Genomic DNA, 57,305 nt, shown 5'->3' with positions numbered 1-57,305 from the left:
TGTGCAATCCCCTCCTCATCCCAGACGATCGGGAAGGGTTCACCCCAGTAGCGCTGGCGCGAGAAGAGCCAATCGTGCAGGCGGTAGGTGACGGTAGCGGTTCCGGCGCCGCGTTCTTCCAGCCAGGCGATAATAGCGGCCATGGATTCCGTTTTACTCATGCCGTTGAGGGAGATGCTCTCATTGGCGGAATCGACGAGGATGCCATCCCCGGTGTAGGCGCCTTCTTCCAGGTTCGGGCCGTACGGGTCCTCCGCCGGGCCGATGGTGCGGATAACGTCAAGATTGTATTCGCGCGCGAAAGCCCAGTCGCGGTCATCGTGGGCGGGAACAGCCATGATGGCGCCGGTACCGTAACCGACCAGCACATAATCTGCCACGAACACCGGAACCTTGGCACCGTTGACCGGGTTGATCCCGAAAAGCCCGGAGAAAACGCCGGTCTTTTCGTGGGTATCCGAGGTGCGTTCCATATCGGATTTCGCGGCGGCGCGCGCCCGGTAGGCCGCTACCGCTTCGCGCGGGGTGGCGTATCCGCCAGTCCACTCTTCGCGGGTGCCTTCCGGCCAGCTATCGGGAACCTGAAGGGCCTGCGCATCGGCTTCCGCGCCGGGCTCGGTTCCGCCCAGGGCGGCGTGTTCAGGGGCAACGGCCATGAAGCTGGCCCCGAAGAGGGTATCGGGGCGGGTGGTATACACATCCAGGACCCGCCCGGAGCCGTCAGAAAGCTCGAAGCGAACCGTGGCCCCGTGGGAGCGCCCGATCCAGTTCTGCTGCATGGCCCGCACTTTATCCGGCCAGTCAATGGTATCCAGATCGCTGACGAGGCGATCCGCGTAGGCGGTAATCCGCATCATCCACTGGGCGAGATTACGGCGGAACACCGGGAAGTTGCCGCGTTCGGAGCGCCCTTCCGCGGTCACTTCCTCATTGGCGAGCACCGTTCCCAGGCCCGGGCACCAGTTAACGGGTGCTTCCTTGATATACACCAGGCGGTATTCGCTGAGCGCCTCCGCCTTTTCTTTCTTGGAGAGTTCCTCCCACGGCCGGCCATCCGGAGTGGCCTTTTCCCCGCTAGCGAATTTCGCTTCGAGTTCCTCGATGGGCCGGGCAGCGCCGTTGCCGCGCCCGTCCCGGCGCGGGTAATCCGGGTCAAACCAGGAATTGAATACCTTGGTGAAAATCCACTGGGTCCACTTCACGTACTCAATATCGGTGGTGGAGAAAACGCGGCGCGAATCGTGAGAGAGCCCCAGGCGATGCAGCTGGGCGGCCATATTGGCAATATTTTCCGCGGTGGTGATGGCCGGGTGCTTGCCGTTTTGTACCGCGAATTGTTCGGCGGGAAGTCCGAAGGCGTCGTAGCCCATGGTGTAGAGGACGTTCTCACCCTTCATGCGGTGGTAGCGGGCCACGGTATCCGTGGCGATATAGCCGAGCGGATGGCCCACGTGCAGGCCGCGCCCGGAAGGATAGGGGAACATGTCCTGGATGAAGAACTTCGGCGCCGAGGTATCACCCGCGAGATCCCCAACCGGGTTCGCGGCGTAGAAGGCACCTTCCTCTTCCCAGCGTTCCTGCCAGTGGGCTTCGATCTCATTAGCCAGCTCCGCGGTGTAGCGGAACTGGGTCATATCCTCAGCGCTCAAGGGTACTCCTTTTCGACGGTCGACTTCGGTCAATTGTAGCTCTCTCCTACGACAAATCTCAGGTCGTCCACAGCGGGAAGGCGGTGCTGGCAACCGCGGCCTATGCAGCCGGCATCCGCGCGCCACCGAAGCCGGCGGCTAGACTGGAACCATGAGCGTCTTTTCAAAAATTATTGCCGGTGAGATTCCGGGTCGTTTTGTTTGGGCCGACGACGTATGCGTTGCTTTCGCAACTCTTGAACCGCACGCCCGCGGGCATGTTCTGGTTGTGCCACGCGCGGAAATTGATCGCTTCACCGATCTTGATGATGACACGGCGGCGCATCTTTTCATCGTTGCCAAGCGCATCGGCAAAGCCCAGATCGCGGCTTTCGGGGTGGATCGGGCGATGCTGGTCATCGCCGGCCTAGGCGTGCCCCACACCCACCTGCACGTTATTCCCGCGGATTCGGAAAACGTCACCAGTTTCGCTTCGGCTCGCAAGGATGTGCCCGGCGCCGAATTGGATGCGGCGATGGAGGAACTGCGCGCGGCCCTACGCGAACAGGGCTGGGAGGAGTTCGTTCCCGAGCAACTCGGTTCCCTCGCCTAGGCGAACTCGCTTAGACCCGCGTTGGGGGCAAGGCTTGAGGCCCGCGCGCGCAGCGGTTTAGGCCAGCCCCACCAGGTTCTCAATGAATTCGGCGGTGTCGGTCCAGTCCCGCACCGCGTGGGTGTCGATTCCGAGCCGGGTCACCGGGTAGTCGTTACCGGCCGGGTCGAGCCGGTCCCCCACAAAAAGCATCTGCGCGATGGGGATACCGGTTTGTTTGGAAAGCTCTGCAATTCCGTAGGCTTTGTCCACGCCTTTGCGGGTAATATCCACGGAAGTTGAACCGCCCGAGCGCACTTCCAGGTGCGGCAGACGCGCTGCGACAGCTTCTCGCAGCGCGTTTTTCTTTTCCCCACTCGGATCCCAAGCACGTTTCGCCTCCAGCGGTGCGCTTTGCCCAAGCGCGGAGAACGTGACTTGGGAGCCGCGGTCTTCCAGGATCTCCCCCCAGGTGGTGCTTTCCCACAGACCGAGCCGGCGCGCTTCTTCTTCCAGGGCCAGTGCCGCGTCCCGGCGTTCTTCCGCGGTGAGGTTGCGGACGTACACATCGCGCCACTGCCCCACATCGTGAACAAGGTAGCGGGTTCCGCAGGTGGGCATAAGGTGGAGGCGCGCGAGCTCCGCGGGAGTGCCGTCCAGTCCTTCCAGGAGCTGGCTTTCGAACTGCCCAAATTGCCCGCCGGAAATCACGCACACCTCGTAAGTATCCAGCAATGCCCGCAGGGCCCGCGCCATGCGTTCGGGCAGCGCGGATTTGGAAGGCGCCAGGGTATCGTCCAGGTCAAAAGCAATAAGGCGGTAAGACGTCATAGCCACAGTATGGTGCATGGGCCGCGCAGATGCGAAATAATGGCCGGCTTGATGCACAGATCCGGTCCGATACCCACGTATTCTTACGACGACGCAGCGGGCTGATACATCGCGATGTATCAGCCCGCTGGTGGGTTTCGCGCGGCAGGGCAGCTGGCTGGTGAGAAGCCCGCGGCCCGGCCAGGTGTGCTAGACCTGCTTATTGTTCGTCTTTGATGGCTGCTTCGCAGAGCAACCGGGCCCCGCCAATAATAAGGACAGCAACCACGAGGCTGAGGAGGAAACTGAGGACTCCGGCGAGCGCAACCGTGGTGGGAGTGTATTCACCGAAAATGCTAATCATCGCGAAAAGCGAGACGAGCACATGGCAGCCGGCCACGATAAAAGCAAGGATCATGATGATCGGCGCGATAGAACGCGCTACCCGAGTGGAGAAGTTCGTGGAGAACAGGGCCGCGAAACCGGAAGGGTTGTGCGGCTGCTGGGGCTGAGGCGGGTAGCCGTAGCCCGGCGCCGAGTAGGCTGAAGGTGCCCACTGGCCCTGCTGCGGAGCGGGGATATAGGGCTGGCCCTGCGCCTGATTCTGCTGGCTCTGCTGATTTTGCTGGTCAAAGCCCTGCTGGTAGGACTGCTGTTCCGGCTGGGGGCTCTGCTGACCATAACCGGGGTTATTATCAGGGAACTGGTTATTCTGTTCGCTCATGAGTATTCCTTCCGTAACGAGCGATGGCCACGACGCGATCATGACCCGAGGCACTTCACACTTAAAATACCAAGAAAGTGGAAACGCGCGTATTCATCTCACTACCCGCCGGAGGCGGGTAGGTACCAACTAAGCGTAGCTATCCGTAGCGGCCACCGCGAATAGGACAGATCCAGCACGGGACCTGAGGGCGGGCCGAGGGATAGGGCTACCTGGACATCTTCTGGCAGTATCTCATTCATACCTGAATGATGGCATGAGGTTACGACAGAAAAATCTTGAGGTAGCCATCCCCCGGCCCGCTACGTTCCGGATCGGCGCGGCACCGCCGTTTATTGGCACTACCGTTATTGGCGGCGCTGTTAGTTGCACTACCGTTATGAGCACAACCGTTAGTGGCAGCACCTCGCTACGGATATCACCACCGGCGCCTTAGGCTCCGACCTTCTCCCATTCTTCGCTATCCAGCTTCGGAGAGGCACTTACAGTCCCCTGGCGTGCTCGCCGCGAGAAGGGATGGATATCCCCCACGATCACATCGTGGCGCTTGGGGAAGAGGAAGTACTTTGAGGCGAGGTTGGCGAAGGTCGCGAACATTTCCCGCCCGGACTGGAGCTGCTGGATATGCAGGGCATTCCACATGAGCCAGGAGAACTTCCCGGTAATGGCCGGAAGATGCGGGATTTCGGTGACCGCGAAACCAACGCCCACGGTGGCCATGGTGCCCTTATTGAAGTACTCGAAAGGCTCGGTTTCCCTGCCCGCCAGATTATTGGAGATGACCTTGGCGATATGCCGCCCGCCCTGGATAGCGGGTTGAGCCAGCTGCGGAAGCCCACGTTCGCCGCTCACAGCAACGTCGCCGGCAGCGAAAACGCCGTCGACCCCTTCCACCTGGAAGTGTTCGTTCACCTGGATGCGCCCGCGCGCCCCTTGCGGCACGCTCCATTCCTTGACCTCGGGCGGAACTCCCACACCGGAGGACCAGACGATCAGCGAGGCGTCAATCCACTCTTCTTCTTCCGTCTTGGTGTTCTTCACCAGGATGCGGTTGTCCTCCACCGCGGAAACGGCCTGGTTGAGAAGCACTTTCACGCCGCGATCTTCGAGAGCGCGGTGGGCGGCGTTACGGCTCTTCTCATCGAAAGGCCCGAGGACCGTGGGTGCCATATCCACGAGGATGATCTCGAATTGCTCGGTATCGATGCTGGGATAGAGCGTCTCGAAATCGAAATTGCGCAATTCGGCAATGGCGCCGGCGGTTTCCACGCCGGTGGGGCCCGCACCGCACACAACCACCCGGAACGGCCCGGGATTTTCGGCGGCATCCATGCCGTCCAGCAGCCCGTAGAGCCGGTCGCGTACCTGAAGCGCTTCATCGCGCGTGTACATCGGCAAGGTGTGCTCCGCGGCGCCCTTAATACCGAAGTAAGCAGCGCTCACACCGGTGGCGAGGACGAGGTAGTCATAAGCCATCGTGCGCTCGTCATCGAGCTCGATGATCTTATTATCCGTATCCACGTGCTGGAGCTCCCCGAGCACGAAACGCAGATTCTTCTGCTTGCTCCGCAATGCGCGCAGGTTGTAGGTAATATCCCCCGCGTTAAGAGCGCCCGAAGCCACTTGGAAAAGCAGCGGCTTGAACGTGGTGTACGGATTCTTATCAATGAGCGTTACCCGCACGGGTGCCTCGCGAAGGCCACGTGCCGCTTGGATACCGGCAAAGCCACCGCCGACGATGACCACATGCGGTAACGCACTTCCTTTAATATTGTGACTCATACCCCATAACATAGTGGATATGTGAGCTAGTTTCCAATACTTCACTCAAGCGCAAAATAGTGACCCTCGGCAAATATCACCGCAGCACCGCGGCCACCAGATCGGCAACCGGCGCTGAGCCCGCGGGGAGGATCCAGCGGGCCGCGGCCTTAGTTTCGGCGCTGGCCTGCGGCATTGCACAGCTCTGCGCTATTTCGCGCATCCAGGGAATGTCATTAGCGGAGTCCCCCACCCCTAAGGTGTGTGCTGCGTCCAGCCCGCGCGCCCACAGCGCCAGCTCAATTCCTTCCCACTTGGTCACCCCGGGAGCCACCACATCAACAAAATTCGCGTGCCCGCGCACCGCCCCGGGAAACGCCTCCTGCCAGAGCTCACGAAGCCGGTCCAGTTCAGTTTCGGTTCCGGAAAAGGAGAGTTTCGTGATGGTATCGGCCGCAAGGCCGGCGACGTCGCCGCGGAGCGGTTCCCGCCCCGCGGAAGCGTTGCACATAACGTCCTCATACAGGGGCGCCCCAAAACTTTGTACGACGACGCTCTCGCTGCCATTGACGACTATGCCGAGGTGATGGTCCTCCGCGAAGCGAATGGCGCGCGCGTAGGCGGTGGCGCCGAGCGGGTGGCGGCGCACTACCGCGTGCCCGTCCCAGACGATGGAGCCGCCTTCGGCCACCACCCATCCGGGTACCCCGGCTTCCGTGAGGATATCGGCCGCCCCGGCGATGATGCGCCCGGTGGCCAGGGTAATCGGGATGCCGGCGGCGTGGAGCTGTTGGAGCGCACGGATATTTTCCGGGAGTACCCGTGAGCTAGCGTCCGTGAGGGTGCCGTCCACGTCGAAAAGAACATTCGTGGGCCGGGCAAATTGACGTTCGCAATAGGTGATGTGCCCGGATGCGTCTAATACTCCCAGCTGATGGCGTGGCATTAGCACTCATTCCTGGGGATGGTGGATTCCGCTGTGCTCATAGCAACGATAGTAACCGAGTGTATGAATCGGGTGAAAATACGAAATTTCATCTTGGTGGAGCTAAGGGGATTCGAACCCCTGACCTCTTCCATGCCATGGAAGCGCGCTACCAACTGCGCCATAGCCCCAAGCGACTTATAGAACTTTAGTCGGAGAAGAAACGCTTGGCAAATCGGAACCGGATTTTGTGTCGAGCATCGCATTCTTGCAGGTGAGTGCTTAGCCTTCCGGCCCTTCCACCTCAAAGTTTTTCACTGGATCGTGCTCATCGGCGAGGAAACGGTTAAAGCCGGTGAGGCGCCATTGCGGGTTCGCGTTCTTGCGCCGCTGCAGCATGGCCCAGTGGCAGTTATCCAAGCCGCCCAGGCCTTGCCATTGCGCCCCGCACCCGAGGAGCACCCCGAGTCCGCAGGTGATCGCAGCGCCGTGCGCGGTCACCACCAGCAGGCCACCATCCATATCCTCACTGGCTTCGCTAATCGCCGCGGCCACGCGTGCGCCTACATGTTCCTTCGTTTCGACGCCGACGCCTCCGGGTTCCTCTCCCGCCCGCCACTGCGCGAATTCACGCGGGTAGCGTTCGGCAATCTCGGTGCGGGTCAGGCCCTCAAAGAGCCCGAAACAGCGTTCTTCTAAACGCGCATCGGTTACCACCTCGAGACCTACCAGCTTGGCAGCCTCGAGAGCGGTGGCGTAGGCGCGCTGCAACGGTGATGCCACGAAACGTGCCGGGCCAGCAGCGGCGATATAGGGAGCCACGTAACGTGCCTGGCCCAGGCCTACCGCATTGAGGGGGATATCCGTGGAGCCCTGGATTCGCCAGGCCAGGTTGTAATCAGTTTGGCCATGGCGCCAGAGCAGGATGCGATCTGCACTCATGCATCTACCTCAGCAGCACCGGCCGCCTCAGAGTCCCCGGGTTCCCCTGGTTCCTCAGATTCCGCAGCGCCCTCCGCCACCGCGGGCACCTGCGCCCCGGTAATAACAGCCTCATCATCTAGCTGAAGATCCACATGCGGGCAATCGGCCCACAGGCGCGCGAGGGCGTAATCATCACGGTCCTCATCGCGCTGAATATGCACGATCAGTTCGCCGTAATCCAGGAGCACCCAGCGCGGGTCGAAGGTGAGGCCTTCGCGGCGCAAGCGCTGCCCGCCGGCGTCGTCAAGCTTCTCCTCCACGCGATCCACGATGGCGCGTACTTTCGGCTCCGAATCACCGGAAATAATAAGGAACACATCGGAAATGCCGAAACGCTCACCAACGTCGAGAGCTTCAATCGATGTTGCTTTCACCTCTGCCGCAGCCGCGGCTCCAATACGGGCGAGCTCTATCGCGCGGTCCGAAGCTGTCACAAGATCTCCTTGATATTGGGGGTAATGCTGGATGCCACAAGATCACCAGGCGCGGCCTGCGCACCGTGCTGGAGGAAGAAGAACCCGATAACCAGGCCGAGCACCACGCTAATAACAATGAGCAGCAGCATGGTCATCGTCCAGCGGCGCGGTGAGGATTCGTCTTCGAGTTCATCTTCATCTACATATTCGTGCGCGAGCGGATCCGGCTGCGCCGCGGGAACGGAAGCGGGCGAGAACGGCGCTGCGGCGTCGTTCCCGGTATTTTCTGCTGCAGCCGGCGCCGGCTCCTGCTCCGTAACTGAGGCACGCAAAGCATCGCTTTGGGTGCGAGCGAGCAAACGTTCGCGCAGGCTGCCACCTTCGGAAAATTCCGCTGCCACTTCCGGTTCCAGAGCTGGTTCGGAAGCCGATACCGATTCCGAGGCCACCTGCGAGGCAGGAGCCGCCGCGGCAGCTGATGCCGAAGTCGCAAACGACGGCATGAGCGAGTGATCTTCTTCGCCAATACTTGCCTCGGTATCGGCTTCGAAACGGTCGAAAACGGAGATTCGCTCCCCCGCGGGCGCGGATTCTTCATGGATCGCGCGGGGCTCGGCCGCGTTCACAGGTTCGTATGCCTGGGTGGGAGCGCCCTCATCTTCGAGAAGCGGCACCGCTGCTTCAGCTCGTTCCACCGGCTCAGAAACTTCAGCCGCCCCGGCTGCCTCAATGGCTTCGGCACGCTCGGCCAGAATGGCGCGCCGCCGCGTTGCCCGCACCACCGGAATATCCCGGGTGCGCCGCAATTCTTCTACCGGCGAAGCCTCGCCTTCTTCGAGAGGTTTTAGGAGTCCGCGCTCGCGCATCTCGCTGCGTGTGAGGCGCCGCCCGCCCTCGCTCATTTCTTCTCCTCTCGGCACGACTGTCCTTTGTCAAGTTTACCCGGTGCCTCGCGCTGGGCATAAAGTTTGTATTTTCTAATATGCTGCACCACGCCTTCGGGCACCAAATACCAGATGGGCTCGTGGGCCTTCACCCGCTCACGCACATCCGTAGAGGAAATCGCCATGGCGGGAACCTCCACAATTTCCACGGCGTGTTTGGGCAGCGCGGACACGTCAATATTGTGCCCGGGGCGCGTCACCCCGATGAAACGCGCCATCCCCCACAGTTCCTCGGCGTTCTTCCAGCGCAAAATTTCCGGAATAACATCCGCGCCGGTAATGAAGTACAGATCCGCATCCGGGTAGACCTCACGCAAATCCCGCAGGGTATCCACGGTGTAGGTCAGTCCGCGCCGCTCAATATCCACCCGCGATACCGTAAAGCGGGTATTCGAGGCGGTGGCGATAACCGCCATGAGATAGCGGTGTTCGGCCGGGCTCACGTGCTGCCCCTGCTTGAAAGCGGGGCGGCCGGTGGGCACAAAAACTACCTCGTCCAGCCCGAAACGATGCTGCACTTCCGAGGCTGCCACCAGGTGACCGTGGTGAATCGGGTCGAAAGTTCCGCCCATCACCCCGATCCGCCGACGCCGGTGCTTGCGTTCGTCGAAAGGAATCTGCACCGGTTCGTCTTTATCGGACATGCCCCTCGCCCTCTGCAATCCACGTCGTCGTGGTCATTTCTTCCAGCCCCATAGGCCCCCGCGCATGCAATTTTTGGGTAGAAATACCAATTTCCGCGCCCAGCCCAAATTCGCCACCGTCCGTGAAACGCGTCGAGGCATTAACCATGACCGCCGCGCAATCCACCTCGGAGGTGAAACGATTAATAGCACGCTGGTCCTCGGCCACAATAGCCTCGGTATGGCCGCTCGAATAGCGGGCAATATGCGCGAGCGCCGCCTCAAGATCAGGCACCACCGCGACGGCCATCTCCAACGCCAAATATTCCTTGGCCCAATCTTCTTCCGTTGCGGCCTGCGTGGGAATATCACCCGCGAAACTTTGCGCGGCCGCATCGCAATGCAAGGTCACGCCGCGCTCGTGAAGTTCACGCAAAATCCGCGGCATAAATTGCGGTGCGATATCCGCGTGGACCAGAAGCGTTTCGGCCGCATTGCAGACGCTGGGCCGATGCGTTTTCGAATTAACGACGACGGCGCTAGCCCGCTCCACATCCGCGCTGGCATCCACGTACACGTGATTATTGCCCACCCCGGTTTCGATCACGGGGACCAGGGATTCGCGCACGACCGTCTGGATGAGGCCGGCGCCCCCGCGCGGAATAACAAGATCCACCAGGCCGCGCAATTTCATCAGTTCGACGGCACCTTCGCGCCCGAAAGCATCGATGGTCTGCACACAGTCGGCCGGGAATCCGGCCTCCGTTACCGCCTGGCGCATGAGTTCGACCAGCACTTCGTTGGTGCGGATGGCGGCGCTCCCCCCGCGCAAAATCACCGCGGATCCGGCTTTGAGCGCCAGGGTAGCCGCATCGACCGTCACATTGGGCCGGGCCTCATAAATCATCCCGATGACGCCCATAGGCACCCGCACTTGCCGCAAACGCATCCCGTTAGCTAAGCGCGAACCGCGTACCACTTCGCCCACCGGGTCGGCCAAGCCCACCACGTGTTCCACCGCCTGGGCAATCCCTTCGATGCGCTCCGCATTCAGGAGGAGCCGATCAATCATGCCCGGGGAAAGCCGGCTTTCTTCCCGGGCCACATCCTGGGCATTCGCCTCCACAATACGGGCGGTTTCGCTGCGCAAAATCGCGGCGATACGGCGAAGGGCGTCATTTTTTGACGTGGTTTGCGCCCCCCGCAAAGAACGCGCCGCCTGGCGCGCGCGGCGGGCCACATCGGCCACGCCCTCGGTTAACGTTGCGGTCATAGTCTCTACTTTAGGCCAGGAAGGCACCCGTTACCGAATGGACTATCTCATGGGAATAGCTCTCGCGCTTGGCGCGTTGCAGGTAGCGAGATTTCCACTAACTCGAGGAGAACCATGGCAACCGTTACTGTCACCGCGGAAAACTTCAACGATACCGTGCATGAAGGCATTGTCCTGCTGGATTTCTGGGCGAGCTGGTGCGGTCCGTGCCGTGCTTTCAGCCCGATTTACGAAAAGGCTTCTGAAAAGCACCCCGATATTACTTTCGGCAAGGTGAGCACCGAGGATAGCCCGGAGCTCGCCGCGCATTTCCAGATTCAGGCGATTCCCACCATTATGGCTTTCCGGGATGGCATCCGGGTCTTTGAGCAGGCCGGGGCACTGCCGGCCGGCCCGCTGGAGGATCTCATCGGGCAGGTCAAGGAGCTGGATATGGATGAGATTCGCGCTCGTCTTGCCGCTCACGAAGCTGAGGAATCCGCCAAGCAGGCTGAGTAAGCACGGTAGCTGGCCGCTAGCCGGGCAACTACCGCGCGCGAGGCGCCTAGACATGCAGCGCCACGCACGCGAAGCTCCAAGCCACGAGGGGCGAACTGGTCATTTCCAGTTCGCCCCTCGTTGCGTTCGGGAAACTCCGCTACTCTCGGAAGGCCCCGCTACTATCGGTACAGCTTAGGAAATCTCTGCCCGGCCAAAGAGGACTGGGAGCACTCCGCGCACCAGCGAGGCTAAATCGGTGCGGATGGAGGTGGGCCGGTAAATAATGCCATCTGCCGCGCCCATACCCAGCCAGGACTCGGTGGTATCCGCAACATCATATACGGTGCCAACCACGTGAGCACTGCGGGAGAAGTCTGGGCCGCCCAGGGCTTGGACAAGGAAGAGGCGCTCGCGGGCCGCGGTGCGGGTAGCCGAAATAATAACGGTCATATCGAGGAGAACCTGCAGGTCGGTATCGTATTCTTCCGCCGCCGTACGCAAAGCGAAACGGGCCTCGCGGGCACGGTGCGCATCCGGAGCGGAAAGGCGCATCATCGGAGAAATACCGCAGATCGCGCGCAGATTCAGATTCGGGACATCTTCGGCGCGCACGTGCGGCATGAGGCGCACCCCGGCCGCAATCGCATTTTCCACATCGCTGCGCAGGGCCGCGAGATCGGTAGCCGGGGTGATGGGCAGGCTCACCAGAGCCGGAGTATCAGAAGTATCTTGCTGGGTTCTGGCTACCGCTTCGCGCAGGGCCTGGGAGGTAGCAGGAACTTCCACCGCGATATCACCGCGGGCACGCGGCCCTAAGCGGCTTGCCGTTTCCATCGCGGAGGCGACCCGGGAGCCGGGAAGCACAAATTCTCCGGAGAACTGGACGAAATCGAGTCCGCCTTTCCAGGCCGCATCAGCGCAGGAGGCCAGGTGGGCGATGGAAGCCCCGTGGGCTGGGCGCGTAGCTGCGCCGTCGCCGCACAGACTCTCCCCGCCGCCGAGCGCCGAGAGATCGACTCCTAAAAATGTTTCTCTTAAAACTTCCTCATTCGTGGTGGTGCACAGGGTGGTCAATTGGATGGTCATTAGTACTCACTATCAGGACGAAGACGGGCAGAGGGGGCACTGGCCGGCGCAAGAAGGCGCGCGCTCATAAAGTGGTGATGCCAGCGGCGCCAATGCGCCTTGGTAATTCGATAGTCGGCAAGCATGCTAGAGGTGACATCCTGGAGCGTGACAAACTGCGACATCGAATTCTCCGTTCTTCGTCGGCTCGGGTAGTTCCGAGCGATTGCGAGGGTGCTATATAAGCACTTGCGATAACGCTAGATCTTTATTGTCCAATAGGCAAGACGAACACGACGGTTCTTTGCGCAAGTCACTATTCAATTATTCAGATTACTATTCGGTCATTGTGGTGTAATATTTCGCTAGCTTGTGTGCGAACAACGCTATGACCAGCGCAAATAATAATCCCCGGCCGCGCCCGCCGTGAAACTTTATGCAGCTTCCACATAGTTACAGGTCCGTAAAGTAAGGCGAAACACAGAATTGCCCGCGCGTTGCGCGCGCCACCGGCTCGGCATTGAAGCACGCTCGCTGCCGAATGGACGCTTGTTGCGGAACACGCCCGCCCACTGCGCAAGGCACCCCGGCAGGAAAACCCCGCTACGAACCCAGCAGCACGATATCGTTCGCGTGCACCACCGGCTTCTTTCCGCGCGCCCGGGTGCTACCGACCAGCTCAATGAGTTCCTCGACGCTGTAGGCACTCAGGCCCCGGGCGATAACCTCGCCGTGCCCATCGCATAATTCCACGATGTCCCCGGCAGCGAATCGGCCCGAGACCCCGATGACTCCCACCGGGAGGAGGGATGCGTGGTTGCCGGTGATGGCGGCAACGGCGCCGTCGTCCAAAGTAACCCGGCCGCGGGCCCGCGCCGCGAATTCCATCCAGCGCCCGCGCGCGGATACGTGCCTGGTGCTCGGCACGAACCAGGTTCCCACGTTTTCCCCGGCCACGGCGCGCTGCACATTATCGACATGGGTGAGAATCACGCCGACCCCGCCCGAAGTGGCTAACTCGGCAGCCGCTACTTTGGTGCGCATTCCCCCAGTTCCCACCGCTGAGCCGCGCCCGGTAATCCGCAGTCCTGCCAGGTCATCTTCGCTGGTCACCTCGGTAATGCGGGTGGCCCCCGGTTCACTCGGCGGTTTGGTGTACAGGCCGTCCACATCGGTGAGCAAAATAAGGGTGCCGGCCCCCACCAGGTGGGCGGTGAGCGCGGCTAACCGGTCATTGTCACCGAAGCGCAATTCGTCGGTGGCCACGGCGTCGTTCTCATTAACAATCGGAACCACCCGTAAACGTAAGAGCGTGCGCATGGCCGTGAGCGCATTGGCGTAGTGGCGCCGGTTGGTGACGTCGGAGGCGGTGAGGAGCACCTGGCCCACGCTGATGTCGTGCGCTTCGAAACGTTCTTCGTAGGCGGCCATGAGGCGGGACTGGCCCACCATGGCCGCGGCCTGCTTTTCCCGCAGGGAACGCGGGCGGCCCAGCTTGAGCGGGCCGATGCCGGCCGCCACCGCGCCGGAGGACACCAGTACCACGTCTACCCCGCGGGCGTGCATTTCCGCGATGGTATTAACAAGAAGATCGAGGGTTTCCTGGTGCAGGGCACCGTCCGGCCCGGTCAAGGAGGAGGAACCAACTTTGATGACTATTCGACGGGAGTTCTCAAGGCAGTCACGCCGGGTCAGCGGGGCGGATGAGGTACCGGACACGAGTCACTCTTTCTTATCTGATGCTTCGGGACACCGCAGGATAGTTTAGTCCCCTTCCGGGGTGCCTGCCTGCGGGTCCGTCCATATGCCGGCCTCCCGCTCGGAACGCAATTCCTGCCGGGCTTCCTCTTTGGCATCCATACGTTCGTAAAAATCGGCGCGCTTTTCGCGGCGGGTGGGGCGCGAGCGTTCGGCTTCCACCCGGATATCCCGCCCGCGCGGCCCGTAAATTTCGGCGACGGCGGCAACGGTCGGTTCCCAATCGAAAACGAAGCCGGTCTGCGGCGGACCAATCACCACCATATCGCCCGGCACCGCACCCAGACGTGCCAGTTCATCTTCGATGCCCAGGCGGTGCAGGCGCTCGCCGAGGTACCCGACCGCTTCATCATTGGCGAAGTCCGTTTGCCCCACCCAGCGCTCGGGCTGGCGCCCGCGCACATTCCAGAACTCCTGCATGCCGTCGCGCCGCTTGACGATGGTGAAACGGTCATCGCGTTCACGAGTGAGATGGAGCACCGGGCGCACCGTTTCGGTAACCTCACGATTGGCCTTTTCTTCGCGCACCACCCGCGCCAGGTAGAAGGAAAGCTCGCGCAGACCTTCGTGGCTGGCAGTGGAAATAGCGAAAACATCCAGGCCGCGTTCGCGCAGCTCCGGGGTCACAAATTCGGCGAGTTCCCGCGCGTCCGGAACATCGATTTTATTGAGAATAACCACCCGCGGACGCTCAGTGAGGGGAAGCTGGCCTTCGGTGGGCGGAATATTCGCCGCGTACCGGGCCAGTTCGTGTTCCAGGGTATCCAGATCGGTGAGCGGATCGCGCCCCGGTTCCAGGGTGGCGCAATCAATAACGTGAGCAATGACCGCGCAGCGCTCGATATGGCGCAAAAACTCTAGGCCGAGCCCGCGCCCTTCCGACGCTCCGGGAATAAGGCCGGGCACATCGGCAATGGTGTAGCGTTCTTCCCCGGCGGTCACCACGCCGAGGTTAGGCACGAGGGTGGTGAAAGGATAGTCGGCGATTTTCGGGCGGGCCGCGGACATGGCCGCAATAAGGGAGGACTTCCCAGCGGAGGGGAAGCCCACCAGCGCCACATCGGCCACCGATTTCAATTCGAGAACAACATCAAGTTCCTCGCCGGCTTCCCCGAGCAGGGCGAAGCCGGGGGCCTTGCGCCGCGGGGAAGCCAGGGCAGCATTCCCCAGGCCGCCCACGCCGCCGCGCGCCACTTCGAAGGAATCCCCGGGATTCACCAGATCCGCGAGCACATCACCTTCGCTGTTTTTCACGACCGTTCCGGCGGGGACTTTGAGGATCAGGTCCGCGCCGTTCTTGCCGCGTTGGTTATCACCGGCGCCGGGCTGGCCGTTTTCGGCGCTGCGGTGCGGGGTGTGGTGGTAGTCCATGAGGGTGGATTCTTGGGAATCAACCTCAAAGATGATGGAGCCCCCGTGGCCGCCGTTGGCGCCGTCGGGCCCTCCGAGAGGCTTGTACTTCTCCCGGCGCACCGAAACGCACCCGTTTCCGCCGTTGCCGGCGCGCAGGTGCAAGGTCACTTTATCGACGAACGAGGCCACGTGTGCCCTCCCCTTTTCCTGTAGTGATAACGCGGTGCGGGTGCGAAAAGCTGGGCTCCCCGAGCCGGGGCGCCGCAAACAGCCGGGCGCCGGTGCGCATAGCCGAACGCCCGCACTCCGCCCGCGTTAACGAATGACGGGGTGGAGGTTGAATCCCCCACCCCTCATCATAGGTGCGTGCGGCGCTAGGGCCGCTGCGCCTTAAGCCTGGGCCACAACGTCAACGACCTTGCGGTCGCGACGGGTAGCGAACTGGACCGTCCCGGCCGCGGTAGCGAACAGGGTGTCATCCTTGCCGCGCCCGACGTTATTGCCCGGATGGAACTTCGTGCCGCGCTGGCGAACCAGAATTTCACCGGCGGATACAACCTGACCGCCGTACCGCTTCACCCCGAGGCGCTGGGCATTGGAGTCGCGCCCGTTGCGCGAGGAAGAGGCGCCCTTCTTATGTGCCATCTGTCTACCTTCTTACTATCTCAAAACTAGCTGCTGACGCGGCAGATCCTACTGGATGCCGGTGACCTTGAGGCGGGTCAGGGGCTGACGATGCCCCTGGCGCTTCCGGTAACCCGTCTTGTTCTTGAACTTGATGATGGAGATCTTCGGTCCCTTTTCATCGCGCACAATTTCCGCGGTAACCTTCGCCGAAATGCCATCGGCAGCCGTGGTGATCTTATCCCCGTCAACGAGCATGATGGGTTCGAGTTCGACGGTATCGCCGACTTCACCTTCCATCCTGTCAACAACCACGACGGTTCCGACAGAAACCTTTTCCTGACGGCCCCCGGCCTTGACGATCGCGTACACCACGTTTGCTCCTGTTGATTACGGCTACTTTTCGCGCTGGACAGCGCACTTAAACGACTGAGTGCCTAAGCACCGACCATCTACTTTACTGCGTTGACCCGCTTTCTTACAAGTGAGACTGCGCATGAGACCGGCCGTATCGCTATGGGATGCGCCACGTACCTTAGGCGCGCGGCGCATTCCACCACCCCGGTTTACCCTTGGGAACTCGCCGGGAAACTCAGAACCCCCGCCCCGTTGCCGGTGGAGATGGGTCCGGAAGAAACCACGGCGCGCCGCTTGGTACCCCCGCGCGTACCGTTAGCCGCTTCACTCGATCCGGTGTGGATAGAGGACGACGGCGACACCGTCTTTGCGTGGGCGCTAGTCGAAGCGGCCGCGTGCGTGGGGCTCACCACACCGGAGGAGATAACCATGCCGGTCTTCCGCGCGGTGCCCGTGCTTGCGGTGCCGGTTCCGTTAGTTGCGGTACCAGATGCAGTGCGTGCGCCGCCCGTGACAGCCGCATCCTTGGTGGTAACGCTCGAGGTATCCGCGGTGGCTGCCGCGCTGCGCGAGCTACGACGACGCCGCGTAGCCGGCTGCTTCTCGGACTTATCCTGTTTATCTGGCTTCTCCGACTTTTCAGATTTCTCCGACTTTTCCGACTTCTCCCGCTTCGCGGATTTCCGTGATTCGGCGGGCTTGTCGGTTTTCTCCTGGTTGTCCGCCTTCTCCTGGCTATCTTTCTGCTGCGCATCAGCATGCCCGGCAGCGGCGATGGAATTCATCATCTGCACAGCCGCCTCGCGCTGCGGCGCCGAGGCTTCCCGCCGCGCCTTGCGCTTGCGGGGTGCGTGAGGTTCTTCGTTTTCCTCCACCGGGTGATCATGAATAATATAGCCGCGCCCTTCACAGGCCTCACAAACAGTAGAGAAAGCCTCCACGAGGCCCTGCCCCACGCGCTTGCGGGTCATCTGCACCAGGCCCAGGGAGGTTACTTCCGCTACCTGGTGGCGGGTGCGATCACGCCCGAGACACTCGATGAGCCGGCGCAGCACCAGGTCACGGTTGGATTCCAGAACCATATCAATAAAGTCAATAACCACAATCCCGCCGATATCGCGCAGCCGCAATTGCCGCACGATTTCTTCGGCCGCTTCCAGATTATTGCGGGTAACCGTTTCTTCTAGCGAGCCACCCGATCCGGTGAATTTCCCGGTGTTCACGTCCACCACCGTCATGGCTTCGGTGCGGTCAATAACGAGGGTTCCGCCCGAGGGCAGCCACACCTTGCGATCAAAAGCCTTGGCGAGCTGCTCTTCCACCCGGTAGGCCTCGAAAATATCGCGGGAATCATCCCAGCGGCTCACCCGGTCCATGAGTTCGGGGGACAGCTCTTCCACGTAGGTGGAAATCGTTTCCCAGGCATCCTCACCCTGCACGCGCAGGGAATCAAAATCTTCGTTGAAGATATCGCGTACCACCCGCACGGCCAGTTCCGGTTCGCTCTTGAGTACCTGCGGGGCGGTTTTCGCCGCCTTGGCCTTGCGCTGAATTTCCTTCCAGCTCTTCGTCAGGCGATCCACGTCATTCTGGAGCTGTTCAGCGCTCGCACCTTCGGCGGCGGTACGCACAATAACGCCGTGATCTTCCGGCACAATTTCTTTAAGAAGCTTCTTGAGCCGCGAGCGTTCCGAATCGGGAAGCTTACGCGAAATACCGGTCATATCCCCACCGGGAACAAGAACAAGATGCCGCCCAGCCAGGGTAACCTGGCTGGTCAGGCGCGCGCCCTTATGGCCAATAGGATCCTTGGTGACCTGCACCAGCACGGTATCCCCGGATTTCAGGGCCTGCTCAATGCGCCGGTTTTTACCCGTAACCCCGGCGGCTTTCCAATCCACTTCCCCGGCGTAAAGGACCGCGTTACGACCCTTACCGATATCCACGAAAGCGGCTTCCATCGAGGGCAGCACATTTTGCACCCGCCCCAGGTACACATTGCCAACCATGGAAATCTGGGTATGCCGCGCCACGTAATGCTCGACGAGCACATCATCTTCGAGCACCGCGATTTGGTTGAGACCATCGCGTTCGCGCACGATCATGTCACGCTTGACCGATTCGCGCCGCGCCAGGTATTCCACTTCTGTAATGGAACCGCGCCGGCGCGCCGAACCCTCGCGGTTTTCGCGGCGCCGGGCCCGCTTGGCGGCCAGGCGAGTGGAGCCCCGGGGCGCCGCCACTTCATCATCGGAAGAAAGGCTACGACGACGCCTGCGGGTGGGCGCTACCGAAGTATCATCCGTTTCTTCGTGCTCGCCTTCTTCAGAGGCGGCGTCGTCGTGCTCCGCACTTCGAGGCGTGCGGGCAGAAGAATCATGCTCGCCACGTTCGCGCCGGCGGGTGCGCCGGGAGGAAGAATTATCGCCAGAATCGGAATCTGCGCCGCTGGAAGAATCGTCATCAACGAGGTAGGTGACCCGGATGGCGTTGGCAGCGTCGGGTTCCTGGAAGAGTGGAATATCCGTATTAATACGGAAGCGCGGGATGTCCACCACCTCTTCTTCTGGTGCCGGAATAAAAAACGGGCTCGCCGCAGCCGCACTCACGGTGCCGTGCTCCGACGCGGTGGCTTCTTTCGCCATTCGTCTACACTTCCCGACAGGCGCGCACCCCGTATCCCGTGCGGGCCTGTCACCATTGCGGCCAATGCCGCGCAAGCACATCTACGTTCGAGGGCATATCCGGCGCTCACAATCTGCCGGCCAGGTTCTTCACTGCCTCAAACCACCGGGGCGATACGGTAGCGCCCGGTACACTGGTACCGATTCTACATGAGGAGTCCCGGGCCGGCGCTGGGAGATTCCCGCATTCTCCGCAAAGGCAGCACCTCAGTGGGATGCCCAATCGCCACCACATGAGGCCGGTCAGGACTTTCGTCCTTATTTTTTGACAGGTGTCGCTAACCTGTGTGCCAGATGGCACATGAGCGCCGCGCCGGACAAAAGTCCCTCGTGTTCGATACCTCTTATTGCCGCTGCGGTGAGTAGGATCGAGGGTGAAAAAATGATCGCGCTGCTACGGGACCACCGCAGCGCTCCACGCGCGATCACACGTGTTACACATCGGAAAGGTGAAAAGGTGGATCCGATCACCCTTGCGCGATGGCAGTTCGGTATTACAACCGTCTACCACTGGCTTCAGGTGCCCCTGACCATTGGCCTGTCTGTCATCGTTGCGTATATGCAAACTAAGGCCCGCAAAACGGGCGATCCGAAGTGGCAGCGGATTACCGATTTCTTCGGCAAGATCCTGCTCATCAACTTCGCGCTCGGCGTTGCCACCGGTATCGTGCAGGAATTCCAGTTCGGTTTGAACTGGTCGGAGTACTCGCGTTTCGTCGGTGACATCTTCGGCGCCCCGCTCGCTTTCGAGGCTCTCCTGGCGTTCTTCCTGGAGTCCACGTTCCTCGGATTGTGGATCTTCGGCAAGGGCCGCCTCTCCCCCAAGGTGCATAACCTGACCATCTGGCTTTTCTCCATGGGTACCGTGATCTCCGCGGCCTGGATTTTGGCCGCGAACTCCTTCATGCAGGATCCGCACGGCGCGGTCTTCAACCCGGAAACCGGGCGCGCTGAGCTGGACGGCATGGCGGGCTTCCTCGGTCTGTTCGCCAATACCACCTGGGTACTCACCTTCCTCCACACCATGGGCGCCGCCTTCACTCTGGCCGGCGTTGTGGTGGCCGGCTTCGCCTTCTGGTGGATGGCCCGCTCTATTCGCCTCTCCGGCAATGAAGTCGAGGCGCGCGAATACTGGAAGCCCACCGCCAAGCTCGGTCTCAAGGTCACCCTGGTTGCCGCGATTATCGCCGCGCTCTCCGGCCACTACATGGGCCAGCACCTCGGCGTGATCCAGCCGCCCAAGGCCGCGGCCATGATGGGCGTGTGCCAGGGTGAAGAAAACGCCAAGCTGTCCCTCGTGATGTGGGGTAATAGCTGCGAAGATGCCACCTCCATTTACGTACCGATTCCCGGCCTGGAATCCTTCATGATGACCAACCACTGGTCCGGCCCCGAATCGCGGCTGGAATCCATTAGCGAAGCTAATGAGCGGGTGCGGGATCGCATCCACCAGATGGAAAACGTCAATGCGGAACTCGTGGAGAAATTCGATACCGCGTTCGAAAACCAGCAGGTCACCCCGAATGTTCTGGCGTCCTACTACTCCTTCCGCGTGATGGTCGGAGTTGGACTGCTCGACATCCTCATCGCGGCCCTTGGGCTGTGGGTGCTGCGCGGGGATCGGATCATGCGTTCGGAAAGCTGGGGTAAGTTCTGGCTGTGGATGATTCCGCTGCAATTCGTGGCGAACTCCGCGGGCTGGATCCTGACCGAAATCGGCCGCCAGCCGTGGATCGTGTACCCGACTCAAATCGACGGCGTGCTCCTTATGACGGATCTGGGCGTTTCCCACTCCGTCAATGGTGGCAGCGTGGCCTTCTCGCTAACGATCTTCACTGTGCTCTACTCGGCACTGGGCGTGGTGTGGGTGTGGCTCTTGGGCCGCTACCTGCGCGAGGGTATCAATACCCACAAGAAGGTCGTCGAATACGATGCGAAATCTACCCCGAATTTCGTTTACTAGGAGGACCTCATGGAACAAACATTTTTGATGACACTGTGGTTCATCCTCGTAGCGGTCCTGTGGATTGGTTTCCTCGCTCTGGAGGGCTTCGGCTACGGCGTGGGGATGTTCCTCAAGACCTTTGCGCGTAATGAACGTGAACGCCGCGCGATGATCAACTCGATTGGACCCCACTGGGATGGCAACGAAGTGTGGCTGCTCACCGCAGGTGGCGCTACCTTCGCGGCGTTCCCGGAATGGTACGCCACCATGTTCTCGGGTATGTACATCGCCCTCGTCCTCGTGCTCGTCTGCCTCATTATCCGGATCTGCGCCCTGGAATGGCGCAAGATGATCCGCACCGAGCGCTGGCGCAACACCTGGGACACCCTGCATTGCATCGTCTCGTGGATCGTCTCGATCCTCTTCGGGGTGGCTTTCGCCAACCTCGTAGCCGGGATGAAAATCGAAGTAGGCAACTACTCCTCCGGTGAGTTCGTGGCCGTGGCACCCGATGCGGTGACCTGGGAAGCCCTCGCGGATAACCACCACTACCTGACCGGCGGGTTCTTCTCGCTGCTCACTCCCTTCACCATCCTGGGCGGGCTCGTGACCCTCTCGCTGTTCTTCAGCCACGGCGCGCTGTGGCTCTCGATTAAGACGGCCGGTGAACTCCAGCTGCGCTCCATTAACCTGGCGAAGCGCACCACCGTGATCTCCACGGCGATCACCGCGGTCTGGGCACTGTGGGCCTACTTCGTGTACAGCTCGCAGGTGCTGGCGATTATCCCGCTGGCTATCTGCGCGCTGCTCCTCATTGCCACCGTGGTAGCCACCTGGGCCAACCGTGAAATTCTGGCCTTCGGGCTGCACTTCGCGGCAATTGCCGGGGCGGTATCCACCATCTTCGCGATGATGGTCCCCTACGTCATGAAGTCGTCGATCAACGAGGCCTACTCCCTCACGATCGCGCAGGCTTCGGCCACCGCGCCGACGCAAACCATCATGACCATTGCGGCACTCATCTTCGTTCCGATCGTCCTCGGTTACACGGTGTGGGCATACTCCGTGTTCCGCAAGCGCATTGACGCTGGCCAAATCCCCGAGGAACCCGTGGGATTGGAACCGAAGAAGATCCGCGAGTTCGAGGTTCGCTAAGTAGCACGTGAGATCGGGAGGCCGCGCGCACGCACCGTGCGCGCGGCCTCCCCTCATAAACCCCCACCTTCACAAACTCGCTCATAAAACCGCCGTAGCGGCCTCGCGAATTCGCGTGGCCGCCGGGTAAGCAAGACCGGGCGGGCTACTATAAAGCAGAGTGCAAGGAGAAGAATGAAGCCCGTTGATGCTCGACTCATGAAATTCGCGCCTACGGCGCGCCGCTACGTCGCCCTACTCGGCGGCGTTGGTTTTCTCGAAACAGCGCTCGTGCTCGCGCAATGCTTCTTTATTGCCGCTTCGGTCGCCCCGGTGGCAGACGGCGATCTCACTTTCCGTGATATCGGCTGGCCGGTGTTCGGGGTGGCAGCGGCCTTCAACGCACGTAGCCTTCTTATCTATATCCGCGAATCCTACGGCCATCGCGCCGCGCTGCGCACCATCGCTAATCTTCGCGCCCGGGTACTACGCCGCGCCGGTGATCTGGGCGACCGCTGGCTCGCCGCGGGAAACACCTCCACCACCGTCACCCTGGTGACCTCCGGGCTGGACGACCTGGAACCCTATTTCGTCAAATTCCTCCCTCAGCTCATCCTCACCTGCACGGTCACGCCCTTCGCGCTCGTCGTTATTCTTTTCCTCGATTGGGTGAGCGCTATCGCCATCGTGGCCTGCATCCCCCTCATCCCGATTTTCATGATCCTCATCGGGCGCATGACCCAAGCTTTCTCCAATGAACGCCTCGCTTCCATGCAGCGCCTGGGCCAGCAGCTCCTTGACCTCCTGGGCGGCCTTTCCACCCTCAAGGCGCTCGGGCGTGAAGAAGGCCCGGCCCGGCGCGTCAAGCACCTCGGGGATGATTACGCGAAGAAAACACTTCAGACTCTCTATATTGCTTTCCTCTCCGGTGCTGTTCTGGAATTCCTCGCCACGCTCTCCACCGCCCTCGTTGCGGTGGAGGTGGGCCTGCGCATGGTGGCCGGAAACGTCTCCCTTTTCACCGGCCTGACGATTATTATGCTCACCCCGGAAGTTTTTAAACCGCTGCGGGAAGTGGGCACCCAATTCCACGCCTCTTCCAACGGGGTGGCCGCTTCCGCCCAGGTTTTCGACCTGCTCGAACAACCCCTGCCCGTGGAAAACGGCACGCTCGACTGCCCGGATCTAGCCACCTCCCCCATCACCATTTCCGATCTTTCGGTGCTCGCCCCGGGCCGCGATACCATCGCTCCCTCGCATCTGAATGCCCAGATACTTCCCGGGCACGTCACTGCTTTGCGCGGGGCTTCCGGTTCCGGAAAAACGACGACGGCGAATGTGCTCCTCCGCTTCATTACCCCCGATAGCGGAACCGTGCATATCGGCACCACCCCGCTCGCAGATATCCGCCAAGAAAGCCTGTGGGCGCAGATTTCCTGGGTTTCCCAACGCCCGGTGATCGTGCCGGGAACCGTGGAGGAAAATATCGGGGTAACTCCGGGCCCGGCCCTGGAACGCGCCGCCGCCCTCGCCGGTTTCGACGAGGTCATCGCCGAACTTCCCGACGGCTGGAATACCTTCATCGGGCAGGGCGGGGTGGGCCTTTCCGTGGGTCAGCGCCAACGCCTTGCCCTCACCCGCGCCCTGGTATCCGAGCGCCCGCTGGTGCTCCTCGATGAACCTTCCGCCCACCTGGATGCCCGTAGCGAAAAGCGCGTCGTCGAATCTGTTGCGCATCTGCGCGCGCAGGGCCGCACGGTTATTGTGATCGCGCACCGCACCGCGCTTCTCGATCTTGCGGACGCTGTTATTGATGTTGTATCGACGACGGCGCAACCGGCCACCGCGTCTCCCGCCACCGCAGGGCCGGTCCCCGGGCTAGCCGCAGAGCACGCGCAAACGCATGCCGCCGCGCACACACAAGCCGCCGCGCAAACGCAAGCCACCGCATCCACCAACTCCCAGACAACCGAGGTGACCAAGTGAGTACTTTCCCTCAAGATGAACGCCGCGCACTCATCCGTGCCCTGCGCCTGCTGCGCGTGGATAAGGGCGGATTCTGGGGCTCCGTTGCGGCGGGTGCCGCCGGGCTGAGCAGCTCGGTGGCCCTGGCCGCCGTTTCTGCCTGGCTTATTACCCGCGCGTCCCAAATGCCGCCGGTCCTTGCCCTCGGGGTGGCCACCACCTCGGTGCGTTTCTTCGGGGTGTCCAAGGCACTGCTTCGCTATGTTAATCGGATTTTCTCGCACCGGGTGACCCTCTACGGGATGTCCAACCTGCGTACTGCCGTGTACGCGACCCTGGCTGATTCCCCCACCGACGTCGTTACTTCGGTGCGGCGTGGTGACCTGCTCGCCCGTACCGGCCGGGATGTCGATTCCGTTGGCGACGTCGTCGTCAAAGCGGTGCAACCGGGCGCGGTTGCCGGGATAGTCTGCCTGGTCTCCTGCCTGCTCGTGGGGATTCTGTGCCCACCCATCGGCCTGCTGCTGGCCGGCTGCCTCCTGATTTCCGGAATTCTCGCGCCCTACCTGGCCATGCGCGGAGGCCGCATCGCCGAAGAAGCGCAGGTGCGTGACGAAACCGAGATTTCCGCTACCGCGCTGACCATGCTGGATTCCGCCGCGGAGCTGCGGGTAGCCGGGCGGGTAGGCGCCATGGAGGACGTGCAGGAAGCCACCGAACAGCGGATCTTCCGCCACCGCGACGCCGCGGCCCGCCCCCAGGCCCTCGCCATCGCCCTCGATACCCTCGCTATGGGAATCGCCGTGGTGGGTGCGATTCTTATCGGGAGCCGCGCCCTGGATGCCGGTACTCTTTCCGCTACCGCGCTGGCGGTCTGCGTGCTCACCCCGCTCGCTGCTTTTGAAGCCACCCAGGGCCTCGGGGAAGCCGCTATCCAGCTGGTGCGTTCCGCCAAAGCCGCCCAGCGCATCCTTGAGCTCCTCGACCGGGCCCAGCGCAGCGAAGAACCGGAAGCCCCGGCCCCGGTTGCGGAACACGGCCTGCATGCCACCGACCTCATTATCGGGTGGCCGGACGGCCCGGATGTGGCCGGGCCTTTCGAGCTGCACGTGGAACGCGGCTCCTCCATCGCCATCGTGGGGCATTCCGGAATCGGAAAATCCACCCTGCTCTATACCCTGGCGGGAATGCTGCACCCGCACGCCGGCTCGGTGCGCTTGGACGGGCACGAAGTTTCCACCCTCGACCGGCGCACCGTGTCCCACACCCTCACCCTCACGGCGGAAGACGCCCACGTTTTCGAAACAACCGTGCTGGAAAACCTGCGAGTGGCCCGCCCCTCGGTCACGGAAAGAGAAGCGGTGGAACTCTTGGTGCGAGCGGGCCTGGGCACCTGGCTCACCCAGCTTCCGCGCGGGGTACACACCCTGCTGGGAGAGGACGCCGCCACGATTTCCGGTGGAGAACGACGGCGCCTGCTCCTTGCCCGCGCACTGGCCTCCGACGCGGAGTTCTTGCTCCTGGATGAGCCCGGCGAGCACCTCGACCCGGAAACCGCCGATGAGCTTATCCGCGATTTGCTCCGGGCCGGTAAGAATAGCGCCGACCCGCGTACTATTATCTTGGTGACGCACCGGCTCACGCCCCTCGATGCGGCCGACGAGGTTATTGTGATAACCCGCGATGAGGGCGGCATCGCCCACGTGAGCGCGCGCGGCACCCACGAGGAGCTCACCGAAAGGCTCGCCTCATACGCATGGGCGGCGAAACAGGAATAAGGATGCTGGATACCACAACGGTTATTTTCAATGCGCTGGCCTTGACCGCGCGCCTGGATCGCACCCAGGTGCTCGAAAATCTGGCCGGAGCCGGATTGAAACTAACCGGGGCATCCAGCGCCGCCGTTCTCATCTTCAATTCGGCGGAAAAGGTGACGAGCATTGTCACCCTGGGCCAGCCGCTTCCCGCGGCTGCCAGCCTCACCCCCACCAGCCTGGATCGGGACCTCGCCAGCCTGGGTGATGAGGATACCGTGATGTGGGATCGCGCCGAAGCAGTAAGCGCCGTGCACGATGAGAGTGGCATCATCCCGGAGCCCGCCGCTGGCAGCACTCCCCTGAGCGCCGCCGGCCACCAGGACGGAATCTACGGCCCGGGTATCACGAATTTCCTCACCTCCCGCCTCATGACCGGGAACCGGGTGCTCGCCCGAGTGATCTTCTTTAACAAGCCCGGTGCTTTTAGCGAATCCGATATTAACCTCATTGCGCTCTTGGCGCGCGCGGCCACCATCGCCGTTGAAAATGCGCGCCTGTACGAGGAATCGAACTCCCGTGCGCAATGGCTTTCTGCCTCGCGGCGCATCACTATCGCGCTGCTGCAAGGAAGCGACGAAGAAGAGGCCCTCCAGCTCATCGCCACGGAAATGCGGCGGGTCGCGGATGCCGATCTGGCCCTCATTATTCTGCCTTCGGTGGCCGATACCTGGGCCTGCGAATTTGTGGCGGGGGATGCCGGGCAGGACCTGGTGGGCACCACCTTCGGGCGGGATTCCCGAGCGCGGGCCGTGGCCCAAAGCGGGCTCGGGCGTATTATCGATACCAGCACCGCGGCTCCCTCCCTCGATAACCCCCTCGACCGTTTCGGCCCGCTTCTTTACGCGCCCATGGCCGGCGGGGATACCGCACGCGGCGTTATTATCCTGGCGCGGCTGCGCGGACGCGCCGAATTCGACATGGTTGATTTGACGATGGCGGAAAGCGTGGCCAACCAGGCGGCCCTCGCCCTGGAACTGGCCGATGCCCGCTATGTGCAAGCCCAATCGGCCCAGCTGGAAGAACGCTCCCGTATTTCGCGCGATCTGCACGATTTCGCGATCCAGCAGTTATTTGCTTCCGGGATGCGCCTATCCGCGCTGCGTGATGATTTAGCAACCGAGGATGCGGTGGCCGATAACGTACTCGATTCCCTCGATAACGCCATCGAGTCGATTGACGAATCCGTGGCGCAGATCCGCCAGATTATTTACTCACTGCGCGGCCCGGATACGTCTGTTCCGGTGGTTTCACGCTTGCGCCGCGAGGTCAGCTCCGTCACGGCGCAGCTCGGCTTCACCCCGAGCCTGCGGATTACCGTGCGCGGCGAAGATATTGATAGCGGCACCCATACCGAAATCGATGATGCCATCGGTTCGGATATTAGCGACGATGTTATCGCGGTGGTGCGCGAATGCCTGTCCAATGCGGTGCGCCACGCCCACGCCCATTCCATCACCGTGACGGTCACCGTCACCGACCGCGATATTAGCGTGGAAGTTGCCGATGACGGCGTGGGTATTGGCGAATTGAGCCGGCGTTCGGGGCTGTCTAATCTGGCCGCCCGGGCCCGGCGCCACCACGGCACTTTCTCCATCGCTCCGGGAAGCGAACGTGGTACCGTGGTGCGCTGGCGGGCCCTTATTGACGGATAAATGCCCGCTTGGGTGACAGCGACAGGCACAAGCACCTCAACGGGCACTATGGCTGCCGGCTCAACCGGGTGGCTGCACAGCCGCTCCGCCACAACAAGCGTTCTTACTGGTTACGCCAACCGGTGGCACGCTGGCCGGCCACCCACGCGGCCACCTGGGTGCGCCGCTGCAGGCCCATCTTGGATAGCAGCGAGGTGATGTGGTTCTTCACCGTCTTTTCCGCCACCCCGAGCTGCTCGCCGATTTCCCGGTTGGACAGCCCATCCCCGATCAGCTCAAGAACATTGCGTTCCGAGGGGGTGAGATCCGCGGTGGGGTCATCATGATCGGCGCGCCGGCGCGAGACCGTACGCTCATCGAGAAGAACGCGCCCTTCGGCCACGGCCTTGATATTGTCCGAGATCTCCGCCCCGCGCACTGACTTCAAAAGGTACGCTTTCGCGCCGGCGTTGAGGGATTCGGAGAGTGCGTCGTCGTCATCAAAAGAGGTGAGGACGATGCACTTGGTATCGGGGCTGACTTCCTGGAATTGATTAATAATGTCAATTCCGGTGCCGTCCGGGAGGCGCAGATCCACCAGCGCCACATCGGGGAGTACCAGGCCGCCGCGCCGCACCGCTTCTTCTACGCATCCGGCTTCAGCGACCACCTCGAGGCCCTCCGAACGGTCAACCACCTCAATGATTCCCCGCCGTACCACTTCATGATCATCAATAATCATGACGCGAATATTTTGTGCCACGCGCCGGCCCTCCTTTTTGCATCACCATCATCGGTCAATAATCCGCCCTTATTCTACCCAATCGGAGCGACTTGACATACCGGGCACAGCGTGGTGGAACGGCCCCCGAGGGTAATTTTCTGCAAGGGGGCACCGCAGCGCACGCAGGGCTGCCCGGCCCGCCCGTAGGCCTGCAAAGACCGCTCAAAATAGCCGCTCTCCCCATTGACATGCACATACAAGCTGTCAAACGACGTTCCGCCGGCGGCCAGCGCGGCCTCCAGCACTTCCCGCCCGGCGTTGAGCAGTACCTGCGCCGCAGCCGCGGGGAGCGCGGTCGCCTCCGGGTGGATGCGCGCCCGGTAGAGCATTTCATCGGCGTAAATATTGCCAATCCCGGAAACAATCTCCTGGTCGAGGAGCACGCGTTTGAGCGCGCGCCGCGTGGTGCCGAGAATGTCGAGTAGCGCGCTTTCATCCAGATAAGGATCCAGTAGGTCGCGGGCAATATGCGCCACGGGCGCGGGTACGACGGCGCGCTTGGATCCCGCCCCGCCCGGCTGGCCATCAGCGGTGGCCTGGAAAGCGACCGGTGCCAGATAGCCGAAGGTGCGCTGGTCCACGAAATCAAGTACCAGGCCATTATCGAGTTCGAAACGGGCCCGCAGGTGGCGGCGCTGCCCGGCAGGGCTTTCTTCCTCGCCCGGCTCATCCACCCGGAACTGCCCGGACATGCCCAGGTGGGCGAGGAGGGCCAGGTCCTCCCCCATATCGCACCACAGGAATTTTCCGCGCCGTACCACCGCTCGCACGGTGCGGCCCACCAGCGGAGCCAGGCCCTGCGGGGCACGGCGGATCACGCGGGTGCCGAAAGCGCGGGCGGCGAGGATGCGCCGGCCAACCAGGTGCTCGGCCAGCCCGCGCCGGATGGATTCAACTTCGGGAAGTTCGGGCACGCCTACCTACTAGGATTCCGCGCCGGCAGCGCCCTCGGTGGCGGATGCACCCGTGCCGGGAGCTGCGTCGTCGTTCTTATCCTCAGCCACCGGTTGCACTTCACCCTTCTCGATCAGATCGGCGAGAATCCGGTAGGAGGCTTCCGCGGCGGCGTGGCGTGCGTTCTTTTGCGAGGTGCCCTCGCCGCTGCCCCATGCGCGCCCGGCCATCGACGCAACAGCCGTGAAAACCCGCGCGTGATCGGGGCCGGTGGAGCTGAGTTCGAACTCCATGGTGCCCTCCCAGCCCAGGCCGTGCGCGAGTTCTTCGAAACTCGTTTGCCAATCAAGGTTCGGGCCCAGCACGGAGGCGTCTTTAATCTTGGAATCGAGGAGTCGGTCCACGATTTCGCGGGTGGGTTCCATCCCGTGTTCCAGGTAAGTGGCGGCGATCAGCGCTTCCACGGTATCGGAAAGGATGGAGTCCTTATTGCGCCCGCCGGAGCGGTCTTCCCCGCGGCCCAGGCGCAGGGAATCGCCCAGGTTGATACGCCGCGCCACATCGGCGAGCGCCTTTTCGGACACCGCGTAAGTTTTCATCTGGGACATATCACCTTCGGATGCGTCCGGGTATTCCCGGAAAACTTTCTCTGCGATAATGAGGCCCAAAATGGAGTCACCCAGGAATTCCAGGCGCTCGTTATGGGGTTCGTCGTGTTCGAAAGCGAAGCTGCGATGCGTGAGGGCGCGGCGCAGCAGCGGCCGGGGCAGGTCAATTCCCCACTGTTCCACTAATTCGCGATAGGCCATACGTATTCCACTTACTCCTGTGCTCGCAGCTGGGCTTCCAGCGCATCCAGGGCGTCCGAGCGCAGCGGCGGGGCCTCGTGGTGGTGCCCTTCGGGCAGGTCTTCCAGGCGTTCCCCGCAGCCGGCGCACAGGCCCTGGCAGGTGGGCGAGCACAGCGGCTGGAAGGGCAGGTTGAGCACGATGGCATCGCGGAGCACCGGTTCCAGATCCACGTGGTCATCCTCAATGACCGGGTGTTCTTCGGCGTCTTCATCCCCTTCGGCGATGAGTTCGGCGCGCCGCTGCGGGTAGTAGGCCAGGTCGGATACGTCCTGGGTGCGTTCTTCGTGAATCTCACGCAGGCAGCGCGAGCACTGGCCCGCAACCGTGAAATGCACCTGCCCGCCGATGTACACGCCTTCGGAAACCGAGGTGAGGCTGAGGTCCACATCCAGCTCGGATCCGGTGGGGACGGTCATGAGCTCGATACCCATATCCGCGGGGGCAGCAAAGGTTTCCCGCACCGGCATGAGGGAGCCGTCGCTACGCGGTAAATCGTGCAGCGACACAACAAAAGGACTGCGAAGGTCCACTATTCCTCCTCGGAATGATCAAAAACAGCGTCGGTGGTTTCTTGGCGGCTGGCGAGGACTTCCCGGCCCGCGTAAATCTGCGCGAGGGCCGCATCCATTTTTTCGTGCGCGGCCCGCACGGCTTCTTCCAGTGCGGCGGCCACCCCGTTCACCTGGCCTTCCAAGGTGGCGAGGGTGGAATCGGAGTAGTGGTTGGCGCCTTCGCGCAGCCGTTCGGCCTTCTGCTTAGCCTCATCCTCAATCCGGGCGGCCGTGGAGCGCGCCGCGATGGTGATGGCGTCATTGGAGACGAGCCGGCTGGCCTGGGCGCGCGCTTCGGCCACAATATTTTCCGCATCCTGGCGGGCCGAGGCAATAATACTGGCGGCTTCCTGGCGGCCGGAGGCACGCACCGAATCAATATCGGCCAGCACATCATCGGCACGGAGCACCTGGTCGGGCACCGCATCGCGGGCGAGCTGGAGCAGGTCACGCACCTCGGATTGGTTGATCATCACCGAGGCGGACATGGGGATGGACCGGGCGTTATCCACCAGGGCGAGGAGCTCATCGAGGATCTCCACCACCGATTGCCCGCGCGTATCCTGAGTCATTGCATCTCCTCTTCCAAAGCCCGCGCCACCCGCGCGGGAACGAAACTCTGCACGTCACCTTTGTGCCGTGCCACATCTTTGACCAGCGAGGAGGCAATATGGCCTTTCGCCGGGTCCCCCACCAGGAACACCGTTTCGATCCCCGATATTTCCCGGTTCATGAGCGCCATGGGGTATTCCGCATCAAGATCCACCGCGGAACGCAGCCCCTTGACGATGGCGTCCGCCCGGATATCGCGGCAAAAATCCACTAGCAGCCCGCCGAAATCTTCCACCCGCACATTGGCCATGTGGCGCACTTCTTCGCGAATGAACTCCACGCGTTGCCGCGGCGAAAAAAGCGGATTTTTCGAAGAGTTATGCGCGACCAGAATAACAACCTCGTCAAAGAGGGAAGCGGCGCGGGCAAAAACGTCGAGATGTCCGAAAGTGACGGGATCGAAGGATCCGGGGCAGACTGCAAGCGTCATAGTTATAGCCTAATCTTTCCTGAGGCGCTCGGCCTAGTCGACGCGCGATTATTGCGCATCCGCGCTGCGCTGCGCCGTCCACAGGGTCGCGGTCCCGTAACGGCGCGAATCATCGAGTTCCCACCCCTCCGGCCAGCTCGGTTCCGGTGAAGAGCTATCGCGTTCCACTACGACGACGGCGTCCGCTGCTACATGCGGGGCCAAGCCTTCGAGCACCTTCGTGATCTGTGCTTCTGTATAGCGGTAGGGCGGGTCCACGAAAACGGCATCGAAACGATAATTCGGTTCCTGGGAGAGATACTTTTCCGCTTTCATCCGGACCACGGTCACATCGAGGTGGGCGCGGGCGGCGTTGTCACGAATAATGCTGACCGCCGGCCCTTCCGATTCCACCAGCACGACGGCGCGCGCCCCGCGGCTTTTCGCTTCCAAACCCAGCGCACCCGAGCCGGCAAAAAGATCCAGGACTTCCCCATCAGCAATAAAGCCGCGATGGTCGAGCCGGGAAAACACCGCTTCGCGAGCTTTTTCCGAGGTGGGGCGGGTCCCCGAACTCGGCACCCGCAGAATATGCCCCTTGGCGGTTCCGGCAACAATACGTGTCATTGCTTATCCCCTTTCCAGGTAGGTGGCTCGCTCGGTATCCAATGCGTCCGCGGCCCGTTCCAGCTCCGCCGGCGGCGCGCCGCGTTCCACGAGGTCCGTAGCGGCGGCGCGCGCGGTAGCGATAATATCAGCGTCGCGCACCGCGGAGAGGAAACGCAGGTGGGAGGTGGTTCCCGCCTGCCGGGTCCCCAGCACATCACCTTCGGAGCGCAGCTCCACATCTTTTTCGGCCAGCGCGAAACCGTCCGTGGTGGCGGCGAAAGCCGCGAGGCGTTCGGCGGCCAGGCTTCCTTCCGGGGCACCGCTCACCGCCAGGCACAGCCCGGCTTTGCTCCCGCGCCCGATGCGCCCGCGCAGCTGGTGCAGCTGGGACAGCCCGAAGCGTTCTGCATTCATAATGATCATCATGGTGGCCTGCGGAACATCCACCCCCACTTCGATAACGGTGGTGGAAACCAGCACCGGCACTCGCCCGGCCGCGAAATCCGCCATGGCGGCGTCTTTTTCCGCGGCGCTCAGCCGCCCGTGCATCTCCCCTACCGCGATTCCCTCGAATTGGGGCAGGGCGCGCAGGCGTTCGGCCAGTTCAGTGACGGTGGCCAGCGTACTTTCGCCGCCCGGGTCCTCCGCGGGGGCGGCTGCGTCGTCGTTCTCACTAATACGGGGAGCGAGCACGTACACGCGCCCGCCGCCCGCAGTTTCTTCCCGGGCGCGCCACCACATGCGCGCGATCCAGTTCGCGCGGTTTTCCGGAACGACGACGGTGCTCACCCCGGCGCGGCCGCCCGGCAGTTCGCGCAAGGTGGAGACGGCCATATCTCCGAAAACGGTCATGGCGACGGTGCGCGGGATGGGGGTGGCGGTCATGACGAGGGTGTGGACGCCGCGCGCGAGGCTATCGCGTTGGTCCACCCCGAAGCGGTGCTGTTCGTCCACGACCGCCAGGCCTAGGAAGGGAATCTGGACTGTATCGGAAAGCAGCGCGTGGGTGCCGATAATAATGCCGGCTTCTCCCGAGGCGATGCGGGCCAGGGTGGCGCGGCGCTCGCTGGCGGTGAGCGATCCGGTGAGGAGTTCCACCCGGGTGGAGTGCTCGGCTGCGCCCAGCATCCCGCCCGCGCCCAGATCCCCGAGCAGTTCGCGCACACTGCGGGCGTGCTGGGCGGCCAGTACTTCGGTGGGCGCCAGGAGGGCTGCCTGGCCTCCGCCATCGACCACCTGGAGCATGGCACGCAGGGCCACCACGGTTTTCCCGCTTCCCACATCGCCTTGGAGCAGGCGCTGCATCGGGGTGGTGGCGGCCAGGTCCGCGGAAATCTCCTCCCCCACCGCGCGCTGCCCGGCGGTGAGCTCAAATGGCAAGCGGGCATCAAAAGCATCCAGGAGTCCGCCGCTGCGCGGTGGGTAGGCGGTGGTGGGATGCGCGGCGCGGGCGGCGCGGCGCCGGGCGAGCACAGTGTGGAGCACCAGGGCTTCTTCGTGGCGGAACGGCAGCTGGGCAAGCGCGGCGGTGATGGGTTCCGCGGGGCGGTGAGCCCGGCGCAGCGCCTCGAGCCGGGTGGGCAGGCCGTGAGCGCGCCGGTAGCCGGCGGGAAGCAAATCGGGAACATCCGCGCTGGTCAGCCCGGTGAGAACGGTACTGACCGCCCGTTCGATTTTCCAGGAGGGCAGCGCGGCGCTGGCGTGATAGATGGGGATGGGGCGGCGCAGGCGCTCCACGTCCACGCTACCCTCGTCTTCTACTAGGTCGTAATCCGGGTGGGTAAGTTGCAGGGTGCCGCGGTAGGAACTCACCGTGCCCGAAAATGTAGCAACCGTGCCGGGTTGCAGGCGCCGTTCGTGGTAGGCCAAAACCCGCTGCGATTTCGCAAAAAAGGTGAGGCTGAGTTCGCGGGCACCGTCGGTCATGAGAACGGAGAGGATGAAGCCGCGCCGCGCGCGCATGGGCCGCAAGTCCGCGCCCACCACCCGGCCGATCACGGTGACGTCCTCACCCTCGCGCACCTGCTCGATGGGGAGGAGTTCACCGCGGCGCGCGTAACGGAAGGGCAGGTGGTAGAGCAGTTCACCCACGGTGTGCAGCCCGAGCCGCGCAAACGAGGTGGCGCTGCGTTTGCCCAGGGCGCGCTCAAGGGGCACGCTGAGCGCGGTCCACCCGTCCGATACCACGGCCGGGCTGCCGCCTCGCTTCTGTGCCGCCGCCTGCGCGCTGTCCATACTCTTCACATTAACACCCGCGTTATATTTTCCCTAACGGAACGTTGCCCGCGCGACCCGTCGCCATCACGGCCCGCGGTGGTGCGGACCGGCACCGTTACGGCTTAGCATTTTTTATCACGACGACGCCGCCACTCCCGCCGCACGTGCCCTACGCCACGGAGGGAACCTTTGGCAAGCGCTCTTCTGACCGCTATACTAGTGGAGTTGTAATTTTCCTATGCGCTCAGGTGTATCTACCGAACAGCGGCAGGTGCGCGAGCGGATCCATGATCAACCGAAGGAGAACACCGTGGCTTCTGTTTGTGACGTCTGCGGCAAGCACCCGGGCTTCGGGAAGAGCGTCTCGCACTCGCACGTGCGTACTAGCCGCCGCTGGAACCCGAATATTCAGCGTGTTCGCGCGCTTGTGAAGGGCGCCCCCAAGCGCCTCAACGTGTGCACCTCGTGCCTCAAGGCCGGCAAGGTGCAGCGCGCCGCCTAAGTACTGTGGCTTCGCTGGGCTGGCTTACTCCCGTGAGTTAGCTAGTGCCAGCACAGGAAGTGGTCGGAAACATGGATATTGTTTCCGACCACTTCCTTTTTATCTTGGTGGACCCGGTCCCCCGCATAGCTTGAGGGGAACCCGAAGCGCGGTGATAACCGGGGTGATTCCCGGAGTTTCTCCGGCACTTTATTGGATAGTGAAACCGCCATCCACGGTCAGCGTGGTGCCGTTCACGAAGCCGGCCTTACCGTCCGCCAGGAAGAAGACCGCTTCCGCAACTTCTTCAGGCTGACCAAAGCGGCGCAGCGGAACCGGATCGGTGGGAATAGAATCCACAATGCCCGCGACCAAGGGCGTCACGATAGTCCCCGGTGCCACGGCGTTGAAGCGGATCCCTTCCTTGCTGTATTCCGAGGCCAGGTGCTTGGTGTAGCCAATAACGGCGTGCTTGGCAGCGGTATACGCGGCCCCGCCCTTGGCAGCTACGATTCCGGCAACGGAGGCAATATTCACCACCGCGCCCTCGCCGCGCTTGAGCATACCGGGGAGGACTGCGTTCGTCATATCAAAGACGGAGGTCAGGTTAATAGCCAGGAGGAAATCCCAGCGTTCGCGCGGAGTATCCAGGGATGCCTGGTACTTGTCAAAGACACCGGCGTTATTGACGAGCACGTCGATATGCTCGAATTCTTTTTCCACCTCGGCCACGGTAGCGATAATGGAATCGTGATCGGTCAGGTCAATGGTGAAGGATGATGCTTCGCCACCCGCGGCCTTGATCTCTGCCACCGCAGATTTTAGACCGTCCTCATTGACGTCAAGAAGGGCAACCTTGTAGCCGCGCTCGGCGAAGAGCTTGGCCTCTGTGAGCCCCATACCTGATGCTGCTCCTGTGATAACAGCAGTTTTCTGACTCATTTTTTCTCCTCTTATATTGGGTTATACCGCCGCTGGCGGCAGCTTTTATTACTTGGAGCGCCGCTGTGACACGGAGCCTTTCTTCATAACAATTCCGAGAGCAGCGATGGCGGCAACCGTCAAAACCGCTGCCCACATGAATGCCGGGGCGTAGTTGCCGCTTTGCCGATAGAAGGCCGCCAGCTGGGGAGCGATGAGGGCAGCAACGGAATACGCCGTGAACATAATGGCGTAATTGAGGGTGGAGTACTTGGCACCAAATTGGTCAGATACCAACGCGGGGAAAAGAGCGAGTAAGGCGCCGCCGGAAGCCCCGACCAAGGCCATCAAAGCAAGGAACAGGCCCGCGTTAGTCACCACGGACATGGAGAGCATGGCCGCCACATTGACGGCCATGGCGATCATCAAGGTGATTTCGCGCCCCAATTTATCCGAGAGTGCTCCGAAGATCATCCGGCCAATGAAATTGGATAGGGCCACCACGGTCACGGAGATGGTGGCCAGCTCAACTGACATGCCGGCTTGTTCTTTACCGATAGTGGCCGCTGCCCCGAGCATCATCATGTAGGAGGTTCCAGCGCCCACGAAAACGAAGAAGAGCAGCCAGAAGGTCGATGTTTTCATCATTTCTCGCCAGGTGAGCTGCACTCCGCCGGGCACGGAAGAATCCGTACTGGGCGGGGTCCACCCGGCAGGAATATACCCTTCAGCCGGAGGGCGCACGAATGCCGCGAAGATGAACATAAGGATGGCATAAACAATTCCCAGGACGATAAACCCTGCGAAAACACTCTTGGCTTCAATAACCGCGGTGGCCACCGGTGCCGCAAAAACCGGCCCGACCGCAGCGAATCCGATAACCAAACCGGAGGCGAGGCCCCGCCGATCTGGGAACCACTTGAGTACCGAGGTGATGGTGTAGTTATAGATCATGCCACCGCCGATGCCTGCCAGCACCCCGAAGGTCAGCCACATCATGGCAACGCTTGTCGCAAAGCCGGTGAGGATCCATCCAGCCCCGAAGAATAAAGAACCTGTGAATACAATGCGATGCGGAACAATCTTATGCGCCACGGTTCCGACGATAATCCCCATGACGGCGATGAAAATATTGTAGAGCGTGAAGGCCAGGGTAATCTGACCCATGTCCCAGCTGGTTTCTTCCATGAGGGGAGAAACGAAGACCGAGAAGGCGGATGTGCCCGATAAAGCAAACGTGAAAACACTGCCGGATATGAGGACGAGCCAGCGGTTTGGCGTTGAAACAATCGTTCCCATAGATAATCTCCCAAAGGTGGTAGCCACGAAGTTCCGTTGCCCATTCAACCGAACAAGTAGGCCGTTAGTACTAATGTGACCTAGAGTACCACCGGGTACACCCGGCATGCCACAAAAAAGAGATGAATATAAGCAGGTCGTGAGAGTATGCAAGCAGGGCGCGAGCAGGTGAGCAGGAGTCGGAAAGCCGTAAAGCGAAGGCCCGAAAGGCCGAAAACTAAGAGCCGAAAACTGCACAACAAAGAGCCGAAAGGCCGCAACAACGAAGAAGCGGAAAGCCTTATAAGCAAAAAGGGGCGGACCCGGGTAAACCGGATCCGCCCCTTTTCCGAGTAGGAATATGCAGAAGCCTCCCCGCGATGACGCCGTGTCACGCACGGAAGCTGTGCCGGGCGCTACTTGGAGAAATCAACAACCATGCGGCCTTCGATCTTGCCGGCCAGCATTTCGTCGATCATATCGTTGATGTCATCGAGGGGACGGGTGGCCACGATCGGCTTGACGAGGCCCTGGGCCCCGAAGTCGAAGGCTTCGGCCAGATCCTGGCGGGTACCCACGAGGGAGCCCACCACCTTGATGCCGTCCAGAACGGTGCGGTGGATATTCAGGTCAATGGTGCCCTTCGGGAGCCCGACGCACACCACGGTGCCGGCAGCCTTCATGGCATCCACGGCCTGGCCGAAGGCAACCTGGGATACCGCGGTCACCACCGCGACGTCCACGCCGCCCACTTCCTTCTGGATCCATTCCCCGGAGTTGATATCCGAGGAATTGACAACGAGGTCAGCGCCGACTTTCTTTGCCGATTCCAGCTTCTCATCATTGATATCCACGGCCACCACGCGGGCCCGGAAAACGTTCTTGGCGTACTGGATGGCCAGGTTCCCCAGCCCGCCCGCGCCGTAAATCGCCACCCACTGGCCGGGGCGGATATTGCCATTCTTGAGAGCCTTGTAGGTGGTCACGCCCGCGCAGGTAATGGACGAAGCTTCGGCCGGATCCAGCCCTTCGGGAACCTTGACGGCGTAATCTGCCACGACGATGCACTTTTCGGCCATGCCACCGTCAACGCTGTAACCGGCATTCTCCACGTTCCGGCACAGGGTTTCGTCGCCCGTCACGCAGTATTCACAGTGTCCACAGCCGCGGAAGAACCAGGCGACAGACACGCGGTCGCCTACCTTGAGCGAGGTGACATCCTCACCGATTTGTTCCACAACGCCCACGCCCTCGTGGCCGATAATGCGGCCAGGCACATCACCGAAATCACCGAGCGCCACGTGGATATCCGTGTGGCACAGGCCGCAGTATTCGATATCGACGAGTGCTTCGTTGGCCTTAATCGGGCGCAGTTCCACGTCCTTAATGTCAACGTAGCCGTCCGAGGTTTCTCGAACTGTCGCTGCTCGCATTTTCTCCTCCTATTTCAGCGGGAGCATCCTTACTCCCAGTTGATGCGGTGCGGTTCGCCGCACCACTTCTTATTTTTGCGAGCGGAAGCATAGTATTCCAGGGGAGAACGTCCTGATTTCGCGCAAAAAATTCACCTATCCGGATAACGGTGCAGCGGCCTTCGGCCTCGGCCCTCAGCCGCGCCGGAAATGATCCCAGCCGCTCCCCCGCGTCCAAGTGCGCCCGTCCACGGTGACCAACCCGCCCGGATGAGCGGCTTCCACCGCCCCAATAAGGCTGAAACCTTCCGGGAGGTGCGGGATGCGCGCCCCCCAAGCCCGTTCCGGGCTCACGTCCATCGTGGCGAGGAAACCGTGATCTTCTCCCCCGGTAAGCACGCAGCTGTACGCCCATTCCAGCGGATCGGAACGCCCGAGGTGCCGAGCCACCTCGAGGAGGTCATGGGCGTGGCGGGAAAGCGTCTCCGAATGAATATCGATATGCACTTCGGAGGCGGCGGCTATCCGCTGGGCATCGCGAAGCAAACCATCGGATACATCCATCATCGCCCCGCGCAAGCCGGCGCGAGCCGCGCTGAGTACCTCAGTCACCGGCGGGCGCGGGCGTAGAAAATCCTGAATGAGGCGGGTGGCGGCATCCGGGAAAGCACCCCGTTCCGGGGCAAAGCCGCGGCTGAGCAGTTCGAGGCCGGCCGCGGCCCGCCCCAGATTCCCGCAGTGAATAAGGGGCTGGCCGGGCGCTGCCGCCGAGCGTTGCAGCGGGGTGCGCCCTTCCAGATCGCCCAGAATGGTGGCGCTGATGGCCATATGGCTCCCGCCCACGAGGTCTCCGCCGTCGACCCCACATCCGAGCGGGCCGCAACATTCGGCCAGGCCGCGCGCAAGGTCCCGTACCCAGGCGACCGGGACGTCCCCGGGCAGTTCCATGGCGACGACGAGGGAACGCGGCCGCGCTCCCATCGCAACAGCGTCGGCAATATTTTGGGCGGCCACCCGCCAGCCGACATCGCTCCCGCTGGACCAGTCGCGCCGAAAATGTACGCCTTCCACGAGCATATCGGTGGAGACCGTGACCCGGCCGTCGCTCAGGCCGAGCACCGCGCTATCGTCCCCGCTGGGGACGATTGTTGTTTCGCCGCGCGGGAGCAGCGGCACGATCTGCGCGAGGAGTTCCGCTTCGCTCAGGTCGCGCACCAGGGGTCCGGGCGTATGACTGGCAGCTGGCCGGGGCATTTAGCGCAGCCCTACCCCGCGCGCGAGGGCGAGCTCGATCAGTTCGGAAATGAGATCGCGGTAGGCCAGCCCGGTTTTCTCCCACAGGATGGGGTACATGGACACGGCAGTGAACCCGGGAATTGTATTGTGCTCATTGACGTACATTTCCCCGGTGGCGGTGTAGAAGAAGTCCACGCGGGTCATGCCCTCGCATTCGAAAACCTCGAAAACACGCCGCGCCAGGCCCCGCATTTTCTCCGCGTCCGCATCCGGGAGCGCGGCGGGGATCTCCATGTGGAAGCCTTCGGTGGCCACGTATTTGGTGGCGTAGTCATACCATTGCACGTCCAAAACGATTTCCCCGAGCACGGAAGCGCGCGGCGCGGTACCGCCGCGCCCACCGAGGACGGCGCACTCGATTTCACGGCCCGGGATTCCCGTTTCCACAATGACTTTAGGGTCGACGGCGCGCGCTGTGGCAATGGCGGCGTCGAGCTGCGAAAGTTCAGCCACCCGCGTGATTCCCAGCGAAGATCCCGCGCGAGCTGGTTTGACGTATACAGGGAGCTGCAAACGTTCGGCTACTTCCGCGCGCACGCCCTCCGGGTCGGCGTTCCAGCGCTGGGGTTCCACGAGCACGTAAGGAGCAACCGGCAGGCCGGCTGATTCCAGCACCAATTTCATATAGTGCTTATCCATGGCCGCGGCGGAGGCGAAAACCCCGCATCCCACGTAGGGAATTCCCATCATTTCGAAGGTGCCCTGGATGGTGCCATCTTCGCCGAAGGGGCCGTGGAGCAGCGGGAAGGCCACGTCGATAGGCCCGAGGCTGCGCGAGCTGCCGTCTTCGCCGCGCACCACGAATCCTCCGCCGGGCCCGAAATCTGCCAGCACGCGTTCTCCGTGGTATTCCACGTCCGCGCCGGCAGCCACCTCCTCCGTGCTCATGGGAACCCAGATGCCTTCGGTGGTGATGCCAATGGGGATAACGCTGTAGCGCTCCGGGTCAATAGCTCCCAGAACGGAAGCCGCGGTGAGGCAAGAGACGGAGTGTTCTCCGGATACGCCCCCGTAGATGAGGGCGACGTGATGTGTGGCCACGAATGGACACCTTTCTACTCAGTGCTGTTCCCAGGGTAGTACGCCGGGCCGCGCGGCAAGGTGACAAACCCGGGCGCGGCCTACTACAGTAAACATATGACACAGAACACAATAAAGTCGTTTCTCCTGCTCGCAGGCGCTGCCGCCCTCACGCTGGCCGGCTGCTCCGGGACCGGGAAGGGCGCTCCCGCCAGTGATGGCGCGGCCACACCGTCCACCCCGGCTGCCGCTTCGTCTACCCCGGCGGTGAGCCAGTCCCCCAGCCTCACACTCAAGGCTGCGGAAAGCTCCCTCAAGGGCTTTATTGAAGGGGACTCGCAGTCCCCGAATTATCCCAAGCTCACCGAGAATTCCGCGGTGCCCACCGCGGTGCGGGTGGCCGGCCACGAGGGCTGGGACCGCGTGGTGGTGGAATACGATAGCGATGCCAATCTGGAATGGTTCAGTTTCTTCGGTGATGAGGCCATTCAGGATGGTTCGGGGCGGCCCCTGGATATTCCCGGCAAGCGTTTCCTCACCCTGAGCATTTCCGGGGTGACCTACCCGGAGGATCCGGCGCAGGCCGCGGATCTCTCCGTGCCGAACCTCGGGGGCGCGAAGGTAGTGCAGGGAGTCCACGTGGAACACGCTTTTGAGGGCATGCACCAGGTCCATATCGGGCTGGATAAGGATCGGCCCTACCGGGTTCAGGTGCTGGAGAGCCCCAAGCGGGTTGTTATTGACGTTGCCAATAACTAATCCTTAGGCATCCAGCGGCGTGACGTCCGCGCCGAGGGCCTGGAGTTTATCCAGGAACTTTTCGTAACCGCGGTCGATAATATCCACCCCGGAGACCCGGGATTCCCCTTCGGCCGCCAGCGCGGCAATGAGGTGGGAGAAGCCCCCACGCAGATCGGGAACCACAATATCGGTGGCCCGCAGCGGGGTGGGCCCTTGGATAACGGCCGAGTGGTAGAAGTTGCGCTGCCCGAAACGGCATTCGTGCCCGCCCAGGCATTCGCGGTAGGTCTGGATATTGGCGCCCATATCCCGCAGCGCTTCGGTGAAGCCGAAACGATTTTCGTAAACGGTTTCGTGGACGATGGACATGCCTTCGGCCTGGGTCAGGGCGACGACGAGCGGCTGCTGCCAGTCGGTCATAAAACCAGGGTGCACATCCGTTTCAAAAGATACGGATTGCAGAGCGCCACCCGGGTGCCAGAAGCGGATGCCGTCGTCACGCACATCGAATTTCCCGCCGACTTTCCGGAAGAGATTAAGGAAAGAAGTCATCGACTGCTGTTCGGCCCCGCGCACGAAAATATCACCACCGGTAGCCAGCGCGGCCGCCGCCCAGGAACCCGCTTCGATGCGGTCAGGTAGCGAGGTGTGAGAGTATCCCACCAGTTCATCCACGCCTTCCACCCGGATAACACGGTCGGTATCCACAGAAATAATCGCACCCATTTTTTGAAGCACCGCGATGAGATCCATGATTTCCGGTTCCACCGCGGCATTGGACAGCTCGGTCACGCCCTCCGCCATAACGGCGGTAAGGAGAGTCTGTTCGGTAGCCCCCACAGAAGGATAGGGCAGGCGCACCGGCTTGGCCCGCAGGCCCTTGGGCGCCACCAGATGCATACCCGTTTCTTCCTGGACGCGCTTGGCGCCGAATTCTTCCAGGACCCGCAGGTGGAAATCCACCGGACGCGAGCCAATATGGCACCCGCCCAAATCCGGAATATAGGCTTCGCCCAGGCGGTGCAGCAGCGGGCCCGCAAAAAGAATGGGAATACGGGACGAGCCGGCCAGCGCGTTCACTTCGTGCGGATCGTGGGGCAGGTGAATATCACCGGGGGTGATCTCCACGGTTCCGGCTTCCGGCTGGTAGTTGACTTCTACGCCGTGCAGGCCGAGCAGCTCCGAAACCACGGTGACGTCACGGATTTGCGGCACATTGCGCAGCACGGACGTTTCTTTGGTGAGCAGGGAGGCAACCATGGATTTCGACACAAAATTCTTTGCGCCGCGCACAGTAATCTCACCGCTCAGGGGGACTCCTCCGCGAACCACAAGTTGGGACACCATACTCTCCGCCTTTCTCGCGTGTCACAGGTACCCAGCCAGCATACCGGCCCGCGGCCGGTTTCCGGAGTTATGAGGATATCCGGGTGGCGTTACGCCTGCGAATCTGGCTCCAGGCGCGCCGAGCGGACCGGCACCTCGGGTAGATGCCGCTGCGGCAGGGTACGCGGAGTGAAACCTGGCTGGCGAGCTTCGTATTCCTCAATGAGGGAGATATCACGCAGGGTCAAAGCGATATCATCCAGGCCTTCCATGAGGCGCCAGCGGGTATACGGGTCGATCTCAAAGGGGTAGGTGATATCAGCGCAGCGCACCTCGCAGGCGGCAAGGTCCACGGTCAGCTCCCGGCCCGGCTTTTCTTCTAAAAGTTCCCACAGCCGGCTGGCGGCGTCGTCGCTAATCTGCCCTGCAACCAGGCCCTGTTTTCCCATATTGCCGCGGAAAATATCACCGAAACGCGGGCTGAGGACGGCACGGAAACCGTAGTCTCGTAGCGCCCACACGGCGTGTTCGCGCGAGGATCCGGTCCCGAAATCGCGCCCGGCCACCAGAATGGATCCGGCCGCGTACGGGGTCTGGTTAAGGATAAAAGCGGGGTCTTTGCGCCGTTCGTGGAAGAGGGCGTCCTCGTAGCCGCTTTTGGTGATGCGTTTGAGGTAGCGGGCGGGCAGGATTTGGTCGGTATCCACCTCGGTTTCGCGCAGAGGGACGCCGATGCCGGTGTGCTGGGTGAAAATCTCCACGGGCGTGTTCTTTCTACGCTGTAGGGGCGAGGTCTGCGGGATGGGAAATATGGCCGGTCACCGCGGTGGCGGCGGCCACCAGCGGAGAAACGAGGTGGGTGCGCCCGCCCGGGCCCTGCCGGCCGCGGAAATTACGATTCGAGGTCGAAGCGCAGCGCTCCCCCGGGGTGAGCTGGTCCGGGTTCATGCCCAGGCACATGGAACAGCCCGCATTGCGCCATTCGGCACCGAAAGCGCGAAAGACTTCATCCAGACCTTCAGCTTCGGCCTGGAGGCGCACTCGCGCCGAGGCCGGCACGATCATGACGCGCAGGTCTTTGGCTTTGTGGCGCCCGCGCCACACCGAAGCGACCGAGCGCAGATCTTCAATGCGACCATTCGTGCACGAACCGATAAAAACGGTGTCCACGTGGATATCGCGCATGGGCGTGCCCGGCCGCAGGTCCATATAGTCGAGGGCTTCCCGCGCGGCTTGGCGCTCTTTTTCTTCCGGCAGTGTGTCCGGATTAGGGACGACGCCGGACAGCGGCACCCCCTGCCCGGGATTCGTTCCCCACGTGACAATGGGCTCAATTTCGGATGCCTCAAGGACCACTTCGGTATCGAAATGCGCATCCGGATCGCTATACAGCGTGGACCAGTAGGCTACCGCGGCATCCCAGGCATCCTCGCGCGGGGCGTGGGGGCGCCCGCGCACGTAATCCACGGTGGTGGCGTCCGGGGCGACGAGCCCGGCGCGCGCGCCCGCCTCAATGGACATATTGCAGATCGTCATACGCGCTTCCATGGACAGCGCCCGGATTGCCTCCCCGCGATATTCAATAATGTGCCCGGATGCTCCGTTGGTTCCGATTTTGGCGATGACGGCGAGGATAATGTCTTTCGCGGTCGTGCCTTCGCGCAGGGTGCCATTGACGGTAATGGCCATATTTTTGAAACGCTGGAGGGGCAGGGTTTGGGTGGCGAGGACGTGCTCGACTTCCGAGGTACCGATGCCGATCCCGATGGAGCCGAAGGCACCGTGGGTGGAAGTGTGGGAATCCCCGCACACAATCGTCATGCCAGGTTGGGTCAGGCCCAGCTGCGGGCCGACCGCGTGAACGATTCCCTGGTCCGCGTGGCCGAGGGAATAGATCGGGATGCCAAATTCCGCGACGTTCGCGCGCAGGGCATCCACCTGCTTGCGCGAGGTGGTATTCGCGATGGGGCGATCAATATCGATGGTCGGGACGTTGTGATCTTCCGTGGCGACGGTGCGTTCCGGGCAGCGCACCGGCCGGCCTTCCAGACGCAGCCCGTCGAAAGCCTGCGGGCTGGTCACTTCATGGATGAGATGCAGGTCAATATAGAGGAGGTCCGGCGTGCCTTCCTCGCCACGCCGAACCAGATGGGCGTCCCAGATTTTATCCGCGAGCGTGCGTCCCATCCCTACCCTCCTCTTCATCATTCCGGGGAATTATCCCGGGTTCTTTTTGCGGTTACTCTGTCTACTCTTCCAACGGTGATCGGTTGTGGTGGTCCGCGGGCTAGTTTACCCAGTTCCGTCCACATGGCAAGATGAAATTCTCACATTTTGGACATTACGCGACTGTAGCGCGGGCGGCGCGTCGCTGCGCGCGGCACCACAGTGTGGACGTTTGCATCTCACTTATTGAGATGAGAAAATTTCGCTATGGTTGATTCTCCTCACGCTCAGCCTGCGCCCGCCCCGGAGGGAAGTGGTGTGGGCGTTCTCGATAAGGCTGCCGCCGTGCTCGATGCTCTCGAGGCCGGCCCGCAAACATTAGCGCAATTGGTGACCGCCACCCATTTAGCAAGGCCGACGGCGCATCGCCTGGCCGTCGCGCTGGAATACCACCGTTTCGTTTCCCGCGATAACGAAGGACGTTTTTCTTTAGGACCGCGCCTGGGTGAGCTCTCCTCCGCTACCGGTGAAGACCGCCTTATTGCCGCGGCGAATCCCGTGCTTATCGCGCTGCGTGACCATACCGGGGAATCTTCTCAGCTTTACCGGCGCCAGGGCGACCAGCGTATCTGCGTGGCGAATGCCGAACGCACCATGGGCTTGCGCGATTCCATCCCGGTGGGTGCTTCTCTATCGATGAAGGCCGGCTCTGCGGCCCAGGTGCTGCTCGCCTGGGAGGAACCCGATCAATTGCATCGCGGTTTGCAGGGTGCTTCCTTTACGGCCACAAATCTTTCCGCGGTGCGCCGGCGCGGCTGGGCCCAGAGCGTAGGCGAACGCGAAGCCGGGGTGGCTTCTATTTCCGCGCCGGTGCGCGGGCCGAGCGGGCGGGTTATTGCCGCGGTATCGATTTCGGGACCGCTGGAGCGGATGGGCCGCCAGCCCGGTCGGGTACATTCGGCGGCGGTGGTGGCCGCAGCCGGGCGCCTCACCGATGTTCTCCAAACAACCGAGGGCATTAACGAGTAAAGGTAGTAGCGAGTAGTCGAGTACTACCGCCCGCTGCGTAGATACACGGATGCGCGTCACGGCCTGGTGTTTTCCTACACCGAGCCACACACCCGACTATCCGGCTAGCGGGACCGACTATTCTGCATAGCCCGCTCATATTCAGCGAGGACTAGGGGCACCACCTCCTCCCAGCCGTATCCGGGCGCCACGCTCGCATTGTGGTGGGCTATGCGGGTGCGCAGCGCGGTATCCTCCGCCAGGCGGGCGAGCTGCGCGACCATATCCGCATCGGTTTCCGCCAGGAGCGCTGAGCGCCCATCCTCCAAGAAATCATCAGCTCCGGTGCCGGCCGGAGAAACAATGGGCAGGCCAGCTGCCCGCGCCTCCAGGGTGGCAATCCCGAAGGCTTCCCGGCGTGAACTGGTGAGATAGATATCCGCGTGGCGGTAGGCCTCCATGAGCCCGGCCCGGTCCGTGCGGCCGGGAAGATGAAGCCAGCCGCTCCCGGGGCCAGAGCCTGTGCCGGGGTTCCCGTGAGCCCGCCCGCGCCGTTCTAATTGGGAGCGCAGCGGGCCATCCCCGTAAATGGTGAGGTGAATATCCCGCCCGGTGAGCTGGCGCGCACCTGCCACGCAATCAATGAGGGCGGCATTGCGTTTGCGCGGGGCCAGGCGCCGCGCCGCCACAACCTCAAGCCACCTATCCGAGCTGCCGCCTGAAGCGCCAGTTGAGCCTCCGCCTGCACCGGCATCGCTGCCGCCGCCTGCACCGCCAGCTGCACCGCCGAACGCCTCCGCACGCGCGAGGCGATAAGCGGCAACCGCGCGCCATTCGCCCAGATCCACACCGTTAGGGATAACCGCGACGTCGCCACCCACGGCCCGGCGTACTTGCCCGGCCACCCACGTGGATACCGCGTTATGGACAACTCCGCGCGCCGTGACCCAGCGCAGCGGAGCAAACAGCTTCTCCACCGGATCCAATACACAGTGCCAGGTGACGGTAGTGGGGATTCCTTCCGCCGCCGCTATGCGCATCGCGGCCCACGCAAAAGGTGACACAACTCCGGCCTGAATATGCACCACATCTGCACCCCGCACCGAGGCACGCAGTTGGGCGCCGCACCCCGGGGAGACCGGGAGATTACCGAAGAGCGCTGAGGTAATGCGCTGGACGGGAAGGCCCGCCACGATATCGCGATCTGCCCGACTTCCGGGAGCCGGAGGCGTATCACGCGGAGTAGCGGTAATGACCAGCACCCGGTGGCCTGCTTCCTGCAAAGCCAGGCCAAGATCCCGAGTTTGAGCTTCAATCCCGCCCAGGCGGGGCAAGAAGCAATCCGAGACGAGCGCGATGCGCATAAGCCCTCACTTTCGCACAGAGATCCCCTCACGGAGGAGCCCCTTGACCGGCTACCCCACCGGTGGCGGGGTAGGTGCGGCGTCGTTCCTTTTCCTAGCGTCAGCTTAGCGCCCGCCTCCGACAGAAAAAGACCACCCGGAATTTTAACGGAATGCTCTTTGCCTGGGCGCGCCCGGGCCTTAAACTAAAGCATGGCTATTCTTCCTATTTACATCACCGGCGATCCCGTTCTGCATCGGCCGGCCCAGCCCATTACGGAATTTAACGAGGAACTGGCTCAGCTGGTCGAAGATATGTATGAGACCACCGTGGCCGCTCCCGGGGTGGGGCTGGCCGGGCCGCAGGTGGGCATTGGCAAACAGATTTTTGTGTGGGTTTACGCCGATCAGGATGAGGCTCCCGAGCGCGGCGTCGCCATTAATCCCACGTTGTTTATTGAACCTGTGAATCCGGATGAAGAGCCTTTCGAAGAAGGATGCCTGTCCTTCCCCGGCGAACAGTATCCCCTGGCGCGCTCCCCGCATGCTTTGCTACGGGCGCAAAACGAAAAGGGCGAGCATTACGAAATCGAGGCAACCGGGTGGTTCGCGCGTATTCTCCAGCATGAATACGACCATTTGACCGGGCATTTGTACGTGGATCGACTCACCGGGCGCGAGGAAGCTGCGGCCAAGCGCGCCAAGCGTGAGCACGGCTGGGGCAAGAAGGGGAATACCTGGCTGCCCGGGCGTGACAACCTCGAAGATTAGTCCTTCCGCTCCCGCGCACCCACTGCGCGGACTCCCATTCATTTTTTGTTCATATTTCGGTAACGTGAGATGGATATTTTTGGCGACATGATTGCATCCCACCCCAGCTCCTCGGCCCGCACCGTGGTGGTGTGCGCGGATGGGCTGGGGCGCAATCGTGCCCTGAATAACCTCATTATCGAGATGCTGGAACGCGGGCACGCCACCTGCGCCACCCTCCTGGTGGCGGCTCCCGCGGCGGAACATGCCCTGCGGGCTTTGGCAGCCGTCGGCATCGATCCGGGGCGGATTCTGCTGGGTTTCGCTATTAGCTCGCAGGGGCCCGGAGCTCCGTGGCGCGCCGTCGGCCCGCATGCCTCAAGTTTGACGGACCGCGGCGGGCGCTACCTTTCCGCGGAAGAAAGCGCCGCTCCCCCGCAGCTCGTGCGCGCAGATATCCTCACGGAATTGGCTGCGCAATTCTCCTGGATGGAGGACCGTGGGTATCGCCCGGCGGGCATTGCCGGGCCGCGCTACGGTCGCGATTTTCGCGGGCGTGGCCTGGTGATTGATTGCGCGCTGGAGTTTTGCGCGCGTGTTGGGGTGCCGCTGCGGTACGCGCGCCGGGGTGATCCGCTTCTGGCGGCCTCGCGTTACCTGGCGGATCGTGATGCAGAGCTCGGGGAAGGTGCGGCGCAACACGCGAATTCCGGTACCGATGCGGATGTGGTCGCTGCACACGCGCGGCGCGTGGAACGTGCGGATGCTCTTGGGGTGCTTCTTCCGAACGACGTCGTTTTCTTCCCACCCGAGTTCCCAGCCGATAGCTACGGGGAATTACGCCATGCCTACCTTTCGGCTTTGGAGGAATGTGCCGGTCCGGCGATCCAGGTGGTATTCACCCCGGCCCGCGAGGATAGCGGAGCCGGGCGCGGAGAATGGGAAACCCGGCTCATGCGCGATCCCTCATTCTTGCGGGCGGTAGCGCGGGCGCGGTGTGCCGCATAATGATCTTTACCGCCTACACACTCATCGGCAATAGGCGGCTATATCAACCCCAATTCCTTAAGCACCGATATAGCTTCTTCGGGATGTTCACGAACGACCGCGCGGGCTTGTATCCTTTCCCAGTCAGAGCGTCTTTCTAACAGGATTTTCTCAGTACCCGGTTTACAGTGTGCACCAAACTCATGCAGGATAAACAAAAGGATATCCTCCGCACACGGACGAAATCTTTTTGAGCCAAGCGGAATATGCAGATCCGAAATTGGAGGTGTTCGCCCCTTCAGATTAGCTCTTTTCCTCGCTCGAGCTGATAGCCCACCATCTACCATCGCATGAGTCCATATATCCCTGTGAGCATGAATCTGCACATGCGAGCTCGGTACATCGGCAGAACGCGGCTGACGGATATAGTCCCATCGAATCGTGGGTTCGCTTTTCTTTGAGTGCAGTCGCAATGTGAAACTAGACTGCCCCACCGTTAAAAACTGCTCGAGGTGAGAGAGAAAGAGACTGTAGTCAAGTTCCAGATACAGGCGCATATGATCCAACTGGATACCAGCAGTCCCTTGTATGCGCTGAGTCGATTGCCGATAAGCCGTAGCTTCGTCCGTTACGAAGGTGAAGTCATCATCAAATAGCCGTGCGACTCCGATAAGATCGCCGGCGAACTGCTGTACCTTTTCGCTAAGAACGTCCGGCCGCTGCAAGTTCTTTTTCCTTCAGCTCTTCTTCACGGTAGAACTCCACGAAGCCTTCGAGTGCTTCAAACTCTGGACGTAGTGCAGCCTCTTTGTCATTCATCCAGTAGTTTTCCGCTCGTTCGTTATAGTCCTCGCGGGTGGTGCGTAGCTCGTCCAAAATCTCATTTTGACGGGCGAGTACTTGGTCGAGACTTGTATATCTTCCTCGGATAATCATGTGGTACCACCTCCATCCTTATGACCCCAGCCTAATAGAAATAGTGCGCTGCGCAAACAGGAAGTTAATGGAAAAGCTGCCGTCTCCAACCCGAACTTTCACCTGGAATAATAACGAAATAGCGTACATTTCAGTTTCTGAAAGCACCATTCGTATCGTCGCGGCGGAACGACTCAAGGCGGGAAAACCGAAGCTTTCCCGCCTTGTGCTGTACCCCGTACCGGATTTGAACCGGTGTTACCGCCGTGAGAGGGCGACGTCCTAGGCCGCTAGACGAACGGGGCCTGTGAGAATGCCGAAGCATCATCGCTGGGGTACCAGGACTCGAACCTAGAATGGATGAACCAGAATCACCTGTGTTGCCAATTACACCATACCCCAAGGGTGTGGACCTCAGAATCGTTACGTTCCCGAGGACGACAGATAAAAAGCTTAGTGGAATCTCCTCAAGCTGGCAAATCCGCTGGACGTGTGACGCACCACGTTCTCGGCCCGCGCGAGTTCAAGCGGTGCACCTACTCGAGCTCCACCCGCGCTGGTGCAAACGGACAGACAGCTCAAGCTGCACCCGCGCCGGTGCAAACGGGCAGCCAGCTCGAACTGTACCCGCGCTAGTTCAGGCGGCATAGCCGTTCAAACTGCACCCGCGCAGGCAATGCCGAAACTCACCGCTACCATTCACGCACGCGGCCCTGCCGCTCGGCTTCCTCCCGTAAGGTCTCCGGTACCCGCAGCCAGATACGCGAGCCGGGCGTGCAACCGGTGAGCATCGTATAGCCGTCACAGGCGGGCAGCGGGGAAAACATGGTGCGCACGGCTCCGGCGATGGTGATGTCCACGGCGTCGTAATCGCGACGGGCCCGCGTCCAATTAACTGTGTAAGTATTCAGGTCACCAAGGGTCTCCGGACTCCACATCCGCTCCAGGGGGATCCGGAGCGGGTAGCGCTCCACCAGCGTAACCCAGTCCTCCGCGGTCACAATCCGGTAGATCCGCGACTGATCCGGCTGCGCCAGCTCCGGGAGTTCGGTAGCGAGCAGGTGGGAGCGCGGGTAGTCGCCGGCGTCGTCGCCGAAAAATGACCAGGTGCTGGAGAGCTCCCCGAGGGGGTGACCGGTGAAGAACTCGCCTACGTCGAAACTGAGGTAGCTGAAGGCGATATAGTCTTCCGGGCGTGCCGGATTATCCGCCGGGCCGAGGATCTCGATGATTTGCGAACTGATCTCCCAGCCGAGCGGCCTACGGCTGCGGCGGGAGCGGTGACTGCGGCGGTGGCTGGGTAGCGCGACCTCGTGGAAGCGCAACTGCTGGAGCGCGAAGCAGGCCTCCCATTCGGGTGGAATGCGCTGCTCAAGTACACAATCCCGCACTGCGGCTTCCTCCGCACTCAAGGCCCAATCCGCGGCAAGAACGCGCTCAATATCCGCGTTGAACGCAAAATGGATGGAGAACTCCCCCAACGCCAGGTTCGCGCGCTGGAAACGCCCCAGCTCAGCTACCGGCCAGGACGGTTGGGGATTTTCCGCACCGCACAACTCCACCCGCGGGACGCACTCCATGCTGCCATCATCCATGGCGAGGGGCTCGAAGAATACCCGGCCGCCAGCGCCCTCACCCGGGTGTGCGCCCTCGTTCGCGCCTACACCCTCACCCGCGTAGTCACTCGCGGCGCCCGCTGCCACCCGCTCCCAGGCCCTTCCCCAGGCACGCAGGTAGGTTCCCGGCGCGGGAAAAGACGCGGCGGGCCGCGGCGGCGGCGGCGTCGTACTTACCACCATCGCGGCCCTCCCCGTTCGTATTCTTTACTACCCGGAAATTTTTTCCAGGAGTTGGTCAATGCGCGCCACCGCTTCCTCACGCCCGAGGATAGCGATGGAATCAATCACCGGGATGGACACATTCGTGCCCGTCATCGCCACGAAAAGCGGGCCGAAGGCGAAGCGCGGCTTGATACCGAGGCCCTCCACCAGCGCCGCATCGAGGGCGGGCTTAATAGCTTCCGGCGTGAAATCATCCAGCGCGCTCAGGGCCTCGCGAGCCCCGCGTAGCGCTTCGGGTGCCGAATCACGAAGCTTGGAGAGGGCTTTCTCGTTGTAGTCCAGCTCCGCCGCACCAACGAAAAGGAAGCCGAGCAGATCCCGGGCCTCGCCCAGCAGCTGCATGCGGGTCTGCGCCAGCGGCGCTGCCGCGTCAAGAATTTCCCGTTCGCGATCCGTGAGCTCCTCATAGGCGCCGCCGCTGAGCACCTCGCTGAGATAAGGAACGAGGCGGCGGGTGTAATCGGCCACGTCAAGGAGGCGGATATGGTCCGCATTAATCGCCACGCATTTCTTGTCATCAAAACGGGCCGGGTTCGGATTGACATTGTGGATATCAAAATGCTCCACAAGTTCTTCCTTGCTGAACACATCACGTTCGGCGGAGAAGGACCACCCGAGCAGGGCCAGGTAATTGAGCAGGCCCTCCGGGATCATGCCCCGTTCGCGGTGAAGCAGCAGATTCGATTCCGGATCACGCTTGGACAGCTTCTTGTTACCCTCCCCCATCACGTAGGGCATATGGCCGAAGCGCGGCGTCCACTTCGCGATACCCAGTTCTTCCAGGGCACGGTAGAGCACGATCTGGCGCGGCGTGGAGGAGAGCAGATCCTCCCCGCGCAGCACGTCCGTTACTTCCGTGAGGGCATCGTCAATGGGATTGGTGAGGGTGTAGAGCGGATCGCCATTGGCGCGCACAATCACGTAATCCGGAGTGGAGCCGGCCCGGAAAGTAATATCCCCGCGGATCACATCCGTGAAGGTAATATCCTCATCGGGCATGCGCATGCGCAGCACCGGTTCGCGCCCTTCCGCCCGGTAGGCAGCCTTTTGTTCTTCGGTGAGGTTGCGGTCATAGCCGTCGTACCCGAGCTTGGGATCCTCCCCGCGTTCGCGGTGGCGCGCCTCGATTTCCTCCGGAGTGGAGAAAGATTCGTAGGCGTAGCCGCGCTCCAGCAGCTGGGCCGCGACCTTACGGTAGATATCCCCGCGCTGGGATTGCCGGTAGGGACCGTGCGGGCCGCCCACTTCAACCCCTTCATCCCAGTCCAGCCCGAGCCAGCGCAGGGAATCAAGAATCTGGTGATACGACTCTTCAGAATCACGGGCTGCGTCGGTATCTTCAATGCGGAAAATAAAAGTTCCACCCACGTGCCGGGCGTAGGCCCAGTTAAAGAGGCAGGTGCGTACCATACCGACATGCGGGGTGCCGGTGGGTGAGGGACAGAAACGAACTCGGATCTCGCGTCCGGTAGCAGTTGTGATAGCCATGATGGGTTAAGGATACGCTACGGATATGACATATGATTTCGACACTCGCACCGTCTCCGATCTCATCGCGCAGGGCTCGCATAAGTGGTCTGCTTTCGGGGATGCTATCGCCATGTGGGTGGCCGAAATGGACTTGGGAATCGCGCCGGAAATTCGCGATTACCTGGTGAGCGCAGCGCAGCGCGGCACCCTCGGCTACCTTCCTCCCCGCGAAATTCCGGGGATTATGAACGCAGTTTCCACGTGGCTCGGCCACTTCGGCCCGGCCCCCGACCCGGAGCGCATGTTCCTCATCCCCGAAGTTCTCAGCGCGTTGCGGATCGCGATCACGCAGTTCACAGCCCCGGACGCTCCGGTGATCGTCCCAACTCCAGCCTATATGCCGTTCCTCACACTTCCCGGTGAGTACGGCCGGGAGGTGCGCCAGGTGCCCTCGATTTTCCGCGAAGGTCGCTGGGAGCTGGACCTCGAGGCGCTGGAAGCGGCACTCACCCCCGGTTCCCTTCTGATTTTGTGTAACCCGTGGAACCCGGCGGGCCGATGTTTGACCGGTCCGGAACTCGATAAGGTTGCGGCCGTGGTGGAGCGGCGTGGGGCTCGCGTTTTTGAGGACTCCATTCACGCCCCGGTACTCATCGACGGCACCTACGTTCCTTACGGCCCGCGCAGCGCGGCCACCCGCGCGCATACGATCAGCGCGATCAGCGCGACGAAGGGCTGGAATATCCCCGGCCTCAAGGCCGCGCAGCTCATTTTTTATAACGACGACGACGCAGCCCGCTACGCGCCCCACGCCAATGCCTGGAGCTCTCCAACTTCCACGCTGGGAGCTCGGGCCACCGCAATCGCTTTCGAAGAGGCGCTGGATTGGAATCGCGCGGTGTGCTCCTATATTGGCGAGACCCTGCGGATTGTGGAAGAGCGGGTTCGGGCTTGGCCCGGGGTGCGCATGGCCCACGTGGAAGGCACCTATATTGCTTTCCTCGATTTTTCCGAGGCGGAATTTGTGCGCGCGGAGGAGGAACGTGCCCGCAAAGAGGCGCGCGAGCCGAAGGGCGCCGTCGCCGCAATTTTAGAGCGGGCCAATGTGGCACTCACGCCCGGGCGGGCATCGGGCGCCGGTTTTGAGCAATGGGCCCGCATGGTGCTGGCCACCCCGCGTGCGATTGCCCTGGAGGCCCTGGACCGGATCGAAGGTCTGCTGGAGGCGGGAGCGTAACGCGCTTTCGAGGCGACTTCGGGGCGCCGCGTCACGCACAGGCGCGAACGCGCGGCCGCACCGCACCTTCAACGCACCTTCGGGGCGCCTGTCGCTAAAGTCTAGGTGAAATACTAAGGTTAATGATATGAAAATAGCACGCTTGAGTTTGAGCCAGGGGCCGCGCTACGCGGTCTACGACGAAGGCGCCGATGACTTCGTTATCCTCGCCGATGATCCAATTTTCGGGGAAATTCAGCCCACCGGGGAACGGGTGGCCGCCGCCGATGCCGTGCTCCTCTCCCCCATGATTCCGCGCTCGAAGGCGATTGGCTTCGGTAATGCGACCGCGCCGGGCGCCACCGCCGCTGATCTTTTCTTCTTTATGAAGCCCAATACGGCGGTATGCGGGCCCGATGATCCGATTATTATTCCGGAGTGGGCCAGCGAAGGCCTCGCCCACGAAGTGGAGCTCGGCATTATTATCGGCCGGGTTGCCAAGGATGTTCCCGAGGAGCGCGCGCTGGAGGCCGTTTTCGGTTACACCATTATTAATGATGTGACGGCCCGCGGGGATGTGAACGGGGCGCAGAAGATGTTTGATACCGCACTGCCGGTGGGCCCCTATATTCTCACGGATATTGATGTGAGTGATCTGGCGATGACCTCGCGGGTGAACGGGGAAACCTACACCCGGGCGCGGACCTCCGATTATCCGCTTTCCGTGGCGCAGTCGGTGGCGGCGGCGTCGCGCCGCTGCACCCTGCTTCCCGGCGATATCATTCTGCCCGGTGCCTTTAACGGTGAGCCCCCGCTGAAAGCGGGCGACGTCGTGGAATGTGAAATCGAAGGTTTCGGGGTGCTGCGCAACCCGGTCCTCGCGGCGAACTAAATAGAGCGGGAATCAACTACACAACCGGGGCCGCACCCGCGTCGCGGGCAGGCCCATGCAGGAGGATAGATGAAGAAGCACCGCGATGGTTCCCTATCGCAAAAAGCTCCTTTCAAGAACGAGTCGTATCACACGGTTCCGTGGCTGCTCGCGCAGCGGCAACGCAAGCATCCGCGCGATATCGCGGTGCATATCCAGAGCTCGATTGGCGGGAACTGGAAACCGTTGACGATTACGGAATTCCTCGAGCAGGTGCGGCTCACCGCCCGCGGGCTCATCGGCCTGGGGCTCGGGCATGGCGAACGCATCGGGATCCTCGCGGCAACCTCCTACGAATGGGCGCTGCTGGACGCGGCCGCTTTGCATATCGGGGTGGTGCCGGTTCCTATTTATGAAACAAGTTCCGCGAAGCAGATCGCGTGGATGGTTGCCGATGCGCAGATCACCCATATTTTCACCGATACTCGCGCCCACGCGGAACTGGTGGATTCGGTGACCCCGCCCGCGATTCCGCCCGCGACCGTCATGACGGAAGATTGGCGCGCCGCGCTCAATGCCGCGGCCCTCGAAGTTCCCGAAGAAGACCTGGACGCCCGTATCGCGGCGGTTACGGCCGATTCGCTCGCGACCATTATTTATACCTCGGGCACCACCGGAGATCCCAAGGGCGTGGAACTCACCCACGGGAATTTCGCGCGTACCGTGCTGGGAACGTGGCATTACGAACCGGAGATTCTCAATAATCCGCAGGCTTCGCTGCTACTCTTCCTCCCCATGGCGCATGTGATGGGGCGGATTTGCGCCTACTTCGGGCTAGCCACCCGTATTTCGGTGGGCTTCGTGGGCAATCTCAAAAACCTCATGAGCGACCTGGAGACTTTCAAACCCACCCTGCTGCTGGTGGTGCCGCGCGTTTTGGAAAAGGTCTATAACGCGGCCGAGGCGAAAGCCGGGGCGGGCCTGCGGCGCCGGATTTTCCGGTGGGCGGCCGATATTGCGGTGCAGAACGGCACCCGGCGCCGGCGCAGCCCGATTTTCGCGGTGAAACGCGCGCTGGCACGCAAACTGGTCTTCAATAAATTGCGCGAGGCGATGGGCGGGCGGATTCGTTTTGCCATTTCCGCCGGGGCGCCGCTGGGCACCCGCCTGGGGCGCTTCTACCGCGGCATCGGGCTCACCGTGGTGGAAGGTTACGGCCTCACCGAAACCACCGGTCCGGCAAATGCCACGCGCGCGGCAAATCCCGTGCTGGGTACCGTTGGATGGCCGCTTCCGGGCATGCGTATTAAACTTGCCGACGACGGCGAAGTCTTGGTCAAGGGCCACTCTGTCTTCCGCGGTTACCATAACAATCCCGAAGCTACCGCGGCTGCCTTTGCGGACGGCTGGTTCCACACCGGGGATCTCGGGACGCTCGATAAACGTGGCAACCTCACTATTACTGGCCGGAAGAAGCATCTTATTGTGACGGCCGGGGGCAAGAATGTGGCACCGGCCGTGCTGGAGGATAAGCTGAGTTCCCATCCCCTCATTTCCAATGTGGTGGTGTTGGGTGATGGGGAGCCTTTCATTTCTGCGTTGATTACCCTTGATGCGCAGATGCTTCCCTCCTGGCTTTCCTCACACGGTTTGCCGAAGATGAGTCCGGCCGAGGCAATGAATTCCGAGGCCGTGAACGCTTCGCTCCAGCGCGCGATTGACCGCACGAACGCGCAGGTTTCACGGGCGGAGTCCATCCGGAAATTCGTGATTGTGCCCGGTGATTTCAGCGAGGCAAATGGCCTGCTCACGCCGTCACTGAAGGTGCGCCGCGAAGTGGTGC

The 57,305-nt window shown here is 62.0% G+C and carries 52 protein-coding genes and 3 tRNA genes (2 of these 55 running past the window's edge); 15 read left to right on the top strand and 40 right to left on the bottom strand.

The features are described from left to right. A protein-coding gene (locus tag ACRQFC_RS02035; protein WP_101594978.1) for a leucine--tRNA ligase crosses the window boundary here: on the bottom strand, window positions 1-1,634 show its 5' portion. Its footprint begins 1,267 nt before the window's first position; 1,634 of the gene's 2,901 nt are visible here — the first part of the coding sequence; the start codon lies at window positions 1,632-1,634; its stop codon lies beyond the left edge, outside the window. A gap of 166 nt (window positions 1,635-1,800) precedes the next feature. Here ACRQFC_RS02035 and ACRQFC_RS02030 point away from each other — a divergent pair, with 166 nt between their 5' ends. After that, on the top strand, window positions 1,801-2,241 hold the full coding sequence (locus ACRQFC_RS02030; protein WP_101594982.1) for an HIT family protein: 441 nt from the start codon (window positions 1,801-1,803) through the stop codon (window positions 2,239-2,241). A gap of 57 nt (window positions 2,242-2,298) precedes the next feature. Here ACRQFC_RS02030 and ACRQFC_RS02025 read toward each other — a convergent pair whose 3' ends face one another. The 10 genes from ACRQFC_RS02025 to ACRQFC_RS01980 form a co-directional block, all read right to left on the bottom strand. Next, a complete protein-coding gene (locus ACRQFC_RS02025; RefSeq protein ID WP_101595227.1) occupies window positions 2,299-3,051 on the bottom strand; it encodes an HAD-IIB family hydrolase in 753 nt (250 codons plus the stop codon). A 199-nt stretch (window positions 3,052-3,250) separates the two neighbouring features. Further along, complete coding sequence (locus tag ACRQFC_RS02020) at window positions 3,251-3,754, bottom strand: hypothetical protein (RefSeq protein WP_101594986.1); 504 nt, start codon at window positions 3,752-3,754, stop codon at window positions 3,251-3,253. Between the two features lie 432 nt (window positions 3,755-4,186). After that, entirely contained in the window at window positions 4,187-5,536 is a 1,350-nt protein-coding gene (locus ACRQFC_RS02015; RefSeq protein ID WP_244899278.1) for an NAD(P)/FAD-dependent oxidoreductase, read from the bottom strand. A gap of 76 nt (window positions 5,537-5,612) precedes the next feature. Then, window positions 5,613-6,461, bottom strand: coding sequence for an HAD family hydrolase (locus tag ACRQFC_RS02010; RefSeq protein WP_101594992.1), 849 nt, complete (start codon window positions 6,459-6,461; stop codon window positions 5,613-5,615). Between the two features lie 94 nt (window positions 6,462-6,555). Further along, window positions 6,556-6,631: transfer RNA gene (locus ACRQFC_RS02005), tRNA-Ala, on the bottom strand. A 91-nt stretch (window positions 6,632-6,722) separates the two neighbouring features. After that, on the bottom strand, window positions 6,723-7,382 hold the full coding sequence (locus ACRQFC_RS02000; RefSeq protein WP_101657584.1) for a histidine phosphatase family protein: 660 nt from the start codon (window positions 7,380-7,382) through the stop codon (window positions 6,723-6,725). Continuing rightward, a complete protein-coding gene (gene rsfS / locus ACRQFC_RS01995) occupies window positions 7,379-7,858 on the bottom strand; it encodes a ribosome silencing factor (protein WP_101595000.1) in 480 nt (159 codons plus the stop codon). The genes ACRQFC_RS02000 and rsfS overlap by 4 nt, the downstream gene beginning before the upstream one ends. Continuing rightward, window positions 7,855-8,760 carry a hypothetical protein gene (locus ACRQFC_RS01990; protein WP_284890968.1) on the bottom strand — a complete coding sequence of 302 codons (906 nt, stop codon included), beginning with the start codon at window positions 8,758-8,760 and terminating at the stop codon, window positions 7,855-7,857. The genes rsfS and ACRQFC_RS01990 overlap by 4 nt, the downstream gene beginning before the upstream one ends. Then, window positions 8,739-9,428, bottom strand: a complete 690-nt coding sequence (nadD, locus tag ACRQFC_RS01985) for a nicotinate-nucleotide adenylyltransferase (RefSeq protein ID WP_035277256.1) — start codon at window positions 9,426-9,428, stop codon at window positions 8,739-8,741. The genes ACRQFC_RS01990 and nadD overlap by 22 nt, the downstream gene beginning before the upstream one ends. Beyond that, entirely contained in the window at window positions 9,418-10,680 is a 1,263-nt protein-coding gene (locus tag ACRQFC_RS01980; RefSeq protein WP_101595007.1) for a glutamate-5-semialdehyde dehydrogenase, read from the bottom strand. The genes nadD and ACRQFC_RS01980 overlap by 11 nt, the downstream gene beginning before the upstream one ends. Window positions 10,681-10,794: 114 nt before the next feature. On the opposite strand from ACRQFC_RS01980, the gene trxA reads away from it, so the two are divergent. Next, window positions 10,795-11,178 carry a thioredoxin gene (gene trxA / locus ACRQFC_RS01975; RefSeq protein ID WP_087070873.1) on the top strand — a complete coding sequence of 128 codons (384 nt, stop codon included), beginning with the start codon at window positions 10,795-10,797 and terminating at the stop codon, window positions 11,176-11,178. Window positions 11,179-11,352: 174 nt separating this feature from the next. On the opposite strand, the gene ACRQFC_RS01970 is transcribed toward trxA, so the two are convergent. From ACRQFC_RS01970 to ACRQFC_RS01945, 6 genes are all read right to left on the bottom strand, one after another. Further along, window positions 11,353-12,246 carry a hypothetical protein gene (locus ACRQFC_RS01970; RefSeq protein ID WP_087070874.1) on the bottom strand — a complete coding sequence of 298 codons (894 nt, stop codon included), beginning with the start codon at window positions 12,244-12,246 and terminating at the stop codon, window positions 11,353-11,355. Window positions 12,247-12,828: 582 nt separating this feature from the next. Further along, window positions 12,829-13,944, bottom strand: a complete 1,116-nt coding sequence (gene proB / locus ACRQFC_RS01965; protein WP_087070875.1) for a glutamate 5-kinase — start codon at window positions 13,942-13,944, stop codon at window positions 12,829-12,831. Between the two features lie 45 nt (window positions 13,945-13,989). Next, a complete protein-coding gene (gene obgE, locus ACRQFC_RS01960) occupies window positions 13,990-15,525 on the bottom strand; it encodes a GTPase ObgE (protein ID WP_087070876.1) in 1,536 nt (511 codons plus the stop codon). Window positions 15,526-15,726: 201 nt separating this feature from the next. Beyond that, a complete protein-coding gene (gene rpmA, locus ACRQFC_RS01955; RefSeq protein WP_026429451.1) occupies window positions 15,727-15,981 on the bottom strand; it encodes a 50S ribosomal protein L27 in 255 nt (84 codons plus the stop codon). A 48-nt stretch (window positions 15,982-16,029) separates the two neighbouring features. Beyond that, complete coding sequence (gene rplU / locus ACRQFC_RS01950) at window positions 16,030-16,335, bottom strand: 50S ribosomal protein L21 (RefSeq protein ID WP_016442902.1); 306 nt, start codon at window positions 16,333-16,335, stop codon at window positions 16,030-16,032. Between the two features lie 191 nt (window positions 16,336-16,526). Continuing rightward, window positions 16,527-18,962, bottom strand: coding sequence for an Rne/Rng family ribonuclease (locus tag ACRQFC_RS01945; protein ID WP_101595013.1), 2,436 nt, complete (start codon window positions 18,960-18,962; stop codon window positions 16,527-16,529). Between the two features lie 496 nt (window positions 18,963-19,458). Between ACRQFC_RS01945 and ACRQFC_RS01940 the strand changes: the two genes are divergently transcribed. From ACRQFC_RS01940 to ACRQFC_RS01920, 5 genes are all read left to right on the top strand, one after another. Next, entirely contained in the window at window positions 19,459-20,964 is a 1,506-nt protein-coding gene (locus ACRQFC_RS01940; protein ID WP_026429452.1) for a cytochrome ubiquinol oxidase subunit I, read from the top strand. A 9-nt stretch (window positions 20,965-20,973) separates the two neighbouring features. Next, window positions 20,974-22,101 (top strand): cytochrome d ubiquinol oxidase subunit II, encoded by a 1,128-nt coding sequence (gene cydB / locus ACRQFC_RS01935; RefSeq protein ID WP_087070878.1) that lies wholly within the window; start codon window positions 20,974-20,976, stop codon window positions 22,099-22,101. Window positions 22,102-22,275: 174 nt separating this feature from the next. Then, window positions 22,276-24,066 (top strand): thiol reductant ABC exporter subunit CydD, encoded by a 1,791-nt coding sequence (cydD, locus tag ACRQFC_RS01930; protein ID WP_284896353.1) that lies wholly within the window; start codon window positions 22,276-22,278, stop codon window positions 24,064-24,066. Continuing rightward, window positions 24,063-25,823 (top strand): thiol reductant ABC exporter subunit CydC, encoded by a 1,761-nt coding sequence (gene cydC, locus ACRQFC_RS01925; protein ID WP_284896351.1) that lies wholly within the window; start codon window positions 24,063-24,065, stop codon window positions 25,821-25,823. The genes cydD and cydC overlap by 4 nt, the downstream gene beginning before the upstream one ends. Window positions 25,824-25,825: 2 nt before the next feature. Next, the gene (locus ACRQFC_RS01920; RefSeq protein ID WP_284896349.1) at window positions 25,826-27,514 is read left to right on the top strand and encodes a sensor histidine kinase; all 1,689 of its coding nucleotides are present in this window, start codon (window positions 25,826-25,828) and stop codon (window positions 27,512-27,514) included. A gap of 103 nt (window positions 27,515-27,617) precedes the next feature. On the opposite strand, the gene ACRQFC_RS01915 is transcribed toward ACRQFC_RS01920, so the two are convergent. The 8 genes from ACRQFC_RS01915 to ACRQFC_RS01880 form a co-directional block, all read right to left on the bottom strand. Further along, window positions 27,618-28,235: a response regulator gene (locus ACRQFC_RS01915; protein WP_039899046.1), complete on the bottom strand. Its 618-nt coding sequence runs from the start codon at window positions 28,233-28,235 to the stop codon at window positions 27,618-27,620. 74 nt (window positions 28,236-28,309) lie between these two features. Continuing rightward, window positions 28,310-29,191, bottom strand: a complete 882-nt coding sequence (gene mutM, locus ACRQFC_RS01910; RefSeq protein WP_284896348.1) for a bifunctional DNA-formamidopyrimidine glycosylase/DNA-(apurinic or apyrimidinic site) lyase — start codon at window positions 29,189-29,191, stop codon at window positions 28,310-28,312. A gap of 9 nt (window positions 29,192-29,200) precedes the next feature. Further along, window positions 29,201-29,980 (bottom strand): ribonuclease III, encoded by a 780-nt coding sequence (gene rnc / locus ACRQFC_RS01905; RefSeq protein ID WP_101595023.1) that lies wholly within the window; start codon window positions 29,978-29,980, stop codon window positions 29,201-29,203. 11 nt (window positions 29,981-29,991) lie between these two features. Continuing rightward, a complete protein-coding gene (locus tag ACRQFC_RS01900; RefSeq protein ID WP_101595026.1) occupies window positions 29,992-30,552 on the bottom strand; it encodes a YceD family protein in 561 nt (186 codons plus the stop codon). Further along, the gene (locus tag ACRQFC_RS01895) at window positions 30,552-31,145 is read right to left on the bottom strand and encodes a F0F1 ATP synthase subunit B family protein (RefSeq protein ID WP_101595031.1); all 594 of its coding nucleotides are present in this window, start codon (window positions 31,143-31,145) and stop codon (window positions 30,552-30,554) included. The genes ACRQFC_RS01900 and ACRQFC_RS01895 overlap by 1 nt, the downstream gene beginning before the upstream one ends. Beyond that, on the bottom strand, window positions 31,142-31,615 hold the full coding sequence (gene coaD / locus ACRQFC_RS01890; RefSeq protein ID WP_087070885.1) for a pantetheine-phosphate adenylyltransferase: 474 nt from the start codon (window positions 31,613-31,615) through the stop codon (window positions 31,142-31,144). The genes ACRQFC_RS01895 and coaD overlap by 4 nt, the downstream gene beginning before the upstream one ends. Before the next feature lie 48 nt (window positions 31,616-31,663). Next, complete coding sequence (rsmD, locus tag ACRQFC_RS01885) at window positions 31,664-32,221, bottom strand: 16S rRNA (guanine(966)-N(2))-methyltransferase RsmD (RefSeq protein WP_087070886.1); 558 nt, start codon at window positions 32,219-32,221, stop codon at window positions 31,664-31,666. 3 nt (window positions 32,222-32,224) lie between these two features. Next, entirely contained in the window at window positions 32,225-34,438 is a 2,214-nt protein-coding gene (locus ACRQFC_RS01880; RefSeq protein WP_244899283.1) for an ATP-dependent DNA helicase RecG, read from the bottom strand. Between the two features lie 292 nt (window positions 34,439-34,730). Here ACRQFC_RS01880 and rpmB point away from each other — a divergent pair, with 292 nt between their 5' ends. Continuing rightward, window positions 34,731-34,922 (top strand): 50S ribosomal protein L28, encoded by a 192-nt coding sequence (gene rpmB, locus ACRQFC_RS01875; protein WP_016442917.1) that lies wholly within the window; start codon window positions 34,731-34,733, stop codon window positions 34,920-34,922. 189 nt (window positions 34,923-35,111) lie between these two features. Here rpmB and ACRQFC_RS01870 read toward each other — a convergent pair whose 3' ends face one another. The 5 genes from ACRQFC_RS01870 to ACRQFC_RS01850 form a co-directional block, all read right to left on the bottom strand. Beyond that, entirely contained in the window at window positions 35,112-35,843 is a 732-nt protein-coding gene (locus tag ACRQFC_RS01870) for an SDR family NAD(P)-dependent oxidoreductase (RefSeq protein WP_026429463.1), read from the bottom strand. A 48-nt stretch (window positions 35,844-35,891) separates the two neighbouring features. Beyond that, the gene (locus tag ACRQFC_RS01865) at window positions 35,892-37,121 is read right to left on the bottom strand and encodes an L-lactate MFS transporter (RefSeq protein WP_180948622.1); all 1,230 of its coding nucleotides are present in this window, start codon (window positions 37,119-37,121) and stop codon (window positions 35,892-35,894) included. A gap of 395 nt (window positions 37,122-37,516) precedes the next feature. Beyond that, a complete protein-coding gene (gene adhP, locus ACRQFC_RS01860; protein ID WP_026429465.1) occupies window positions 37,517-38,533 on the bottom strand; it encodes an alcohol dehydrogenase AdhP in 1,017 nt (338 codons plus the stop codon). A gap of 174 nt (window positions 38,534-38,707) precedes the next feature. Then, a complete protein-coding gene (gene thiL / locus ACRQFC_RS01855; protein ID WP_101595038.1) occupies window positions 38,708-39,766 on the bottom strand; it encodes a thiamine-phosphate kinase in 1,059 nt (352 codons plus the stop codon). After that, entirely contained in the window at window positions 39,767-40,849 is a 1,083-nt protein-coding gene (locus ACRQFC_RS01850; protein ID WP_101595041.1) for a D-alanine--D-alanine ligase family protein, read from the bottom strand. Between the two features lie 96 nt (window positions 40,850-40,945). Between ACRQFC_RS01850 and ACRQFC_RS01845 the strand changes: the two genes are divergently transcribed. Next, window positions 40,946-41,587: an AMIN-like domain-containing (lipo)protein gene (locus ACRQFC_RS01845; RefSeq protein ID WP_101595044.1), complete on the top strand. Its 642-nt coding sequence runs from the start codon at window positions 40,946-40,948 to the stop codon at window positions 41,585-41,587. Window positions 41,588-41,590: 3 nt separating this feature from the next. On the opposite strand, the gene murA is transcribed toward ACRQFC_RS01845, so the two are convergent. The 3 genes from murA to leuC all read right to left on the bottom strand — a co-directional run bounded on the left by murA (window position 41,591) and on the right by leuC (window position 45,082). Next, window positions 41,591-42,916, bottom strand: a complete 1,326-nt coding sequence (gene murA / locus ACRQFC_RS01840) for a UDP-N-acetylglucosamine 1-carboxyvinyltransferase (protein WP_087070890.1) — start codon at window positions 42,914-42,916, stop codon at window positions 41,591-41,593. A gap of 89 nt (window positions 42,917-43,005) precedes the next feature. Then, entirely contained in the window at window positions 43,006-43,656 is a 651-nt protein-coding gene (gene leuD / locus ACRQFC_RS01835; RefSeq protein WP_101595048.1) for a 3-isopropylmalate dehydratase small subunit, read from the bottom strand. Between the two features lie 13 nt (window positions 43,657-43,669). Next, on the bottom strand, window positions 43,670-45,082 hold the full coding sequence (gene leuC / locus ACRQFC_RS01830) for a 3-isopropylmalate dehydratase large subunit (RefSeq protein WP_101595052.1): 1,413 nt from the start codon (window positions 45,080-45,082) through the stop codon (window positions 43,670-43,672). 246 nt (window positions 45,083-45,328) lie between these two features. On the opposite strand from leuC, the gene ACRQFC_RS01825 reads away from it, so the two are divergent. Next, window positions 45,329-46,090, top strand: a complete 762-nt coding sequence (locus ACRQFC_RS01825; RefSeq protein WP_051278627.1) for an IclR family transcriptional regulator — start codon at window positions 45,329-45,331, stop codon at window positions 46,088-46,090. 104 nt (window positions 46,091-46,194) lie between these two features. Here ACRQFC_RS01825 and ACRQFC_RS01820 read toward each other — a convergent pair whose 3' ends face one another. Further along, complete coding sequence (locus ACRQFC_RS01820) at window positions 46,195-47,433, bottom strand: glycosyltransferase family 4 protein (RefSeq protein ID WP_101595056.1); 1,239 nt, start codon at window positions 47,431-47,433, stop codon at window positions 46,195-46,197. Window positions 47,434-47,625: 192 nt separating this feature from the next. On the opposite strand from ACRQFC_RS01820, the gene def reads away from it, so the two are divergent. Together def and ACRQFC_RS01810 are read left to right on the top strand one after the other, a co-directional pair. Next, entirely contained in the window at window positions 47,626-48,183 is a 558-nt protein-coding gene (gene def, locus ACRQFC_RS01815) for a peptide deformylase (RefSeq protein ID WP_026429473.1), read from the top strand. Window positions 48,184-48,270: 87 nt separating this feature from the next. After that, window positions 48,271-49,170: a ChbG/HpnK family deacetylase gene (locus ACRQFC_RS01810; RefSeq protein ID WP_180948623.1), complete on the top strand. Its 900-nt coding sequence runs from the start codon at window positions 48,271-48,273 to the stop codon at window positions 49,168-49,170. Between the two features lie 38 nt (window positions 49,171-49,208). Here ACRQFC_RS01810 and ACRQFC_RS01805 read toward each other — a convergent pair whose 3' ends face one another. From ACRQFC_RS01805 to gltX, 6 genes are all read right to left on the bottom strand, one after another. Beyond that, entirely contained in the window at window positions 49,209-49,874 is a 666-nt protein-coding gene (locus ACRQFC_RS01805) for a hypothetical protein (RefSeq protein ID WP_101595061.1), read from the bottom strand. Beyond that, complete coding sequence (locus ACRQFC_RS01800; RefSeq protein ID WP_026429476.1) at window positions 49,852-50,085, bottom strand: hypothetical protein; 234 nt, start codon at window positions 50,083-50,085, stop codon at window positions 49,852-49,854. Before ACRQFC_RS01800 ends, ACRQFC_RS01805 begins: the two co-directional genes overlap by 23 nt. 211 nt (window positions 50,086-50,296) lie before the next feature. Then, window positions 50,297-50,369, bottom strand: a tRNA-Glu gene (locus ACRQFC_RS01795). Between the two features lie 25 nt (window positions 50,370-50,394). Continuing rightward, window positions 50,395-50,466 (bottom strand) — tRNA-Gln (locus ACRQFC_RS01790). Between the two features lie 290 nt (window positions 50,467-50,756). Further along, complete coding sequence (locus tag ACRQFC_RS01785) at window positions 50,757-51,863, bottom strand: hypothetical protein (RefSeq protein ID WP_101595065.1); 1,107 nt, start codon at window positions 51,861-51,863, stop codon at window positions 50,757-50,759. A 27-nt stretch (window positions 51,864-51,890) separates the two neighbouring features. Then, a complete protein-coding gene (gltX, locus tag ACRQFC_RS01780) occupies window positions 51,891-53,393 on the bottom strand; it encodes a glutamate--tRNA ligase (protein ID WP_101595067.1) in 1,503 nt (500 codons plus the stop codon). A 25-nt stretch (window positions 53,394-53,418) separates the two neighbouring features. Here gltX and ACRQFC_RS01775 point away from each other — a divergent pair, with 25 nt between their 5' ends. From ACRQFC_RS01775 to ACRQFC_RS01765, 3 genes are all read left to right on the top strand, one after another. Then, window positions 53,419-54,612, top strand: coding sequence for a MalY/PatB family protein (locus ACRQFC_RS01775; protein ID WP_101595072.1), 1,194 nt, complete (start codon window positions 53,419-53,421; stop codon window positions 54,610-54,612). A 127-nt stretch (window positions 54,613-54,739) separates the two neighbouring features. Next, a complete protein-coding gene (locus ACRQFC_RS01770; RefSeq protein ID WP_101595075.1) occupies window positions 54,740-55,483 on the top strand; it encodes a fumarylacetoacetate hydrolase family protein in 744 nt (247 codons plus the stop codon). A 69-nt stretch (window positions 55,484-55,552) separates the two neighbouring features. Beyond that, a protein-coding gene (locus ACRQFC_RS01765; RefSeq protein ID WP_101595079.1) for an AMP-dependent synthetase/ligase crosses the window boundary here: on the top strand, window positions 55,553-57,305 show its 5' portion. Its footprint extends 221 nt past the window's final position; 1,753 of the gene's 1,974 nt are visible here — the first part of the coding sequence; its start codon is at window positions 55,553-55,555; the stop codon falls past the right edge of the window.

The sequence above is a fragment of the Actinotignum inguinis genome (assembly GCF_051265835.1).
Classification (GTDB): Bacteria; Actinomycetota; Actinomycetes; order Actinomycetales; family Actinomycetaceae; genus Actinotignum; species Actinotignum timonense.
This window is presented reverse-complemented; position numbering and strand designations above follow the sequence as displayed.

Bases quoted from the DNA above. Each gene is read 5' to 3' on its own strand.
- ACRQFC_RS02030 (WP_101594982.1), top strand. From the start codon at position 1,801: ATGAGCGTCTTTTCAAAAATTATTGCCGGTGAGATTCCGGGTCGTTTT.
- ACRQFC_RS02025 (WP_101595227.1), bottom strand. From the start codon at position 3,051: ATGACGTCTTACCGCCTTATTGCTTTTGACCTGGACGATACCCTGGCG.
- ACRQFC_RS02020 (WP_101594986.1), bottom strand. From the start codon at position 3,754: ATGAGCGAACAGAATAACCAGTTCCCTGATAATAACCCCGGTTATGGT.
- ACRQFC_RS02015 (WP_244899278.1), bottom strand. From the start codon at position 5,536: ATGAGTCACAATATTAAAGGAAGTGCGTTACCGCATGTGGTCATCGTC.
- ACRQFC_RS02010 (WP_101594992.1), bottom strand. From the start codon at position 6,461: ATGCCACGCCATCAGCTGGGAGTATTAGACGCATCCGGGCACATCACC.
- ACRQFC_RS02000 (WP_101657584.1), bottom strand. From the start codon at position 7,382: ATGAGTGCAGATCGCATCCTGCTCTGGCGCCATGGCCAAACTGATTAC.
- nadD (WP_035277256.1), bottom strand. From the start codon at position 9,428: ATGTCCGATAAAGACGAACCGGTGCAGATTCCTTTCGACGAACGCAAG.
- ACRQFC_RS01980 (WP_101595007.1), bottom strand. From the start codon at position 10,680: ATGACCGCAACGTTAACCGAGGGCGTGGCCGATGTGGCCCGCCGCGCG.
- trxA (WP_087070873.1), top strand. From the start codon at position 10,795: ATGGCAACCGTTACTGTCACCGCGGAAAACTTCAACGATACCGTGCAT.
- ACRQFC_RS01970 (WP_087070874.1), bottom strand. From the start codon at position 12,246: ATGACCATCCAATTGACCACCCTGTGCACCACCACGAATGAGGAAGTT.
- rpmA (WP_026429451.1), bottom strand. From the start codon at position 15,981: ATGGCACATAAGAAGGGCGCCTCTTCCTCGCGCAACGGGCGCGACTCC.
- ACRQFC_RS01945 (WP_101595013.1), bottom strand. From the start codon at position 18,962: ATGGCGAAAGAAGCCACCGCGTCGGAGCACGGCACCGTGAGTGCGGCT.
- cydB (WP_087070878.1), top strand. From the start codon at position 20,974: ATGGAACAAACATTTTTGATGACACTGTGGTTCATCCTCGTAGCGGTC.
- cydD (WP_284896353.1), top strand. From the start codon at position 22,276: ATGAAGCCCGTTGATGCTCGACTCATGAAATTCGCGCCTACGGCGCGC.
- ACRQFC_RS01920 (WP_284896349.1), top strand. From the start codon at position 25,826: ATGCTGGATACCACAACGGTTATTTTCAATGCGCTGGCCTTGACCGCG.
- ACRQFC_RS01915 (WP_039899046.1), bottom strand. From the start codon at position 28,235: ATGATTATTGATGATCATGAAGTGGTACGGCGGGGAATCATTGAGGTG.
- rnc (WP_101595023.1), bottom strand. From the start codon at position 29,980: ATGGCCTATCGCGAATTAGTGGAACAGTGGGGAATTGACCTGCCCCGG.
- ACRQFC_RS01895 (WP_101595031.1), bottom strand. From the start codon at position 31,145: ATGACTCAGGATACGCGCGGGCAATCGGTGGTGGAGATCCTCGATGAG.
- coaD (WP_087070885.1), bottom strand. From the start codon at position 31,615: ATGACGCTTGCAGTCTGCCCCGGATCCTTCGATCCCGTCACTTTCGGA.
- rsmD (WP_087070886.1), bottom strand. From the start codon at position 32,221: ATGACACGTATTGTTGCCGGAACCGCCAAGGGGCATATTCTGCGGGTG.
- ACRQFC_RS01880 (WP_244899283.1), bottom strand. From the start codon at position 34,438: ATGGACAGCGCGCAGGCGGCGGCACAGAAGCGAGGCGGCAGCCCGGCC.
- ACRQFC_RS01870 (WP_026429463.1), bottom strand. From the start codon at position 35,843: ATGAGTCAGAAAACTGCTGTTATCACAGGAGCAGCATCAGGTATGGGG.
- ACRQFC_RS01865 (WP_180948622.1), bottom strand. From the start codon at position 37,121: ATGGGAACGATTGTTTCAACGCCAAACCGCTGGCTCGTCCTCATATCC.
- adhP (WP_026429465.1), bottom strand. From the start codon at position 38,533: ATGCGAGCAGCGACAGTTCGAGAAACCTCGGACGGCTACGTTGACATT.
- thiL (WP_101595038.1), bottom strand. From the start codon at position 39,766: ATGCCCCGGCCAGCTGCCAGTCATACGCCCGGACCCCTGGTGCGCGAC.
- ACRQFC_RS01845 (WP_101595044.1), top strand. From the start codon at position 40,946: ATGACACAGAACACAATAAAGTCGTTTCTCCTGCTCGCAGGCGCTGCC.
- murA (WP_087070890.1), bottom strand. From the start codon at position 42,916: ATGGTGTCCCAACTTGTGGTTCGCGGAGGAGTCCCCCTGAGCGGTGAG.
- leuC (WP_101595052.1), bottom strand. From the start codon at position 45,082: ATGGGACGCACGCTCGCGGATAAAATCTGGGACGCCCATCTGGTTCGG.
- ACRQFC_RS01825 (WP_051278627.1), top strand. From the start codon at position 45,329: ATGGTTGATTCTCCTCACGCTCAGCCTGCGCCCGCCCCGGAGGGAAGT.
- ACRQFC_RS01820 (WP_101595056.1), bottom strand. From the start codon at position 47,433: ATGCGCATCGCGCTCGTCTCGGATTGCTTCTTGCCCCGCCTGGGCGGG.
- def (WP_026429473.1), top strand. From the start codon at position 47,626: ATGGCTATTCTTCCTATTTACATCACCGGCGATCCCGTTCTGCATCGG.
- ACRQFC_RS01810 (WP_180948623.1), top strand. From the start codon at position 48,271: ATGATTGCATCCCACCCCAGCTCCTCGGCCCGCACCGTGGTGGTGTGC.
- ACRQFC_RS01800 (WP_026429476.1), bottom strand. From the start codon at position 50,085: ATGATTATCCGAGGAAGATATACAAGTCTCGACCAAGTACTCGCCCGT.
- ACRQFC_RS01785 (WP_101595065.1), bottom strand. From the start codon at position 51,863: ATGGTGGTAAGTACGACGCCGCCGCCGCCGCGGCCCGCCGCGTCTTTT.
- gltX (WP_101595067.1), bottom strand. From the start codon at position 53,393: ATGGCTATCACAACTGCTACCGGACGCGAGATCCGAGTTCGTTTCTGT.
- ACRQFC_RS01775 (WP_101595072.1), top strand. From the start codon at position 53,419: ATGACATATGATTTCGACACTCGCACCGTCTCCGATCTCATCGCGCAG.
- ACRQFC_RS01770 (WP_101595075.1), top strand. From the start codon at position 54,740: ATGAAAATAGCACGCTTGAGTTTGAGCCAGGGGCCGCGCTACGCGGTC.